Annotated in this window: 56 protein-coding genes, 1 tRNA gene and 2 riboswitches (2 of these 59 only partly in view); of the genes, 43 read left to right on the top strand and 14 right to left on the bottom strand. The window is 63.3% G+C overall.

Going from position 1 to position 54827, the window contains the following annotated elements:
- Both ACR0NB_RS01910 and ACR0NB_RS01905 read left to right on the top strand, forming a co-directional pair.
- Positions 1-193, top strand: the 3' portion of a protein-coding gene (locus ACR0NB_RS01910) for an abortive infection family protein (protein ID WP_480725987.1). 722 nt of this gene lie to the left of the window's left edge; 193 of the gene's 915 nt are visible here — the last part of the coding sequence; its start codon lies off the left edge, out of view; its stop codon occupies positions 191-193.
- Between the two features lie 318 nt (positions 194-511).
- Positions 512-793, top strand: coding sequence for a DUF1496 domain-containing protein (locus ACR0NB_RS01905; RefSeq protein WP_170458521.1), 282 nt, complete (start codon positions 512-514; stop codon positions 791-793).
- Positions 794-807: 14 nt separating this feature from the next.
- Here the strand turns inward: ACR0NB_RS01905 and ACR0NB_RS01900 are convergent, their stop codons facing one another.
- Positions 808-1578: an alpha/beta hydrolase gene (locus ACR0NB_RS01900; protein WP_480774799.1), complete on the bottom strand. Its 771-nt coding sequence runs from the start codon at positions 1576-1578 to the stop codon at positions 808-810.
- A 106-nt stretch (positions 1579-1684) separates the two neighbouring features.
- Here ACR0NB_RS01900 and ACR0NB_RS01895 point away from each other — a divergent pair, with 106 nt between their 5' ends.
- Positions 1685-2554 carry a hypothetical protein gene (locus ACR0NB_RS01895; RefSeq protein ID WP_170417960.1) on the top strand — a complete coding sequence of 290 codons (870 nt, stop codon included), beginning with the start codon at positions 1685-1687 and terminating at the stop codon, positions 2552-2554.
- Here the strand turns inward: ACR0NB_RS01895 and ACR0NB_RS01890 are convergent.
- The gene (locus tag ACR0NB_RS01890; RefSeq protein WP_367647863.1) at positions 2502-3101 is read right to left on the bottom strand and encodes a glycosyltransferase; all 600 of its coding nucleotides are present in this window, start codon (positions 3099-3101) and stop codon (positions 2502-2504) included. The genes ACR0NB_RS01895 and ACR0NB_RS01890 overlap by 53 nt on opposite strands.
- Positions 3102-3173: 72 nt before the next feature.
- Here ACR0NB_RS01890 and ygfZ point away from each other — a divergent pair, with 72 nt between their 5' ends.
- Together ygfZ and ACR0NB_RS01880 are read left to right on the top strand one after the other, a co-directional pair.
- Positions 3174-3911, top strand: a complete 738-nt coding sequence (ygfZ, locus tag ACR0NB_RS01885) for a CAF17-like 4Fe-4S cluster assembly/insertion protein YgfZ (protein ID WP_170402104.1) — start codon at positions 3174-3176, stop codon at positions 3909-3911.
- A gap of 106 nt (positions 3912-4017) precedes the next feature.
- Positions 4018-4983: an ABC transporter transmembrane domain-containing protein gene (locus tag ACR0NB_RS01880; protein WP_170338230.1), complete on the top strand. Its 966-nt coding sequence runs from the start codon at positions 4018-4020 to the stop codon at positions 4981-4983.
- Between the two features lie 40 nt (positions 4984-5023).
- On the opposite strand, the gene efp is transcribed toward ACR0NB_RS01880, so the two are convergent.
- On the bottom strand, positions 5024-5587 hold the full coding sequence (gene efp / locus ACR0NB_RS01875) for an elongation factor P (protein WP_093962584.1): 564 nt from the start codon (positions 5585-5587) through the stop codon (positions 5024-5026).
- Between the two features lie 219 nt (positions 5588-5806).
- Between efp and ACR0NB_RS01870 the strand changes: the two genes are divergently transcribed.
- Complete coding sequence (locus tag ACR0NB_RS01870) at positions 5807-6127, top strand: DUF6280 family protein (RefSeq protein WP_093962585.1); 321 nt, start codon at positions 5807-5809, stop codon at positions 6125-6127.
- Positions 6128-6285: 158 nt separating this feature from the next.
- Complete coding sequence (locus tag ACR0NB_RS01865; protein ID WP_170449388.1) at positions 6286-7743, top strand: cobyric acid synthase; 1458 nt, start codon at positions 6286-6288, stop codon at positions 7741-7743.
- A gap of 3 nt (positions 7744-7746) precedes the next feature.
- Here ACR0NB_RS01865 and ACR0NB_RS01860 read toward each other — a convergent pair whose 3' ends face one another.
- The 3 genes from ACR0NB_RS01860 to ACR0NB_RS01850 form a co-directional block, all read right to left on the bottom strand.
- Positions 7747-8565, bottom strand: coding sequence for a hypothetical protein (locus tag ACR0NB_RS01860; protein ID WP_480774798.1), 819 nt, complete (start codon positions 8563-8565; stop codon positions 7747-7749).
- A 74-nt stretch (positions 8566-8639) separates the two neighbouring features.
- The gene (locus tag ACR0NB_RS01855; protein ID WP_170446710.1) at positions 8640-10058 is read right to left on the bottom strand and encodes a TolC family outer membrane protein; all 1419 of its coding nucleotides are present in this window, start codon (positions 10056-10058) and stop codon (positions 8640-8642) included.
- 95 nt (positions 10059-10153) lie between these two features.
- Positions 10154-10807, bottom strand: a complete 654-nt coding sequence (locus tag ACR0NB_RS01850) for a protein-L-isoaspartate O-methyltransferase family protein (protein ID WP_170338223.1) — start codon at positions 10805-10807, stop codon at positions 10154-10156.
- Between the two features lie 227 nt (positions 10808-11034).
- Here ACR0NB_RS01850 and ACR0NB_RS01845 point away from each other — a divergent pair.
- A tRNA-Cys gene (locus ACR0NB_RS01845) sits at positions 11035-11108 on the top strand.
- Between the two features lie 219 nt (positions 11109-11327).
- On the opposite strand, the gene ACR0NB_RS01840 is transcribed toward ACR0NB_RS01845, so the two are convergent.
- Complete coding sequence (locus ACR0NB_RS01840; protein WP_480774797.1) at positions 11328-12284, bottom strand: NAD(P)-dependent oxidoreductase; 957 nt, start codon at positions 12282-12284, stop codon at positions 11328-11330.
- A 108-nt stretch (positions 12285-12392) separates the two neighbouring features.
- Between ACR0NB_RS01840 and ACR0NB_RS01835 the strand changes: the two genes are divergently transcribed.
- The 8 genes from ACR0NB_RS01835 to cobJ all read left to right on the top strand — a co-directional run bounded on the left by ACR0NB_RS01835 (position 12393) and on the right by cobJ (position 21596).
- The gene (locus ACR0NB_RS01835) at positions 12393-13268 is read left to right on the top strand and encodes a LysR substrate-binding domain-containing protein (RefSeq protein WP_480774796.1); all 876 of its coding nucleotides are present in this window, start codon (positions 12393-12395) and stop codon (positions 13266-13268) included.
- Between the two features lie 72 nt (positions 13269-13340).
- Positions 13341-13545: riboswitch (cobalamin riboswitch) on the top strand.
- Positions 13546-13627: 82 nt separating this feature from the next.
- On the top strand, positions 13628-14011 hold the full coding sequence (locus ACR0NB_RS01830; protein WP_480774795.1) for a DUF1636 family protein: 384 nt from the start codon (positions 13628-13630) through the stop codon (positions 14009-14011).
- Positions 14012-14013: 2 nt separating this feature from the next.
- The gene (cobW, locus tag ACR0NB_RS01825) at positions 14014-15069 is read left to right on the top strand and encodes a cobalamin biosynthesis protein CobW (RefSeq protein WP_170417938.1); all 1056 of its coding nucleotides are present in this window, start codon (positions 14014-14016) and stop codon (positions 15067-15069) included.
- Between the two features lie 6 nt (positions 15070-15075).
- The gene (gene cobN, locus ACR0NB_RS01820; RefSeq protein ID WP_480774794.1) at positions 15076-18369 is read left to right on the top strand and encodes a cobaltochelatase subunit CobN; all 3294 of its coding nucleotides are present in this window, start codon (positions 15076-15078) and stop codon (positions 18367-18369) included.
- The gene (cobG, locus tag ACR0NB_RS01815; RefSeq protein WP_170338213.1) at positions 18366-19493 is read left to right on the top strand and encodes a precorrin-3B synthase; all 1128 of its coding nucleotides are present in this window, start codon (positions 18366-18368) and stop codon (positions 19491-19493) included. Before cobN ends, cobG begins: the two co-directional genes overlap by 4 nt.
- Positions 19493-20122, top strand: a complete 630-nt coding sequence (locus ACR0NB_RS01810) for a precorrin-8X methylmutase (RefSeq protein ID WP_170446721.1) — start codon at positions 19493-19495, stop codon at positions 20120-20122. Before cobG ends, ACR0NB_RS01810 begins: the two co-directional genes overlap by 1 nt.
- On the top strand, positions 20119-20847 hold the full coding sequence (locus tag ACR0NB_RS01805; RefSeq protein WP_480774793.1) for a precorrin-2 C(20)-methyltransferase: 729 nt from the start codon (positions 20119-20121) through the stop codon (positions 20845-20847). Before ACR0NB_RS01810 ends, ACR0NB_RS01805 begins: the two co-directional genes overlap by 4 nt.
- Complete coding sequence (gene cobJ, locus ACR0NB_RS01800; RefSeq protein ID WP_170338207.1) at positions 20844-21596, top strand: precorrin-3B C(17)-methyltransferase; 753 nt, start codon at positions 20844-20846, stop codon at positions 21594-21596. The genes ACR0NB_RS01805 and cobJ overlap by 4 nt, the downstream gene beginning before the upstream one ends.
- On the opposite strand, the gene ACR0NB_RS01795 is transcribed toward cobJ, so the two are convergent.
- Positions 21569-22318 (bottom strand): cobalt-precorrin-6A reductase, encoded by a 750-nt coding sequence (locus ACR0NB_RS01795; protein WP_170338205.1) that lies wholly within the window; start codon positions 22316-22318, stop codon positions 21569-21571. The genes cobJ and ACR0NB_RS01795 overlap by 28 nt on opposite strands.
- Between ACR0NB_RS01795 and cbiE the strand changes: the two genes are divergently transcribed.
- The 9 genes from cbiE to ACR0NB_RS01750 all read left to right on the top strand — a co-directional run bounded on the left by cbiE (position 22317) and on the right by ACR0NB_RS01750 (position 29162).
- Complete coding sequence (gene cbiE, locus ACR0NB_RS01790; RefSeq protein ID WP_480774792.1) at positions 22317-23516, top strand: precorrin-6y C5,15-methyltransferase (decarboxylating) subunit CbiE; 1200 nt, start codon at positions 22317-22319, stop codon at positions 23514-23516. The two genes, ACR0NB_RS01795 and cbiE, sit on opposite strands and share 2 nt — an antisense overlap.
- Positions 23513-23881 (top strand): cobalamin biosynthesis protein, encoded by a 369-nt coding sequence (locus tag ACR0NB_RS01785; RefSeq protein WP_005981993.1) that lies wholly within the window; start codon positions 23513-23515, stop codon positions 23879-23881. The genes cbiE and ACR0NB_RS01785 overlap by 4 nt, the downstream gene beginning before the upstream one ends.
- Complete coding sequence (gene cobM, locus ACR0NB_RS01780) at positions 23878-24672, top strand: precorrin-4 C(11)-methyltransferase (protein WP_480774791.1); 795 nt, start codon at positions 23878-23880, stop codon at positions 24670-24672. Before ACR0NB_RS01785 ends, cobM begins: the two co-directional genes overlap by 4 nt.
- Positions 24665-25981 carry a cobyrinic acid a,c-diamide synthase CobB gene (locus tag ACR0NB_RS01775; RefSeq protein ID WP_480774790.1) on the top strand — a complete coding sequence of 439 codons (1317 nt, stop codon included), beginning with the start codon at positions 24665-24667 and terminating at the stop codon, positions 25979-25981. Before cobM ends, ACR0NB_RS01775 begins: the two co-directional genes overlap by 8 nt.
- On the top strand, positions 25978-26706 hold the full coding sequence (gene cobA, locus ACR0NB_RS01770) for a uroporphyrinogen-III C-methyltransferase (RefSeq protein WP_480774789.1): 729 nt from the start codon (positions 25978-25980) through the stop codon (positions 26704-26706). Before ACR0NB_RS01775 ends, cobA begins: the two co-directional genes overlap by 4 nt.
- Entirely contained in the window at positions 26699-27442 is a 744-nt protein-coding gene (gene cobF / locus ACR0NB_RS01765; RefSeq protein ID WP_170443311.1) for a precorrin-6A synthase (deacetylating), read from the top strand. The genes cobA and cobF overlap by 8 nt, the downstream gene beginning before the upstream one ends.
- A 43-nt stretch (positions 27443-27485) precedes the next feature.
- Positions 27486-27694, top strand: a riboswitch (cobalamin riboswitch).
- 36 nt (positions 27695-27730) lie between these two features.
- Positions 27731-27901 carry a CbtB domain-containing protein gene (locus ACR0NB_RS01760; protein ID WP_005981986.1) on the top strand — a complete coding sequence of 57 codons (171 nt, stop codon included), beginning with the start codon at positions 27731-27733 and terminating at the stop codon, positions 27899-27901.
- 3 nt (positions 27902-27904) lie between these two features.
- Positions 27905-28603 (top strand): CbtA family protein, encoded by a 699-nt coding sequence (locus tag ACR0NB_RS01755; RefSeq protein WP_170337718.1) that lies wholly within the window; start codon positions 27905-27907, stop codon positions 28601-28603.
- A gap of 64 nt (positions 28604-28667) precedes the next feature.
- Positions 28668-29162, top strand: a complete 495-nt coding sequence (locus ACR0NB_RS01750) for a hypothetical protein (protein WP_480774788.1) — start codon at positions 28668-28670, stop codon at positions 29160-29162.
- Here ACR0NB_RS01750 and ACR0NB_RS01745 read toward each other — a convergent pair.
- Positions 29150-29494, bottom strand: a complete 345-nt coding sequence (locus ACR0NB_RS01745; RefSeq protein ID WP_170390548.1) for a DUF1636 family protein — start codon at positions 29492-29494, stop codon at positions 29150-29152. The genes ACR0NB_RS01750 and ACR0NB_RS01745 overlap by 13 nt on opposite strands.
- A 144-nt stretch (positions 29495-29638) precedes the next feature.
- Between ACR0NB_RS01745 and ACR0NB_RS01740 the strand changes: the two genes are divergently transcribed.
- From ACR0NB_RS01740 to mdoH, 7 genes are all read left to right on the top strand, one after another.
- Positions 29639-30100 (top strand): DUF302 domain-containing protein, encoded by a 462-nt coding sequence (locus ACR0NB_RS01740; RefSeq protein ID WP_480774787.1) that lies wholly within the window; start codon positions 29639-29641, stop codon positions 30098-30100.
- A 79-nt stretch (positions 30101-30179) separates the two neighbouring features.
- Positions 30180-31799 (top strand): thiamine pyrophosphate-binding protein, encoded by a 1620-nt coding sequence (locus tag ACR0NB_RS01735; RefSeq protein ID WP_480774786.1) that lies wholly within the window; start codon positions 30180-30182, stop codon positions 31797-31799.
- A complete protein-coding gene (locus tag ACR0NB_RS01730; RefSeq protein ID WP_480774785.1) occupies positions 31786-32970 on the top strand; it encodes a CaiB/BaiF CoA transferase family protein in 1185 nt (394 codons plus the stop codon). The genes ACR0NB_RS01735 and ACR0NB_RS01730 overlap by 14 nt, the downstream gene beginning before the upstream one ends.
- Positions 32971-33150: 180 nt before the next feature.
- Entirely contained in the window at positions 33151-34521 is a 1371-nt protein-coding gene (locus ACR0NB_RS01725; protein ID WP_170338180.1) for a tetratricopeptide repeat protein, read from the top strand.
- Between the two features lie 29 nt (positions 34522-34550).
- The gene (locus ACR0NB_RS01720) at positions 34551-35768 is read left to right on the top strand and encodes an OpgC family protein (protein WP_170338178.1); all 1218 of its coding nucleotides are present in this window, start codon (positions 34551-34553) and stop codon (positions 35766-35768) included.
- Complete coding sequence (locus tag ACR0NB_RS01715; protein WP_170402052.1) at positions 35765-37264, top strand: OpgD/OpgG family glucan biosynthesis protein; 1500 nt, start codon at positions 35765-35767, stop codon at positions 37262-37264. The genes ACR0NB_RS01720 and ACR0NB_RS01715 overlap by 4 nt, the downstream gene beginning before the upstream one ends.
- Positions 37252-39132, top strand: coding sequence for a glucans biosynthesis glucosyltransferase MdoH (gene mdoH, locus ACR0NB_RS01710; RefSeq protein ID WP_480774784.1), 1881 nt, complete (start codon positions 37252-37254; stop codon positions 39130-39132). The genes ACR0NB_RS01715 and mdoH overlap by 13 nt, the downstream gene beginning before the upstream one ends.
- On the opposite strand, the gene ACR0NB_RS01705 is transcribed toward mdoH, so the two are convergent.
- Positions 39133-39948 carry a CE1 family esterase gene (locus ACR0NB_RS01705; RefSeq protein ID WP_260063312.1) on the bottom strand — a complete coding sequence of 272 codons (816 nt, stop codon included), beginning with the start codon at positions 39946-39948 and terminating at the stop codon, positions 39133-39135.
- Positions 39948-40418, bottom strand: a complete 471-nt coding sequence (locus tag ACR0NB_RS01700) for a rhodanese-like domain-containing protein (RefSeq protein ID WP_170402048.1) — start codon at positions 40416-40418, stop codon at positions 39948-39950. The genes ACR0NB_RS01705 and ACR0NB_RS01700 overlap by 1 nt, the downstream gene beginning before the upstream one ends.
- Positions 40419-40640: 222 nt before the next feature.
- Between ACR0NB_RS01700 and ACR0NB_RS01695 the strand changes: the two genes are divergently transcribed.
- The 7 genes from ACR0NB_RS01695 to selD are packed head-to-tail and all read left to right on the top strand — an operon-like array spanning position 40641 to position 48747.
- Entirely contained in the window at positions 40641-43514 is a 2874-nt protein-coding gene (locus tag ACR0NB_RS01695; RefSeq protein WP_480774783.1) for a monovalent cation/H+ antiporter subunit A, read from the top strand.
- The gene (locus ACR0NB_RS01690; protein WP_170337694.1) at positions 43514-43873 is read left to right on the top strand and encodes a Na+/H+ antiporter subunit C; all 360 of its coding nucleotides are present in this window, start codon (positions 43514-43516) and stop codon (positions 43871-43873) included. Before ACR0NB_RS01695 ends, ACR0NB_RS01690 begins: the two co-directional genes overlap by 1 nt.
- Positions 43870-45426 (top strand): monovalent cation/H+ antiporter subunit D, encoded by a 1557-nt coding sequence (locus tag ACR0NB_RS01685; RefSeq protein WP_480774782.1) that lies wholly within the window; start codon positions 43870-43872, stop codon positions 45424-45426. Before ACR0NB_RS01690 ends, ACR0NB_RS01685 begins: the two co-directional genes overlap by 4 nt.
- Entirely contained in the window at positions 45426-45923 is a 498-nt protein-coding gene (locus tag ACR0NB_RS01680; RefSeq protein WP_093962616.1) for a Na+/H+ antiporter subunit E, read from the top strand. The genes ACR0NB_RS01685 and ACR0NB_RS01680 overlap by 1 nt, the downstream gene beginning before the upstream one ends.
- On the top strand, positions 45920-46189 hold the full coding sequence (locus ACR0NB_RS01675; RefSeq protein ID WP_093962617.1) for a K+/H+ antiporter subunit F: 270 nt from the start codon (positions 45920-45922) through the stop codon (positions 46187-46189). Before ACR0NB_RS01680 ends, ACR0NB_RS01675 begins: the two co-directional genes overlap by 4 nt.
- A gap of 7 nt (positions 46190-46196) precedes the next feature.
- The gene (locus tag ACR0NB_RS01670; protein ID WP_093962618.1) at positions 46197-46583 is read left to right on the top strand and encodes a Na+/H+ antiporter subunit G; all 387 of its coding nucleotides are present in this window, start codon (positions 46197-46199) and stop codon (positions 46581-46583) included.
- Between the two features lie 4 nt (positions 46584-46587).
- Positions 46588-48747: a selenide, water dikinase SelD gene (selD, locus tag ACR0NB_RS01665; protein WP_480774781.1), complete on the top strand. Its 2160-nt coding sequence runs from the start codon at positions 46588-46590 to the stop codon at positions 48745-48747.
- On the opposite strand, the gene mnmH is transcribed toward selD, so the two are convergent.
- Both mnmH and ACR0NB_RS01655 read right to left on the bottom strand, forming a co-directional pair.
- Entirely contained in the window at positions 48738-49790 is a 1053-nt protein-coding gene (gene mnmH / locus ACR0NB_RS01660; RefSeq protein ID WP_260063316.1) for a tRNA 2-selenouridine(34) synthase MnmH, read from the bottom strand. The genes selD and mnmH overlap by 10 nt on opposite strands.
- A 51-nt stretch (positions 49791-49841) precedes the next feature.
- Entirely contained in the window at positions 49842-50510 is a 669-nt protein-coding gene (locus tag ACR0NB_RS01655) for an SOS response-associated peptidase (RefSeq protein ID WP_480774780.1), read from the bottom strand.
- A 55-nt stretch (positions 50511-50565) separates the two neighbouring features.
- On the opposite strand from ACR0NB_RS01655, the gene ACR0NB_RS01650 reads away from it, so the two are divergent.
- On the top strand, positions 50566-52218 hold the full coding sequence (locus tag ACR0NB_RS01650) for a tetratricopeptide repeat-containing sulfotransferase family protein (protein WP_480774779.1): 1653 nt from the start codon (positions 50566-50568) through the stop codon (positions 52216-52218).
- Between the two features lie 62 nt (positions 52219-52280).
- On the opposite strand, the gene ACR0NB_RS01645 is transcribed toward ACR0NB_RS01650, so the two are convergent.
- Positions 52281-53858, bottom strand: coding sequence for a bifunctional metallophosphatase/5'-nucleotidase (locus ACR0NB_RS01645; protein WP_480774778.1), 1578 nt, complete (start codon positions 53856-53858; stop codon positions 52281-52283).
- Between the two features lie 107 nt (positions 53859-53965).
- Between ACR0NB_RS01645 and ACR0NB_RS01640 the strand changes: the two genes are divergently transcribed.
- The 3 genes in view from ACR0NB_RS01640 to ACR0NB_RS01630 are tightly spaced (each overlapping or abutting the next) and all read left to right on the top strand, a layout consistent with a single transcriptional unit that may run on beyond the window.
- Positions 53966-54304, top strand: coding sequence for a DUF952 domain-containing protein (locus ACR0NB_RS01640; RefSeq protein WP_170370993.1), 339 nt, complete (start codon positions 53966-53968; stop codon positions 54302-54304).
- Positions 54301-54732, top strand: coding sequence for a DUF1330 domain-containing protein (locus ACR0NB_RS01635; protein WP_170337678.1), 432 nt, complete (start codon positions 54301-54303; stop codon positions 54730-54732). Before ACR0NB_RS01640 ends, ACR0NB_RS01635 begins: the two co-directional genes overlap by 4 nt.
- Positions 54729-54827 carry the beginning of a quinone-dependent dihydroorotate dehydrogenase gene (locus ACR0NB_RS01630; protein ID WP_480774777.1) on the top strand. It continues 960 nt past the right edge of the window, so the window shows 99 of its 1059 coding nt (coding positions 1-99); its start codon is at positions 54729-54731; its stop codon lies beyond the right edge, outside the window. Before ACR0NB_RS01635 ends, ACR0NB_RS01630 begins: the two co-directional genes overlap by 4 nt.

The following is a 54827-nucleotide window of genomic DNA, read 5'->3' as shown; positions in this document are numbered from 1 at the left end:
ACGAACGCTCAGCAACCTTGCATCAATTACGAAAGGGATAGCGGAACTACGCGGTTTGTATGGCTCAGGGCATGGGCGCGACGGAAAGCACGTCGGGCTAGAACCTAGGCACGCACGGCTAGCGGCCTCTTGTGCAATTGCATTTGTGGATTTCGCAACCGAAACATACCTGCAACGTCACAAGGACTGCTAAGCGCAAGCGAGCCGTAGGGGGTTTACCAACCCACTTCCCCTCGGACAAATCACCTCGCAACGGCGGGGTAAAACCCCATCCTACCCCAACCACAAACCCCGCGCCGCCCAAGGGGTGGCTCTACCGCATCTCTGTTACTTTGTATCGTTTACGGCAGTGAACAGACCGCCCCAAGTCACACACCTTGCATCCTAACCCCCTTGCCTAACCCGTTGATCCCGTTCAGACTTACCCTCAACCCGTCATTCAAGAACGACATTTGAGGTTCCGAGCGTCCAAGACCCAATTGAAAAACGGATATCCGAACGGGAGGACGACATGAAAACTTTGACCCTCGGGCTGGCGCTGACCCTGGTAGCCTCGGCAGCCCCCGCGCAGCAGATGCTCAGCACCGCATCCCCCATCCCCGACGGCGCCGAGACTCGGTTCTGCTATTACGAAGGCATGGCCTATTCCGAAGACGCCTTTGTGCTGATGGTTGGTGACAACACCGTTACCAGCACGGTGAGCACGGTGCAGGAACGCCTGTTGCGTTGTTACCGCGAAAGCGACGGCGTGCTGCGTTGGCGGCCGCAGAGCACGTTTCAGGTCAGCAAGTAACGCCTGAACGGCCCCTAGCCCAGCGTCTGGTCCAGCCAGTCCGCAATCTGTGCGGCTGGCTTTTCCCAACCGGGCTCCATGAACAGAAAATGCGCGTGACCTTCTGCGGACAGAAAGGTCGCGCGGTCGCCATAGAGTTTCGCCAAGGAACGGCAGGTGTTGGGGTTCACCGCCCTGTCCTCCGAGCCTGAAACGATCAGAACCGGGCAGTCGACCTTGTCGATATCAACCTTCATCGCGTGGTGATCGTCGAACATCCAGAAAAACATCTCGAACATCACCCGTCCGCTTTCCGGGCCGAGCTGATCGAACACCGCATGTTGCTGGGCTTTTGGCATTTTGTTCAATGCGAATGGGGCCATCAGGTCGAAATCGACGCGCATGGGCTGCTTCCAGAAGGCCCCGCCCTCCATCAAGGCGCGCGGCACGGCGCGTTCGTCATCGGTTTCCGGCAGGGTGCCCCAGGCCGCGTTCGGGTTGATCAACACGATGGCGCTGGCCAGCCCGCGAGACGCAACCTGCTGGGCAACGACGCCCGCAATGGCATGCCCGAGGATCACGGGTTTGCTGCCCAACCCCTGAACGAATTCGGCAATGTCGTTGGCATAATCCAGCACGCTGGTGTCGGTCAGACCCGCATCGGGCTCGGCTGCGGGATCGCCGCCATGGAATCTCAGCGCCGGGGTGTGCGCCGTCCATCCACGGGCGCGGAAGAACTCCGCATAGTCCGCCATGCACCACGGCCCTGCAAACGCCCCGTGGATCAGCACAATCTCTTTGGTCATCACGTTCTCCCTCCGGCTCCTGACCCGAGTATGGGCATCCTGACACGCGTTACAACTGCACGTGATCGCTGTTGCGTGGGAAGACTGACCACTTAAACTCGGGTGCATGAGCTTCATCACCGACTATCAGCTGCCCCTGCTGTTGCTGTTCTTTCTGGCCGGATCGATTGGCACCGCGTTCCTGTTTCGCAAACCAGCGGGCCACCGGGCATGGAAGCTGGCCGACCTCGTGTGGGTCGTGTTGGGTGGGCTGGGCGCGCTGGTGGCGGTCATGGCTGGGCTCTACAAATCCGACAGCTCAAGGTTGGACAGGCAGATCGACGTTGCCTATGCGGCGACACTGGCCTTCGATCGCGACGCCGCGCGGTTCCGGCTGCGGTTCTGCGATCCGGCCTACGATCAGGACACGGCGGTTTTGTGCGACAAGGTCGAGTTCCTGTCGGCTTCGACCGCCAGCAACGCCGACCTGCCGCTGTTCATCGCCGTCACCAACGAAGTTGCGCCGCTGCAGGGCCTGAACTTCATCTTCGGCGCACGATCCCGAGGCCAGATGGATGACATTCAGGACATGGCCGCCAAGGCCGATGCGTTCGACATCGAGCAATTCCTGGTATTCACCACGCTGGACGCGGAAACGCAGACCGCGATCGACAACATGCGGCGGAAAGTGCCGGCAATCGCCGGAGACTATATGATCCTCGCGCAAAGCTATGATGACCTGATCGCTCAGGTCGCCAAACTGAAGGGAGAGTGGGAGTACCTTCAGGAAAACGCCCACATTCTCGTGCTACAGATCATCGCGCTGTGTCTTGTCAGCTTTGCGGCACCATTCCGGTTGGGCAAATCTGTTGTCGAGTTGCGGTCCAACCTCATCGCCGAGCCGACGGCGCGGCAGCCACCCCCTGAAGCATCTGGGACCGGGGTTACTGAGGTGGCGCCTCAGGACGCGTCCGACCACGGCGCCCGGCACCTGTAATGGCACGCGCCCGCAACAGAGTCGCGCGCGGCAGAGAGCGCACGAGCGCCCCCTCCTTCCCCGGTTGATCCGGATATCCACCGGCGGCCTTGTACAATTGCGCCGGCAGCAGCAGGCCCTGATCAACAGACGCCAGTCCAAAGACCCGGCTGCGCAGATTGGCCCAGCCTGCCGTCAAACTCGGGCTCAGGCCTGAGGACCGGAACCCAAGGCGGAACACACCCGGACGCCGCGTTACAAGGTGCTCGGCCACCGCGTCGGTCCATCCGGGCTCAAGCTCGGTCCCCGGAAGGATGATCAGCAACCAGTCGCCCACTGCGGCGTCGCATCCCACGCGCAGCTGCGCGGTACGGGACCCGGCCCCGGCAACGATCCGGGCACCTGCTTCATCGGCAATACGCAACGTATGATCGGTCGACCCTCCATCGGCGATGACAAGTTCGCGGATCAGACCGGCGTGCAGACCTTCCATCAGGGTCATCAGCGTGCGCGCGAGTTCGGTTTGGGAATCGAATGTCGGAATCACGATACTGATCGGGGCGGACACGTTCGAAACCTCTGGTCTTGGCAACGGGTTCGCTTATATCACCGCTCTCAGGGCAATGACGAGGACCCAAAGATGAGCACCCGCCGCATTTTGCGCCTGAAAGGCACCGATACCAACAGCTTCTTGCAAGGTCTGGTCACCAATGACACCCGCAAGCTGGATGATGGTCTTGTCTACGCGGCCATCCTGACCCCGCAGGGCAAGTACCTGGCCGATTTCTTTCTGAAACGCGATGGCGACTCGGTGCTGCTGGACGTGGCTGAGGGGATGGCGGATGCACTGATCAAGCGGCTGAACATGTACAAGCTGCGGGCGGACGTGCGTATCGAGGAAACCAACTTGCACCTGCAACGCGGAACCGGGCCCGCACCCGAGGGCGCCCTGCCCGATCCTCGTCACCCCGATATGGGCTGGCGCGCATATTCTGACGCTCCGGAAGCCGATGATGGAACGGATTGGGACGCAATTCGGGTGCGTCATTGCATCCCGGAAACCGGGATCGAGCTGACACCGGACACGTATATCCTCGAGGCCGGATTCGAGCCGCTCAACGGTGTCGATTTCAAAAAGGGTTGCTATGTCGGGCAAGAGGTTACCGCTCGCATGAAGCACAAGACCCAGTTGCGCAAGGGGCTGCGGGTTGTCGCCATCGACGGCGCGGCTCCGGTCGGCTCCGAAATCCTCTCGGCGGGAAAGCCCGCTGGTACGCTGTTCACGCAATCGAACGGACAGGCCATCGCCTATCTGCGCCTTGATCGGGCGGGCGACGACATGCAGGCCGGAGACGCCCGGCTGCGTCTGCTGGATTGAGCCTGTTGCCCAACCGGCACGACCACTAACCGGGCTGCTTTGCAAACGTTTTATCCGGCCCGGCCACACGGTAAGACTTGAGGCACTTGGCTGATCGGGTGCCTGCATGCTCCAACTGTATTCAGCCATCTGGCGCGCCAGCGCCGGACGGCAAGTCATACTGATCCTGTTGTCCTTGTCGGTCGCGGCTCTTGCCGCGGCCCCGTTGGAGTTTCAACGGGACATCATCAACCATCTGACCTCGGACAATATCGAGGCGCCTCATCTCCTGCTGCTGGGTGCCGGCATGATGGGGGTGATCCTGCTGAGCCTCGCTCTGAAGTGGGTGTTGGGATATCGCGCGGGGACATTGGGCGAAGACATGATCCGTCGCATTCGCCAGCTTTTGCTGGCCCGCACCGTGGACGTGGACGAGTCGGGCGAGAATGTCCGCAAGGGGACCATGACGACGGCCATTTCTGCCGAAGCCGAAGAACTGGGCAAATTCGCAGGCGGCGCGTTCTCGGACCCGGTCGTACAAATCGGAACCTTGGTCAGCGTGATTGGCTACATCTCGTCGACGCAACCCTGGCTGGGACTGATTGCCCTTTCGATGATCGCACCGCAGATCCTTATCGTTCTCGTCTCGCAGAGAAAGGTGAACGTGTTCGTGGCGGACCGCGTCCGCATATTGCGTAGCGCGACCGACCATCTGACGATCGAAAACATCGAGGCCGTGACTCAAGAGGTGCACGACCAGTTCGACGCGATCTACGACACCCGGCGGCGGATGTTCCTGTGGAAATTGTCGGCCAAGTTTCTGCTGAGCGTGATCAACGGTGCAGGCACCGTCGGTGTTCTGATGCTGGGCGGATGGCTGGTTCTGCAGGGAGAAACCGACGTGGGAACCGTCGTCGCCGCGACCAGCGGTCTGGCCCGGATCCAGGGGCCGACCGGGTTTCTCATCGCTTTTTACCGGCAGGTCAGCGCCAATCGCATCAAGTTCGAGCTGTTGTTGGAACTGTTCGGCCCGGACCGCGCCCGCTACCGCCGGGGCGGGGCCGCCTCGCAAGAAAAAAACCGCGCCGAATAGCGGCGCGGTTTCTTGGTCTTTCTCCGAGTATGACGCAACGTTACGCGCGCTCGGAATATTCCATGGTCTCGGTGTTCACGACGATCATCTCGTCCTGCGCGATGAACGGCGGCACCATGACTTTGACCCCGTTGTCCAGAACCGCCGGCTTGAACGAGTTCGCCGCAGTCTGACCTTTAACGACCGGTTCAGTCTCGACGACCTTGCAGACGACTTTCTGAGGCAGCGTCGCGTTCAGCGCCTCGCTTTCATAGAATTCGACCACGATGGTCATCCCGTCCTGAAGGAACGGACGACGGTCACCCAGCAAATCTGCAGGCAATTCAATCTGTTCATAGGTCTCGGCATCCATGAATACCAGCATCCCGTCGCTTTCATACAGGAACTGCTGGTCTTTCTGCTCCAACCGAACACGCTCGACCTTGTCCGCTGAACGGAACCGCTCGTTCAGTTTCGAACCGTTGCGCAGGTTCCGCAATTCCACCTGTGCAAAGGCACCGCCTTTGCCCGGTTTGACGTGATCGACCTTGACCGCCGCCCACAGACCGCCGTTATGCTCAAGCACATTGCCCGGGCGAATTTCGTTCCCATTGATCTTGGGCATGACATATTTCCTTCACACATGGTTGATGCGTCAGTTGTCGTCCCTATATCTGGCGGGACCGATCCATGCAATACAACGAAACCTAGTGCTGCACCTGCAGAGAGCCATGCAAATGACGCAACGCAACTATGCAAATTAGGTGTATCCGAATCGCACTAAATAGGTCATAAGGACCGCCACGCCGAAAATTACAAGAGCAAGAACAACAAGGAAAACGAGATGAGAGATTTCGTTGACGGCACCGCCTTTAACAATGAGCAAGGCAACCGTGCCCGCAAACTTTTCGCGGCCGTTGTGCTGGCTGCACTCGATGATGCCATCGCCGATGACAAGAAATACGGCAATGGCCCGGAACAAATCGCCCGCTGGGCACGCTCGCGCGATGGGCGCGAAGTGCTGTCCTGCGCTGGCATCGACCCGAACGAACGGGTTGTCCACGGACTGATGGAGTTCGTTGGCCGTGGCGTGCGTACGTCCGTCGCCCTGTCGCGCGAAGAAAGCGAACGCCGCAACGCTGCCCAGCAGGCCGAAGCCGCCTAAGGCTTTGCCCGACCCAAAAACGCGCGCCGGTACTTTCGGCGCGCTTTTTTTTGCCCTGTACGCAGCGGAATGGTCGCATTCGTCGTGCAAATGGCCCGATCCACGCTTTCGTCGGCTGAATAAATGCGGTCATCTGCCAACATCCGCAGGAGGCTCAGATGGTTCGCGCGATCATGATTCAGGGGACCGGCAGCAATGTCGGCAAGTCGATGCTTGTGGCCGGGCTGGCCCGGGCCTTTGCGCGGCGAGGGTTGAAGGTTGCCCCCTTCAAACCGCAGAACATGTCCAACAACGCCGCAGTAGCCGCAAATGGAGGCGAGATTGGCCGCGCCCAGGCGCTGCAGGCCCGGGCGGCGGGGCGCCCGCCGCATACGGACATGAATCCAATCCTTCTGAAGCCGGAAACCGATACCGGTGCGCAAGTGATCGTTCAGGGCAAGCGGGCGGGAACGATGCGGGCCAAGGACTATCGCAGGGACAAATCCAAGCTTCTGAACGCCGCGCTCGAGAGCTTTGCCAGACTTTGCCAAGATGCCGACCTTGTGCTGGTCGAGGGCGCCGGCAGTCCGGCCGAGACCAACCTGCGGGCAGGCGACATCGCCAACATGGGCTTTGCCTGCGCCGCGAATGTGCCCGTCATATTGGTGGGAGACATTCACCGGGGCGGTGTCATAGCGCAGATCGTCGGCACCCATGCAGTGCTAGAGAACGCTGACCTTGCAATGATCCGCGGCTTTGCGGTCAATCGCTTCAAGGGAGACGTCAGCCTGTTTGATGACGGGCGCGACGACATTGCGGCACGCACCGGATGGCCTTGCCTGGGCGTCGTTCCCTGGTTTGACGATGCTTGGAAACTACCGGCCGAGGACATGATGGATATCCGCTCGCACGCCGGCGGCACCTGCAAGGTTGCGGTGCCGCAACTGGAGCGCATGGCGAATTTCGATGATTTGGACCCGCTATCCGCCGAGCCGGGTGTTTCGGTCGAGATCATTCCGGCTGGCCGCCCCCTTCCCGGTGACGCGGATCTGGTGATTCTGCCGGGCAGCAAATCAACGATCGGAGATTTGACCTTTTTCCGCAAACAGGGTTGGGACATCGACCTGTATGCCCATGTACGGCGGGGCGGGCATGTTCTTGGCCTCTGTGGCGGGTATCAGATGCTGGGCCGGGTGATCGCCGACCCCGACGGAGTGGACGGCAGACCCGGCAGCGTCGATGGGCTGGGTTTGCTGGACGTGGAAACGGTTATGTCCGGGGAAAAGCGGGTCGAACTGCGATCAGCGCAGGCCTTGCCCGGCGGCGAGCCTGTCACCGGCTACGAAATCCACATGGGACGCACCCAAGGTCCGGATACTGCCCGTGCGTGGTTACAGGTGGAGGGTCGCCCGGAAGGCGCCGCATCGAGAGACGGGCGCGTTCTGGGAAGCTACCTGCACGGCATTTTCGCTTCAGACGCCTTCCGCGCGTCGTATCTGCAGCGGTTTGGCGCCAGGTCGGAACTGGCATACGAAGACAGTGTTGAGCAAACGTTGGAGGCGTTGGCCGATCACCTTGAACAGCATATGGACCTTGATGCCCTGCTGTCACTGGCAGCCGAGCCTCGGTTCGGCTGAGCGTCAATCCAAATTCTGAGCGGCCAAAGCGCGGTTGATCTCGCGCCGAACCAGCTTGCGAATGTTGCGGGTGATACGTTCACCCAGCGCGCCCTGCAGTTCCTGACGGACGATGTCTGCGATCAACTCGCGCAATTCGTCTTCATCCATCGTGCCGGTCGCCATCGCCGGCGTTTCCTGATCCAGCTTTACCTCGGCCTCAGAGGCATCCCGGTTGTCCCGGATAAACGTGGCAGGCGTTGATTCCTCGTCGCTGTCAGCGTCCATCTCCGCCTCAGACTCAGGCGCATCCTTTGATGCCGAAAACCCGGTGTCCGTGGCCCAACTGACCTTGTCGGTGCGCGTGCCGGAATAAGCGTCGTCGCTTTCGCCGTCGGGCTCCCACTGATCTTCGGTCCGCGCAATCGCAGCCTCAAGAGCCGCGATCTTGGCGCTCAGGCTGCCGGCCAGATCCCTGCGGCCTTCGCGATCATTCGAAGACTCGCCGCCAATGTCGTTGATTGCCGGGGTTCCGGGACGAACGATATCGCAAGACCGCAACCGCATAGGTTGTGACAGGTCGTTGGCCGGGCGCATAGCCTCGACATTCGCAGCATGCTGTGAGGCCGCCTCAGCCGAGATCTTTTGGGCCAGCTTCAAAGGTGCTTTTGGATCCTCGGCCGGTGTGCCAACCCGCAGGGCATCCGTCAAAACCAGGCGTCCCGGCTTGCGGGCCGCAGTCGCTTTGATCAGGTTCGGGACCTTGCGCCCTTCTTCGCTGACCAAACGCTTGATCGACGACAATACGTCTTCGACACCTGCTTTGACACTGCTATCCGTCATTGTTCTCTACCGCTCTGACCTTTTGGACCAGTGTATCCAATCCGGTCGAACCTAACAACAGATAGTGTGGCTGATCACTCGCGCCGCAAAGCTTTGAGAACTCGATCCAGGTCGCGGCTTTGCTTGCTGATCTGTGCTGGCGCCTTTTTGACCAGGTTGTAGTAGAGCGTCGGGTCGTAAATCTGTACCGCCAATCCAAGACGCTCGGCAGTCAACAGACCTTGTGCCTGCAACAACTGATAGGCAGCCAAAGACCGCTCCGTCCGCGAGGCAACTTCGGCCAATTGTGCGTCCAGCAAATCCTGCTGAGCGGTCAGAACGTCCAGCGTGGTCCGAGCCCCCAGCGTGGCCTCTTCGCGAATCCCGTCAAAGGCGACCTGCGATGCGCGTACCCGTTCGACGGATGCCCGCAGGCTGGCCGTGGCCGTTTCAAAGCGCACATAGGCGTCCGTCACACCCTGAGTGATGTCTTTCTGCACATTCAGAAGGTTGGCGCGCGATGCGTCCCGCTGAGCCATTGCGCGGCGCACGTTGGCCGCCAATCGGCCACCGGCATAGATGGGCTGATTGAAATTCAACGAGATGGACGCATCGTTGGTATAGTCGTCGTTGTCATAGCTTTCCGTGATCCCCGCGTCCGCGTTCAGGCTTACATTCGGACCCAGGCCCGCGCGCTGCTGTTGCACGGTCAGATCCAAGGCACGCACCTGATGCTGCGCCGAAAGGATTGCCGGGTGGTTTCTTTGTGCCAGGCTTATGGCCTCGGCCAGAGAACCGGGCAGCTTCGGCAGACGCGGCTGGCCCGCAGTACGGCCCGGCTGTTTGCCGACGGCGTTCACATATTCCGCTTGGGCAGTGCTCAGGTCGCCTCGCGCATCGGCCAGATCAGCCTGCGAGCTTGCCAACTGCGCTTCGGACAGCGCGACGTCGGTCCGGGTGACCTCACCGACTTCAAAACGGTCTTGCGTGGCCCGCAGTTCCTCGCCTGAGAGATTGACGTTGTTCTGGCGAATCTGAACCGTTTCTTCCTGTAGCAGAACACTCAGATAAGCCGTCGTTGCGCGGAACAGAACCTGTTGCTCAATATCGATCAATGCTTGGCGAGTTGCCAGAACTGTTTCCTGAGCCGACTGTTTCCCGAGAATCGATGCACCGCCGTCATAGACCAGCTGGCTCAGCGTGAGTCCCGAGAAGAAGCGCGACGGTTCGACCGTCGACACCACTGTTCCGGCGCGAGACTTGGCATAATCCTGGCTGACACGGACGGTCCAGTTGATGATCGGGCGCAGGGCCGACAACGCGATTGCAACGTCTTCGTCGGCTGCGCGCAGCAAGGCGCGGTTCTGTTCCAACAGCCCGCTTGTGTTGTATGCACCGATGAACGCGTCGGTCAGATTGTCCGCCAAAACCGAGCGCCCCGGCATCACGCTCAGCGCGATTCCCGCCGTCAGAGCGACTGCCTTGACCAGCTTCCCTCCAGCCGTTCCAAGCATACCCAAATCCTCTCAAATCAAAATAACGCAAGCCCGCAGGCAGTTTGCGCCTTTGTTTTCAACTAATCAAGGGACCGCGGAAAACCGCTGATCGACTATAGCGAAAATGCACACTCGGCCGAAAACGCCGGCAGTACCGGGGCGTTTGCGTTGAAGCCATGACGCCATGTCACCCGCCCATCGGACTTTCGACCAATGCGAACGGTGCCCAGGTTGCCTTCGACGAACAGGCAAGCGATGCGGCCATGATCTTTCAGTTGATCGAGCAGGGCATCGGGCAGACGTTCCACACCGCCCTGGATGATGATGACATCATAGGGGCCATGCTCGGCCGCCCCCTGCTCCAAAGGTCCGACATGAATGATCGCGTTGTCGATATCCGCCTCCATCAGGCGGGACTGCGCGTCGGCTGCGTTGGCCTCGTCATCCTCGACGCCCACCACAAGCTGCGCCATGTTCGCGGCCACGGCGGTCGAGTATCCGAACGCCGGGGCGATATCCAGAACCACCTCGTCATTCGAAATATTCAATGCATCCAGCATCTTCGCCAGAGTCCTCGGCTCCAGCAGGCAGCGCCCGTTTCCCAGGTCGATCAGGTCGCCAGCATAGGCCACTTCGCGACTGGCATCCGGCACGAAGTTCTCACGCTGGACCTTCAGCATTGAATCGATGATCGGGAATTTGGTGACATCAGAGGGCCTGATCTGAGTGTCTACCATCGTGTGGCGTCGGGCTGCGAAATCCGTCATGTGACCGCTCGTATATTTCCCATGGTTGCTCGGCTTTTGCCACATCCGATCCCGCCCGGCAACGGCCAGCCCGGCAAAAATTGCAGGCCGCGACAAAAGTTGCCACTGCGCTGACCGACCATCCAACGCCGTGGTCGGCGGAATTTTCAGCAACCCTCTGGACGTTGTTCGGGAAAGCTGCTAGAACCGCGCCTGCACCACGTCAAGTAATTGAAATTGCTTGAAAAGGCGAGTTGGCGGAGTGGTGACGCAGCGGATTGCAAATCCGTGTACACCGGTTCGATTCCGGTACTCGCCTCCAACTTTCCAGCCTCGCATTGCATCGCTGTTCTCTGGTCCTGTGATAGTCGCCTGGACCAGTTTGTTGATACGAAACGCCAAAATACGCGCGGAGATGGTTAGCGCAGCCGAGCTAACCAGTAATTTCCGGGCAAGGATTTAGTCCGCGCTGAGTCACCAGCGACGCGGTCGGTACATGCGAGCCCCCCCGGAAAGGGCGTGCCTTGCGCTGACCGTCGGCTCAAACCGTGCTTCGGCCTTGAGGAATCACCTCATACCCCGGCTCTTCCGGTTCATCGTCCTGCATCTCGGCCGGAAAACCGGGCGCGGTAATGCTCAACCCGGTTGCATCCTCGAGCCGTCGAATGACGTTGGGCGACAGCTCGCGCGCGCCATAGCGGGCGATGGCGTCGTCGAAGATCTTGATCATCAACGGGTTCATCTCCAACGGCACGCCAGCGCGGTCGGCGACCTCCTGGAACAGGCCGATATCCTTTTTCACCAGGTCCATGGTGAAGGAAATATCGCGCGAACCGTTCAGGATCACCTGGCTTTCGGTCTCATGCACGAAGGACGTGCCGGACGAAATCTTGATCGCCTCGTAGGTGGTGTTCAGGTCCATCCCGGCGGCCTTGGCGGTCACCAGCGCCTCGGCGCAGGTGATCAGGTTGGCGGTGGCCAGATAGTTGGTCAACACCTTCAGAACCGAGGCCGTGCCCAGATCGCCGGTATGCAGAATGCGCCGGCCCATCGTCGTCAGGAACGGCAGGATCTGCTCGAACGTGGCCCGGTCGCAGCCCGCGAAGATCGAGATATTGCCCGTGGCCGCCCGGTGGCACCCGCCCGAAACCGGGCAGTCCACCGCCGCCCCGCCGCGTTCGATCACCATGGCCCCCAGGCGTTTGACCTCGGCCTCGTCGGTGGTGGACATCTCCATCCAGATCTTGCCGCGGGTGACCTCGGGCAGCATCTGCTGCATCACCGCGTCCGAGGCGGCGGGCGACGGCAGGCAGGTGATGACCGCATCGCAATCGCGGATCATCTGAGCAGGGCTTTCGCCGGCCTTGGCCCCCTTGGCGGCGAACTCCGCCACAAGATCGGGGTTCAGATCGTATACCGTCAGGTCGATACCGTTGCGCAGCAGCGACCCCGACAGCTTGCCCCCCACATTGCCCAAGCCGATGAACCCGACCTTCATGTTCTGCCCTCCTGCAGGCGCGTTTTCGTTGGCCTGAGTATTTCCGTTGCCCACCGACAAAAGAAACGAATAAAAAGTCGATCTAGATGCAAAATATTTTGGTGATGAATGGACCGCCTGCCCAATCCGACCTGGCTGCGCAGCTTCGAGGCCGCCGCGCGCCACCTGAATTTCACAACCGCCGCGCAGGAGCTGGGCCTGACCCAGACGGCGGTGTCGCTGCATATCCGCTCGCTCGAGGCGGATCTCGGCCAGCCGCTTTTTGCCCGCAACGCCCGGCACCTGTCGCTGACCGAGCTGGGCCAGTCCTATGCGCTGACCGTGCGCCGGGCGCTGTCGGATATTGCGCTGTCCACCAACAGCCTGTTCGGCCCCGCCTCGCGGCAGGCACTGACCATCCGGGCGGCGATATCGACGATGACCTACTGGATCGCGGCCGAGCTGCCCGCGTTCAGCGCGCAGCACCCCGACATCCCGGTGCGGCTGGTGTCGCATATTTGGAACGACTCGGCCGCGCCCGCGGATGTGGACGTGGAAATCCGGCTGGGCCATGGCGACTGGCCCGGTGTCGCGGCCGAACGGCTGTGCTCGGAACGGCTGGTGCCCGTCTGCCGGGCGCAGGACCCGGCGCCAGACCTGCGCAACGGCCCGTTGATCCACATTTTGGGGTACGAGGACAACTGGGCGCGGTACTTCGAGGCCACGGACACCGACCTGCCCGACCGCCCCGCGCGCTATTCGGCGGATACGACCGTCACGGCGCTGCAACTGGTGATGGCCGGCGCGGGCTACGCCACCGTTCTGGAGCGGTTCGCGCGCAACGCCGTCGCCCAAGGTGCGCCGATCCGGATTGCAGGGCCGGCGATTCCCTTTGCCCAGTCGCACTATCTGATCCGCAGCGTCAGCGCGGCGCCTCCGTCCATCCCCGCCCAATTGTTCCTGGCCTGGCTGCGCGACCGGCTGGCCGGCGATGCCGCGGATTGACCCCGGCAAGTCGCTTTTTTGGTCCGAGGCAGGTCACGTGGCCCCGCGTGCTTGACAACCCCCCTGCCCGTGCCGCATGTCGCTTGCGTTGGTGTCTGTGCAAGCAGATGAAAAGGGAATGCGTCAGCGGTTTTCCGTCAAACGCAGCCGCCCCCGCGACCGTGACCGGAGAGGGTGCCCAAATGCCACTGGCCGCAGGCCGGGAAGGCGGGACATCCGACAGAGCGCCGCTCTGACATCCGCAAGCCGGGAGACCTGCCAACGCCCGAAGACAAACCGGACGGGGTGTTCCGGTGTCGGGCCCATGTCCGCAACGTGGCCCGCGCATACCCCGTCCCCCGACAACCGAGTAAGGGGGGATGAGAGACGTGACCGAGACCACACCAGTTGAACTGCTGGTCTGCACCACCTGCCGACGCGGGCTGCCCATCGAGGATGATGCCCAACGCCCCGGCACGCTGCTGCACAAGGCGCTGGCCGCTGCCGACCTGCCAGAGGGCATCACCCTGAAGCCGGTCGAATGCCTGTCGAACTGCGATCAGGGCTGCTCGATCGTTCTGCGCGGCGGGCCGTCGCGCTGGACCTTCGTCTATGAAAACCTGAACGAATCCGACCATGTCGAGATCATAGTCGACGGCGCCACCAAATATCTGGCCGCCGATGATGGCCTTGTGAAATGGCGCGACCGCCCTGAACATTTCCGCAAGAACTGCGCCGCCCGCATTCCCCCGATTGGAGCCTGAGCATGAGCACCCTCGAAAAACTTCCCGTCACCGTCATCACCGGCTTTCTCGGCTCGGGCAAGACCACGCTGATCCGCCACCTGATGTCCGAGCCGCAGGGCAAGCGGCTGGCCGTGGTGGTCAACGAATTCGGCGATGTGGGCGTAGATGGCGAGATACTGAAAAGCTGCGCGATCCCCGACTGCCCGGCGGAAAACATCATGGAACTGGCCAATGGCTGCATCTGCTGCACCGTGGCCGATGACTTCATCCCCACGATCGAGGCGCTGATGGCGCTGGACCCGCGTCCCGATCACATCCTGATCGAAACCAGCGGTCTGGCCCTGCCGAAACCGCTGCTCAAGGCGTTCGACTGGCCCGATATCCGTTCCAAGATCACCGTGGACGGCGTGATCGCCCTGGCCGATGCCGAGGCCGTGGCCGCAGGCCGCTTTGCCCCGAATGTCGCGGCGGTGGACGCCCAGCGCATGGCCGATGACTCGATCGACCACGAAACGCCCCTGTCCGAGGTGTTCGAGGATCAGATCTCGTGCGCCGACATCATCCTGCTGACCAAGCCCGACCTGGCCGGTCCCGAAGGCGTGGCCAAGGCGCGCGAGATCATCGCCGCCGAGGCGCCCCGCCCCCTGCCCGTGGTCGAAGTGGCCGAGGGTGCGGTGGACGTGCGCGTGGTGTTGGGGCTGGGCGCCGCGGCCGAGGATGACATGGACGCCCGCCCCTCGCATCACGATGGCCATGACGACCACGAACATGACGATTTCGAAAGCATCGTGGTCGAACTGCCCGAACAGACCGACCCGGCGCAGCTGGTCGCCAATATCGAACGTCTGGCGAACGAGCTGAACATCCTGCGGGTCAAGGGCTATGCCGCCGTTCAGGGCAAGCCGATGCGCCTGCTGGTCCAGGCGGTCGGCGCGCGGGTCCGGCATCAGTATGACCGCCCGTGGAAACCGGACGAGGAGCGCCGCTCGCGCCTTGTGGTTATCGCCGAGCATGACGACATCGACGCAGCCGCGATCCGTGGCATCCTGACGGGCGTCACCGAGGCCGCCGAGTAAGCATCAATGCACGTCGTCTTCCGCGAAAGCCACGGGCTCGAAGAAACCGAGACCCCGACCGATCTGGGCCAGAGCCCGGCGGATCTGGTGGTGCTGTCCTTTTCGGACAGCGATCTGGGGGCTTTCGCGGCCGGCTGGCATCGCGGCGGCGGGCCCGAGGGGCGGATGCCCTCGTTGCGGCTGGCCAACCTGACGGCGCTGAAACATCCGCTGTCGGTCGACACCTATGTCGAACAAACGCTGGAGGGCGCCAAGGGCATCCTGATCCGGCTGATCGGCGGCGTGCCCTACTGGTCCTACGGGTTGCAGCAGGTGCTGGCGCTGGCGCAGGCCAAGGGCATCGCACTGGCGGTGCTGCCCGCCGACGGGCGCGAGGATACGCGGCTGGACGACTATTCCACCCTGCCGGTCTCGACCCTGCGGCGGCTGGCGCATCTGTGCGACACCGGCGGCGAGGTTGCGGCACAGGCGGCGCTGGCGCAGATGGCGCTGGCGGCGGGGCTGTATGCCGGACCGGTGATGGGCGCCAAGACCCTGCCCGATTGCGGCGCATGGTGCCCAGATCGCGGTGTGATCGCACCCGAGGACGCCTTCGCGGGCGAAGGCCGGCGCATCATCGTAACCTTCTACCGCGCCTACCTGACCTCGGCCGATACCGCGCCGGTCGCGGCCCTGATCCAGGAAATCCGTGCGCGGGGTCATCAAGCGGCGGGGCTGTTTGCGCCCTCGCTCAAGGCGGCTGCGGCGGCTGAGTGGCTGGCCGTGAATATCCCAGCGATGGCACCGTCGGCGATCATCAATGCCACCTCGTTTTCAGGCAAGGGCGCGTCGGGCACATCGCCCTTGGACGTGGCGGGCGTGCCGGTGTTCCAGGTCGCGCTTGCGACCTCGCGCCGCAAGGCCTGGGCCGAGGCCGAACGCGGCCTGTCGCCTGCCGATCTTGCCATGCATGTGGTGCTGCCCGAAGTGGACGGGCGCATCTCGGCCGGTGTCGCCTCGTTCAAGGAACCGGGCAAGCGCGACCCGCATCTGGAATATTCCCGCTTCACTCACCGCCCCGAGCCCGACCGGATCACCGCCATCGTCGACCGGGCTATGGCCTGGGTGGACCTGGCCGAGAAACCAAAGGCGCAACAGGTACCCGCGCTGGTCCTGTCCACCTATCCGGGCAAGGACTGGCAGATGGCCCATGCGGTGGGGCTGGACGCGCTGGCCTCGGCCGAAGCGATCCTGTCTGACCTGCAGGGCGCGGGCTATGACACCGCCCCCGCCGAGCCGATATCCGATACCCTTCTGGACGCCCGGATTTCCTGGCCGGTCTCGGCCTACCGCGCGGCGCTGGCGCAAACGCCCGAAGCGTTGCGCGCCGATCTGGAAACCGTCTGGGGCGCGCCCGAGGAGGACCCGACCTGCGCCGATGGGGCCTTCCACTTCACCGCGCTTCGGCGCGGCAAGGCGCTGGTGGCGTTACAGCCCGAACGCGGCACGCCCGAGCTGCGCGACGACGAATATCACGACCTGTCACGCACGCCCCGGCATGGCTATGTGGCCTTCTACCTGTGGCTGCGGCACGGGCTGGGCGCGGATGCGCTGATCCATATCGGCGCCCACGGCACGCTGGAATGGCTACCGGGCAAATCGGTGGCTCTGTCGGCCGAGTGCTGGCCCGAGGCGCTGATCGGCGATCTGCCGGTGATCTATCCGTTCATCGTGAACGACCCGGGCGAGGCCGCGCAGGCCAAGCGCCGGATCGGGGCCGTGACGCTGGGCCACATCCCGCCGCCGATGAAACAGAGCAGCACGCCCGACCGAATGGTGCGGCTGGAATCGCTGCTGGACGAGTTTTCGAACGCCGACGGGCTGGACCCCAAGCGGCGCGACCGGCTGCAGGCCAATATCCGGGATGAGGCACAGGCCATCGGGCTCGAGGCCGATCTGGGTCTGGATCAGGCCACCAGCACCGCCGAGGCGATCACCCGTATCGACCGCTTCGTCTGCGACATCAAGGAAAGCCAGTTCGGCGACGGGCTGCATGTCTTCGGCCGCGCATCGCAGGTTGCGGGCAATTTCGACACTGCCGCGTCAGCACATACCGAACGGCAGGCCCTGCTGGATGCATTGGCCGGCAAGCGGGTCGAGGCCGGCCCGTCCGGCTCGCCCTATCGCGGGCGCACCGACGTGCTGCCCACGGGGCGCAACCTGTTCACGACCGATCCGCGGTCGGTCCCCACCCGCGCGGCTTATGCGCAGGGGGTGAAACTGGCCGAGGAACTGGTGCGCCGCCACCTGCAGGAGGAAGGCGATTACCCCAAGGGCCTGATCGTCGATCTGTGGGGCTCGGCCACGATGCGTACGGCGGGCGAGGAATTCGCCATGGCGTTGCACTTGCTGGGCGTCAAACCGGTCTGGGACCCGGGGTCCGAGCGCGTATCGGGCGTCGAGGTCTTGCCGATCACCGATCTGGAGCGCCCGCGGCTGGACGTGACCCTGCGCGTCTCGGGCCTGTTCCGCGACGTGTTCCCGACTCTTTCCGCCCTGTTCGGTCAGGCGGTCCGGGCGCTGTCAGAACGCGACGAGGCGCCCGACTGGAACCCCTATGCCGGCCACGCTCCCGCCGCCCGCGTCTATGGCCCGGCGCCGGGCAGCTATGGGCTGAACATGACCCACCTGTCCGAGACCTATACCGACGCGGCGCGCGCGCAGGCCGGTCAGGCCTGGCTGGACGCCAGCGCCTTCGCCTTCGAGGGCGAGCACATCGCCCATGACCCCGACGGGATCACCCAGCGCGTGGCGCAGGCCGATAGCTTCGTGCACCTGCAGGACCTGACCGAGACCGACCTGCTGCTGGCCAATGACTATGCCACGCATGAGGCCGGATTTGCCGCCGCCAAAAAGCTGACCGGCGGGCAGGCGCAGCTGTATCATCTGGACAATACCCGCCCAGAAACACCCCGCGCCCGCACCCTGCCCGAGGAAATCAGCCGCGTGGTCCACGCCCGCGCCGCCAACCCCGACTGGATCGCCGGGATGCAGCGCCACGGCTTCCGCGGTGCGGCCGAGATCGCCGCGACGCTGGATCACATGGCGTCTTTCGCGCATCTGTCAGGCAGCGTCGCCCCGCATTTGTTCGACCTCTATCACGATGCCACCCTCGGAAACCCTGAGGTGGACGCCTTTTTGCAGCAGGCCAATCCCCAGGCCCGCCAAGCCATGCAGGATCGGTTCCGCGCGCTCTACGAGGCCGGGCTGTGGAACACCCGCCGCAACTCGATCCGCGCGAATCTGGAGGGTTTGGGATGAGCGCCCCGGTCGTTCAGGGCTGGTGCCCCGGCGCGCATCGCCCGATGATGTCCGGCGACGGGCTGGTAGTGCGGGTGCGCCCGCGTCTGGCTCGGCTGAGCGCCGCGCAGACGCTGGGGCTGTGCGATCTGGCGCTGCGCTTCGGCAACGGCACTATCGACCTGACCAACCGCGCCAACCTGCAACTGCGGGGTGTGGCTGAAGACGATCACCAGCCACTGCTGGCCGAGTTGTCGGCGCTGAACCTGCTGGACGCCGAACCGGGCATCGAAACCCGGCGCAACATACTTGTGTCGCCGCTTTACCAACCTGGCGACCTGACTGCGCAGCTGACACAGTCGTTGATCGACCGGCTGAGAGATCTGCCCGCCCTGCCCGCCAAGTTCGGCTTTGCAGTGGATACCGGCGAGGCGCGGCTGTTGGCTGGGGACTCTGCCGATATCCGGCTGGAGCGGGGAGCTTCGGGCCTGATCCTGCGCGCCGACGGGGCCGAGACCGGCCGTTTGGTGACCGAAGATGAGGCGATCGATCGCGTGATCGATCTGGCCATGTGGTTCGCCGAGCGCTTCACTTCTGACACCCGCCGCATGGCCCGCCTGATCGCGGTGCAGGCTCTGCCCGAGGAATGGCAGGGCCACGCCCCCGGCCCCACGGCACCGGCGCCGCAACCCGGTAAAAGCACAATCGGCCCGATCTATGGCGCGGCCTTCGGGCAACTGCCCGCCGCCGAGTTGCGTGCATTGGTCGAGGCCTCGGGCGCCGCCGCCCTGCGCGTCACACCCTGGCGGTTGTTCCTGCTGGAAGGCGGGGCGGCGATCCCCGCCCCGGCGTTCGTGACGGACGGCGCCGACCCTCTGTTGACCACCGACGCCTGCCCCGGCGCGCCATTCTGCCCGCAGGCACAGGCCGAGACCCGCGCCATCGCCCGCGCGCTGGCTCCGCGCGTGTCCGGCAGCCTGCATGTCTCGGGCTGCGCCAAGGGCTGCGCACGCATGGCCGCGGCGGACTTGACGCTGGTGGGCCGCGACGGGCGATTTGATCTTGTAAAACACGGCCGCGCGGGGGATGAGCCCCTCCAGCGCGGGCTGGACCCCGAAACACTGAAGACCATGGACCTGACCTGATGCCCTATGAATACGAAACCGACGGCGCGGCGATCTACAAGCAATCCTTCGCCACGATCCGGTCCGAGGCCGATCTGGCCCGCTTTGATCCGGACGAAGAGCAGGTCGCCGTCCGCATGATCCATGCCGCCGGGATGGTCGGGCTGGAAGAATTCATCCATTTCTCGGACGGCTTCGTGCGCACCGCCCGCGCCGCGCTGGAAAACGGCGCGCCGATCCTGTGCGACGCGCGGATGGTGTCCGAAGGCGTCACACGCTTTCGCCTGCCCGCTGACAACCAGGTCATCTGCACCCTGCATGACGAGCGCGTGCGCGCGCTGGCCGAGAAGATGGGCAACACCCGATCCGCCGCCGCGCTGGAACTGTGGCGCCCGCATCTGGAGGGTGCGCTGGTGGCCATCGGCAACGCGCCCACGGCGCTGTTTCACCTGCTGAACATGCTGGAAGACCCCGACTGCCCCCGCCCCGCCGCGATCATCGGCTGCCCGGTGGGCTTTGTCGGTGCGGTCGAATCCAAGGACGCCCTGTGGGAAGCGCAGCCGGTGCCCTGCTGCATCGTCAAGGGCCGTCTGGGCGGCAGCGCCATCACCGTCGCCGCGATCAACGCCATCGCAAGCCGGGCGGAATGAGCATGGGCACGATCTATGGCGTGGGCCTCGGCCCAGGCGACCCCGATTTGATGAGCGTCCGGGCCGACCGCCTGTTGCGCGGCGCGAAACACGTGGCCTATTTCCGCAAGCCCGGCCGCACCGGGCAGGCGCGCAAGATCGTGAACGGGATGATCCGCGACGATGCGGTCGAGTTTCCCATGGAATACCCGGTCACGACCGAGATCCCGGTCACCGATCCGCGCTACAACGCACTGCTGGCCGAGTTTTACGAACGCTGCACCGCACGCTTGAAAGAACTGGCCGATCAGGGCGAGGACGTGGTGGTGCTGTGCGAGGGAGACCCGTTCTTCTACGGCTCGTTCATGCATCTCTACAGCCGCCTGCGCGACGTGGTGCACGTCGAGGTGGTGCCGGCGATCACCGGCATGTCGGGCGCGTGGACCGCCTCGGGCGATCCGATCACTTGGGGCGACGACATCCTCACGGTGCTGATGGGAACCCTGCCCGAAGATGTTCTGGCAGACCGCATGGCGCGCACCGACGCGCTGGTGGTGATGAAGATCGGCCGCAACATCGACAAGGTGAAGCGCGCGCTGAAAACGGCGGGCCTGTTCGACCGGGCCTGGATCGTGGAATACGCGCAGATGCCCAACCAGACCGTCCGCAAGCTGAGCGACGCCTGCACCGAGGTCACGCCCTATTTCTCGATCATCATCGTGCACGGACAGGGGCGGCGGCCATGAGCGGCTGGGTCAAGATCGCCGGGCTTGGCCCCGGAAACGAGGCGCTGGTGACCCCCGAGGTGACCGCCGCCCTGGCCGAGGCGACCGATGTGGTGGGTTACATCCCCTACGTTGCGCGGGTGGCCGAACGGCCGGGCCTGGCCCTGCACGCCAGCGACAACCGGGTCGAGATCGACCGCTCGCAGCACGCGCTGCGCATGGCGGCCGAGGGCAAGCGGGTGGTCGTGGTCTCGTCGGGCGATCCGGGCGTTTTTGCCATGGCCGCCGCCGTATTCGAGGCGCTGGAAAACGGCCCGGACACATGGCGCGAGATCCCTGTCGAGGTTCTACCCGGCATCACCGCCATGCTGGCCGCCGCGGCCCGGGCGGGCGCGCCGCTGGGCCATGATTTCTGCGCCATCAACCTCAGCGACAACCTCAAGCCATGGGCCGTAATCGAGAAACGCCTGCGGCTGGCCGCGCAGGCCGATTTCGCGATGGCCTTTTACAATCCACGCTCGAAGTCGCGGCCCGAAGGCTTTGTGAAGACACTGGAAATCCTGCGGCAGGAATGCGAACCCGAGCGTCTGATCCTGTTCGCCCGCGCCGTGTCACGCCCAGACGAGGCGATCTGCATCGCGACCCTGGCCGAGGCAACGCCCGACATGGCCGACATGCAGACGGTGGTGATCGTCGGCTCATCCCTGACCCGCGTCATCGAGCGGCCCATCGGCCCCATCGTCTATACGCCAAGGTCCACGCCGGAATGAGCCAGCCAGTCCAGAACCTGCGGCACGCTTGTCAACTCGACCCGGCGGGGCAGCCTGGGCCGGTCGATCATCAGCACCGGGATGTCCAACGCTCGCGCGGCGTCCAGCTTGGCGCGCGCGCCGGTGCCGCCGGCGTTCTTGGACACCACCAGTTCGGTCCGGTGCCGGCGCATCAGCGCCGTATCGTCTTCAACCGTAAAAGGCCCGCGCGACACGACCACGTCGCAATCGGCGAAGGGCAGCGGGCCGGGCTCATCGACCAGCCGCAGAAGATAGTGGTGCTGGGGCTGCGCCGCAAAATCCTCAAGATGCATGCGCCCCACCGCAAGGAACACCCGACGCGGCGGACCGGCCAGCGCGTCGACGGCGCTGGCGATGTCGGGCACGTGTTGCCACCGGTCGCCGGGCACGGCTGTCCATTCTGCGCGGGTCAGCGCGGCCAACGGCGTCTGCGTCTGTTGGCAGGCAGCGATGGCATTGCGGCTCATCTGCGCGGCAAAGGGATGGGTGGCGTCGATCACATGGGTCACGCCGGTGTCTCGGATGTAACCCGCCAAACCCTCGGCCCCGCCAAAGCCACCCACGCGCGTCGGCAGCGGTTGCGGCCGCGGGTTGTCGACCCGGCCCGCATAGGAATAGGTTGCCGCCACACCCAAATCCGCCACGGCGCGGGCCAATGCGTTGGCCTCGGTCGTGCCGCCAAGGATCAGGAGGTTGGGCATGTCTGAAACTCCGTGGCTGACCATTCTGGGCCTGGGCGAGGATGGACTGGATGGCCTCTCGGCCGCAAGCCGTCAAGAGCTGGAGCGCGCCGAGGTCATCATGGGCCCGCCGCGGCACCTGTCGCTGGTTCCCGAAACCGGAGCCGAACGCATCGAATGGCCGGTGCCGTTCGCCGACGGGCTACCCATCCTGCAAGGGCTGAAGGGCCAGCGCACGGTGGTTCTGGCCTCGGGTGATCCGTTCTGGTTTGGCGCCGGGTCGGTGATCGCGCGCAATTTCGCCCCCGAAGACTGGGTGGCACGGCCGGGGCAGTCGACCTTCTCGCTGGCGGCGGCGCGGTTGGGCTGGCCGTTGGAAGGCACTGCCACCTTCGGCCTGCACGCCGCCCCTCTGACCCGCCTGCGTCCGCATCTGTCACGCGGCATGCGCGCCATCGTCCTGCTGCGCGACGGGACCGCTGTGGCCGAGCTGGCCCGCTATCTGACCGAGACCGGGTTCGGCGAAACGACCCTGCACGTGATGGAGGCCCTCGGCGGCCCTCGGGAACGCGCGCGCAGCATGTCCCTGACCGAAGCCCTGCTGGACTCGTTCGAGCATCCGGTCTGCGTGGCGCTTGAGGTTGCGGGCGACGGGCCTGCGCTGCCGTTGGCCTCGGGCAAACCCGACGAGATTTTCGAAACCGATGGGCAAATCACCAAACGGCCGGTGCGCGCGCTGACCCTGTCGGCGCTGGCACCCGCGCGGGGCGAGCATCTGTGGGACATCGGCGGCGGCAGCGGATCGATCGGCATCGAGTGGCTGATGTGCGACCCGTCCCTGACCGCCACCACGATCGAGCCGCGCGCCGACCGCGCCGCGCGCATCCGCGCCAATGCGGACGCGCTGGGACAGGATCGGTTGCAGGTCATCCATGGCCGGGCGCCCGATGCGCTGGACGGCCTGCCCCTGCCTGACGTGGTGTTCATCGGCGGCGGGCTGAGCGACGCGCTGCTGGACTGGGTTGCCGCCAACCTGCCCTCGGGCACCCGGCTGGTGGCCAACGCCGTGACGCTGGAAAGCGAAGCAGTGCTGAGCCAATGGCACGCCAAGCTGGGCGGCGACCTGCTGCGGATCGAACTGGCGCATGCGGGCGACCTCGGCCCCCGGCGCGGTTGGAAATCGGCCTATCCGGTCGTGCAGTGGAGCGTGACCCTATGATCGTGGCCGGGCTTGGGTTTTCGTCCACCGCGACCTGCGCCAGCCTGCGGGCCGCGTTCGACCGCGCCACCGCCGGACAGGCGGTGGACGCGCTGGCCACGGCCGCCGACAAGGCCGGCCACCCGGCGCTGGCCGAATTTGCCGCCGCCTGCGCCCTGCCCCTGCATTTCGCGGAATCGGCCGATCTGGCCGGGCAACGCACCCTCACCTGCTCGCCCCGCAGCCGCGCCAGTCATGGCACCGGCAGCGTGGCCGAAGCTTCCGCCCTTGCCGCCGCCGGACCTGGCGCGCGGCTGCTTTCACCCCGACAGATCTCGGACGACCGGCTTGCCACCTGCGCGGTCGCCATCGGAGGACAGACATGACCGTTCATTTCATCGGCGCCGGACCGGGCGCCGCCGACCTTCTGACCCTGCGCGGGCGCGACATCATCGCCGCTTGCCCGGTGTGCCTGTATGCCGGGTCGCTGGTACCCGAGGAGATCCTGGCGCACTGCCCCGAAGGCGCGCGCATCGTGAATACCGCGCCGATGGATCTGGATCAGATCATGGCTGAAATCAAAACCGCCCATGACGCCGGTCAGGACGTGGCCCGCCTGCATTCGGGCGACCTGTCGGTCTGGTCGGCGATGGGCGAACAGATCCGGCGGCTGAAACAGATGGGCATTCCCGTCAGCGTGACCCCCGGCGTTCCGTCCTTTGCCGCCGCCGCCGCCGCTTTGGGCACCGAGCTGACCCTGCCCGGGCTGGCGCAATCGGTGGTACTGACGCGCACCCCGGGGCGCGCCTCGTCCATGCCCGTGGGCGAGACGCTGGAAAACTTCGCCCGCACCGGCGCGACACTGGCCATCCACCTGTCGATCGGCAATCTGGACAAGGTGGTGGCCGACCTGACCCCCGCCTATGGCGCCGATTGCCCCGTGGCCGTGGTGTACCGCGCCAGCTGGCCGGATGAGCGGATCATCCGCGCGACGCTGGGTACGTTGAAGGACTCGCTGGACGAAAGCATCTCGCGCACCGCGTTGATCCTGGTCGGGCCGGCACTGGCCGGTGAAGGCTTCGACGAAAGCTGTCTGTATTCAAAGACCTATGACCGTCGCTATCGCCCGCAAAGCGCCGACAGCCCGTGGTCGAGCTGGAGTCACGGCGATGACTAACCCGCCCGGACTGCTGATCTCGGCCCCGTCCTCGGGGACGGGCAAGACCACGGTAATGCTGGGCCTGCTGCGCGCGCTGGCCGAGGACGGGCTGACCGTGCAACCCTTCAAGAGCGGTCCCGACTACATCGACCCGGCCTTTCACCGGGCGGCGGCGGGGCGGGCCTCGTTCAACCTGGACAGCTGGGCGATGGGCGCGCCGTTGTTGGACGCGATTGCGGCGCAGGCCAAAGGCGCCGACATCGTGGTGGCCGAAGGGTCGATGGGCCTGTTCGACGGGGTCGCCAAACCGGGAGAACTGGGCCATGGATCCAGCGCCGAGACCGCGCTGCGCATGGGTTGGCCGGTGGTTCTGGTGCTGGATGTGGGTGGTCAGGCGCAATCGGCCGCCGCAACGGCGCTGGGGTTCCGGATGTACAACCCCGACCTGCCGTTTGCCGGCGTGATCCTGAACCGCTGCGCCAGCCCGCGCCACGAACGCCTGACCCGTCTGGGGATGGAACGCGCGGGCCTGCCGGTTCTGGGCGTATTGCCCCGGCGCGGCGACCTGACCCTGCCCGAGCGGCATCTGGGTCTGATCCAGGCGGTCGAGCACCCCGATCTGGAAAGCGCAATTGCCAGCTACGCGGCCTTTCTGCGCGCGCATGTCGATCTGGAGGCGATCAAGCGGGCGGCCTCCTCGGGCCCCGCGGGGCCGTCGTCGGCCGCGCTGCCGCGCCCTCCGGCGCAACGGATCGCACTGGCCCAGGACGCGGCGTTTTCCTTTACCTATCCGCACCTTCTGGAAGGCTGGCGGGCGGCCGGGGCCGAGATCCTGCCGTTTTCTCCGCTGGCGGACGAGGCGCCGGCCCCGGATGCCGATCTGGTCTGGTTGCCCGGCGGGTACCCCGAACTGCACGCCGGAACCCTGGCTGCGGCAGAGCGGTTCCTGACCGGATTGCGCAAACATGCCGAAACGCGGCCCGTACATGGCGAATGCGGTGGCTACATGGCCCTGGGGGAAGGGCTGATCGACAAGGACGGCACCCGCCACCGGATGGCCGGCCTGCTGGGTCTGGTCACCTCGTACGAGAAGCGCAAGTTCAACCTGGGCTATCGCCGGGCCGAGTTGCTGGCCGACATGCCCGGGTTCTCGGCCGGGACCGCGCTGCGGGGGCACGAGTTCCACTATTCCTCGATCGTCGAGCAGCCCGACGCGCCCCTGGCGCGGGTTTTTGACGCCGAAGGCGCCGAAGGCCCACAAACCGGATCGCGCCGCGGGCATGTCACCGGTACGTTCTTCCATCTGATCGCAGAGGCCAGCGCATGAGCGGTTTCGTTTCCTTCATCGGGTCCGGCCCCGGCGACCCGGAGCTGTTGACCCTCAAGGCCGTGGACCGGCTGCAAAAGGCCGACGCGGTTCTGTTCGACGACCTCAGCAGCGGGCCGATCCTGAGCCATGCGCGCAAGGAGGCCGACCTTGTGGGCGTGGGCAAGCGCGCCGGGCGGCCCTCGCCCAAGCAGGACCATGTCAGCCGCCTGCTGGTGGAGTACGCCCAGACCGGCCAGCGGATCGTGCGGCTGAAATCGGGCGATGGCGGCCTGTTCGGGCGGCTCGAGGAGGAACTGGTGGCCCTGCGCGCTGCCGGGATCGCATACGAGATCATTCCGGGCATCCCCTCGGCCATTGCCGCGGCTGCCGCGGCAGGCATCCCGCTGACCCGGCGCCTGACTGCGCGGCGGGTGCAATTCGTCACCGGCCACGATGTCAGCGGCAAGCTGCCCGAGGATCTGAACCTGCCCGCGCTGGCCGACCCGGGTGCGACGACGGTGGTGTTCATGGGCAAGCGCACCTTTCCCCTGCTGGCGCAGGCGCTGCACGCGCATGGGCTGCCGCTGGATACCCCCGCGCTGATGGCCGAGTCGGTCTCGACGCCTGAGCAGTCGCTGCACCGGTCCACCGTCGGTGCCTTGGCCGAGCGCCTGGGTTCCGAGATCGGCACCGCGCCAGCGCTGATCCTTTATGGTCCGTTGGCGGAGTTCGACGATGATTGATCTGGTCTTGATCGGGATCGGCACCGGCAACCCGGACCACGTGACCTTTCAGGGCGCGCAGGCGATCCGCGCGGCCGATCTGATCCTGATCCCGCGCAAGGGCGCCAACAAGGCCGATCTGGCCGGCGTGCGCGAGGAAATCATCCGCAAGGTCACCGGCACACCGCCCCAAATCGCCTATTTCGACATCCCCGAGCGCCGGTCGCAAGATGGCTACCTGCGCGGCGTGGATGAATGGCACGACGCGATCGCCCTGCGCTGGCAGGAGGCGATGGCCCGGCACCCCAAGGCGCGCACCGTCGCCCTGCTGATCTGGGGCGACCCGTCGCTCTATGACAGTTCGCTGCGAATCGCGGCGCGGCTGGACCCGCAGCCGAACGCCACGGTGATCCCCGGCATCACGGCGCTGCAGGCGCTGACGGCGGCCCATGCCATGCCAATCAACGAGATCGGCGCGCCTTATCTGGTGACCACCGGCCGGCGCATCCGCGACGAGGGCTGGCCCAGCGACGCCGATACGGTTGCGGTGATGCTGGATGGCGAATGTTCGTTCCAGACGCTGGACATGGCCGATTTTGACATCTGGTGGGGGGCTTACGTTGGTATGCCCGAGCAGATCCTGATCAAAGGTCCGCTGGCCGATGTGGCCGATGAGATCCTGCGCACCCGCACCGAGGCCCGCGCCCGGCACGAGTGGATCATGGATATCTATGTTCTGAAAAAGCGCGGGAATTGACGCGAAAGGTCGCAAATGGCGATTGCGCCACAGCGGCATTCACGTCTAAATGGACGGGTCTGGTCCTGCCGGAGACATCCGGATGCTAAGAGGGAATTTGGTGCGGCCTGCGCGCAGGTCAAATCCGAAGCCGCCCCCGCGACTGTAAGCGGTGAGCCCTGTTCAACCAGCCACTCCCGATCCGTTCGGGGGGAAGGCGAACAGAGGCGCTGACCCGCAAGCCAGGAGACCTGCCAGGCGAACAATGAAACACCGGCCGTCGGGTGCGGCGGCACAGGAGGACAGAAAATGACGACACAAACGCAAACCGCATCAACGGCACGCGCTGGCATTCTTTCGGCAGTGTTCGCGGCAGCCCTGGGCCTGGGGATCATCACCCTGGCTGGTCACGTTCAGGCATCGGCGCTGCATGACGCCGCCCATGACGTGCGCCACGCAACCGGCTTCCCCTGCCACTAAACAATGTTCAGTCGCATTCTGACCAGCGCGTTGTTCGCTGGTGCTGCAGCCGGGTTGATCGTCGCCCTGCTGCAGTTGGTATTCGTGCAGCCTGTGTTGCTGCATGCTGAACTGTATGAATCCGGAGAGCTGGTGCATTTCGGAGCCGAAGCCGTCTCGGCCCATCCCGAGCTGCCGGGCATGTTCTCGGACCTGACCCGCGACGGGCTGAGCGTGGTGTTCACGATGCTGACCTATACCGGCTATGCGCTGGTTCTGGTCGCCCTGATGTCGCTGGCCGAAGCCCAGGGCCACCCGGTTGACGGGCGCACGGGCGTGCTGTGGGGCCTTGCCGGTTTCATCGCCTTTCACCTGGCGCCGGGCTTCACCCTGGCCCCCGAGGTTCCGGGTGTTGCCGCAGCCGACGTGTTCGCGCGGCAGATCTGGTGGTGGGCAACCGTCGCGGCTGCTGGTGTGGCCATGTGGCTGATCGCCTTTGGTGGCAACATCGTCAGCTATCTGGTTGCGGCCGTGCTGTTGATGGCCCCGCACCTGATCGGCGCGCCGGAACCCGACGTGTTCACCGGGCCGGTTCCGACCGAGATCGGGGCACTGTTCGCCGCGCGCGCCTTTGGCGTCGGCCTTGTGGCTTGGGTGCTGCTGGGTTCGTTTGCCGGGTATTTCTGGCAAAGCGAGGGCAAGCGCGTCGAAGCCGCGGCCTGATCCCCGAAATCCCACGACCCGCCGGCGCCCAACCGGCGGGTCATTTGCTTTTCAAGGAAACATGATGACACGCTCGCTTGCTCTTTTCGCGATCGGTCTGGTCTTTGGTGGGGGTGCCGGGTTCGTGCTGGCCGCGGCCAACGGCTTCACCTTCGATGGCCACGACCATTCCGACCCCGCCCAACATGGCGGCCATCACGCCGAGGCCATGGCCCATGACCACAGCGCCGCCATCAACCTGCCCGCCGGACCGGACGCGCCGGGGCTGGAGATCGCCGTCTCCCCCGACCCGATGGCGGGTTGGAACCTGCATGTGATGCCAAAAAACTTCCGCTTCTCGCCGGAGAACGCCTCGCTGGACAACAAGCCCGGCGAAGGCCATGCGCATGTCTATGTAAACGGCGTCAAGCTGGCCCGGCTTTATGGCAACTGGATGCACATTTCGGACCTGCCCAAGGGCGACACTACCATCGAGGTCTCGCTGAACGCCAACAGCCACAGCCCGCTGGCCGTGGATGGGGTGCCGGTCAGCGCCTCGGTCACGGTTCAGGTGGACTGAAACGCGGGGATCCGCGCCCGCAGACACAAGCGAAGCCGCCCGCACGGCCGGGCGTCTTCGATCCAGCCATTCGGGCTGTTCAGAATGGTCCGGCAGGTCGCCGCAATGTCATCGGCATCGGCAACCGGATCGATCCCCGAAAACACGTAGGACGCCAGGCTTTCCCCCTGCATCGCCACCACGGTCGGCTCATTGCAACCGCTGAAACAGGCGTGCTCGGCGATCTCGACCTGCCCGACCACGCCCGCAGCGCGCAGGGCGTCCGATACGGCCTGACGCTCGGCCGGCAAGTCGCGCTCGCCCGCGCAGCTGCTGCAGATCAAAACACGCATGCCACTCGCCTGCCTTTTCCGTTTCACACTGTCGCTTGTGCGGGTTTCGCACCCCCGGCGCAAGCCCGCCGCCCACGATATTGTGACTGTACGCACCCGGGAATTCGGGAAGACTTGGGCCAACCACGACCTGGAGAGCCCGTGATGAAACGTCTTATGTTTTTCCTCGGCCTGCTGGCGCTGCCCGCGCTTGCTGCCGATATCGAACCGCGGCCGGGTTGGGCCGTCCACCCGACGACCAAGACCCATGACGCGCTGGTGGCCGACACGATCGCAGCGGTCAAGGCAAACGGTCTGATCGTGGTAACGCAGGCCGGGCCCACCAAGGCCGCCGCCGCGCGCGGCATCACCATTCCGGGCAATCGGGTGATCGGCGTCTTCAACAACGACTATGCGGTGCGGGTTCTGGAACAATCGGTGCCCGCGATGATCGAGGCGCCGATCCGCCTGTACGTCACGGAAAACGAGGACGGGACCGCGACGCTGTCCTACAAAACGCCCACTTTGGTCTTTGCCCCCTACAACGGTGGCTCCGACGCCTTGCCCGCGATTGCCGCAGAGTTGGACGCCAAATTCGCCGCCATCGCCGATTTGGCTGTCAAATAGTCACACTGACGTGATGCGGCTTGCGCCGGCCCGGAACCTCCGCAATCTGCTGCGAAACGGAACTTACGGAGCTTGTTCGATGCAGGACCTGTCCCCCCGCGCTGCGGACCTTTTGGCGCAACGGCTGTACGAGGCCGGGTGCCGCCACGCCTTCGGCATGCCCGGAGGCGAGGTGTTGACCCTGGTCGATGCGCTGGAACAGGCCGGGATCACCTTTCACCTGACCAAGCACGAAAACTCCGCTGGTTTCATGGCCGAGGCGGTACATCACCGCGATGGCGCGCCGGCGATTCTGGTGGCGACTCTGGGTCCTGGGGCCATGAACGGCATCAATGTCGTGGCCAACGCGCTGCAGGACCGGGTGCCGATGATCGTGCTGACCGGCTGCGTCGATGCCGACGAGGCGCTGACCTACACCCATCAGGTCATGGATCATGCGCAGGTCTATCGCTCGATCACCAAGGGTACGTTCACCCTGACGGCCAAGGGCGCCGACATCATTGCCGACAAGGCCGTGTCGCTGGCCACGCAGCCGCGCCCCGGGCCGGTGCATATCGACGTGCCGATCTCGGTCGCCGATACACGGGTGTCGGTCGCCAAGCGCCGACGGCTGACCCGGGCCGCCCGCGTCGCGCCCGAGGGCACATGCCTCGAGAAGGCCCGCCGCTGGGTGGCCGAGGCCGAGCGTCCGCTGGCGATCATCGGGCTGGACGTGCTGTATGACGACTCGCGCAGCGTTGTGCGGGCGTTTCTGGAACATTTCGGCATCCCGTTCGTCACCACCTACAAGGCCAAGGGCGTGGTGCCCGAGGATCACCCGCTGTGCCTGGGAGGCGCGGGCCTGTCGCCCCTGGCCGACGCGCAGCTTGTGCCTCTGGTCGAACAGGCCGACCTGATCCTGTGCCTGGGCTATGACCCGATCGAAATGCGCCCCGGCTGGCGCGAGATCTGGGACCCGGACGAGAAACGCGTGATCGACATCTCGGCCGTGGTGAATGACCACTACATGCACCAGGCGGGGCTGAACCTAGTGGCCGATACCGGCGCCACGCTCGAGGCGATCGCCAAGGGCAACCCCGCCCGACCGACCTGGCCCCAAGGCCAGCCGGCGCAGGTCAAGGCCGCCTTGGCCGCGGCCTTTCCCACTGACGACGACTGGGGCCCCGCCGCCGTGATCGCCGAGACCCGCGACACCCTGCCCCCCGAAACACTGGCCACCGCCGACAGCGGCGCGCACCGCATCCTTCTCAGCCAGATGTGGCAATGCTCCGAGGCGCGCGGCCTGATCCAGTCGTCGGCGCTGTGTACGATGGGTTGCGCCGTTCCGATGGCGATCGGCCTGAAACTGGCCGAACCCGACCGCCCGGTCATCAGCTTTTCCGGCGATGCCGGATTCCTGATGGTCGCCGGTGAGTTGTCGACCGCCGCAGAAATGGGCGGAAACCCGATCTTTCTGGTCTTTGTCGATGCCAGCCTGGCACTGATCGAGCTGAAACAGCGCCAGCGCCAGATGGGCAACCGGGGCGTCGATTTCGACCGGCATGACTATGCCGCGATGGGCCGGGCGTTCGGCGGCAACGGCCACACCGTGCGCAACCGCGCCGAACTGCGCGCGGCGCTGCAGGCCGCGATGACCGCCGACACGTTCACGGTGATCGCCGCCGAGATCGACCGCGGAGGCTATGATGGCCGCATCTGAAGGGCCGCTGAAGGGCGTCAAGGTTCTGGATCTGTCACGCATTCTGGCCGGGCCGACCTGCACGCAACTGCTGGGCGATCTGGGAGCCAGCGTGATCAAGGTGGAAAACCCGGCCACCGGGGGCGATGACACCCGCCAATGGGGGCCGCCCTATGTCACCGACGCGGATGGCAACCCGACCGATCTGAGCGCCTATTTCATGGCCGCGAACCGCAACAAGAAATCCGTCGCCATCGATATCGCCACGCCAGACGGGCAGGAACAGATCCGGCGGCTGGCCTCTCATGCCGACATCCTCATCGAGAATTTCAAACCCGGCGGGCTGGCCAAATACGGGCTGGACCATGAAACCCTCTCGCGCGAATTTCCGGGGCTGATCTACTGTTCGATCTCAGGCTACGGCCAGACCGGCCCGAACGCGGCCAAGCCGGGCTATGACCTGATGGCGCAGGGCTATGGCGGGATCATGTCGCTGACGGGCGAGCCGGACGGAGCCCCTATGAAAGTCGGCGTGGGCATCGCCGACGTGATGTGCGGCATGTACGCGACCGTCGGCATACTGGCGGCGCTGCGCCACCGGGATCAGACCGGCGAAGGCCAGCAGATCGACATCGCGCTGGTCGACAGCCAGATCGCATGGCTGATCAACGAGGGCGTGAACTATCTGACCTCGGGCCAGGTTCCACAGCGGCGCGGCAATGGGCACCCCAACATCGTGCCCTACGATGTTTATGAAACCGCCGATGGGCACGTCATTCTGGCCGTGGGAAATGACAGCCAGTTCCGGCGCTTCTGTGGCTTTCTGAACCTCGATCACCTGCCCGACGACACGCGGTTCGTCACCAACCCAGCCCGGCTGGAACACCGCGACGCCCTGAACGCCGTTCTGCGGCCCGCGCTGCAGCGGCTGAAGACCAAGGCCGTCATCGATGGCCTTGAGGCGTTGAAAGTGCCGGTCGGCCCGGTTCAGACGCTGGATCAGGTCTTTGCCTCGGACCAAGTGGCAGCGCGGCGGATGCAAGTGGATATGCCAGCCCGGCCCGGCCCGGTGCGTCTCATCGGGAATCCATTGAAGTTGTCCCGCAGCCCGGTGACCTACCGCTCTGCTCCGCCCGAGTTCGGCGCTGACACGCAGACGGTTCTGAACGCGGAAAACCCCTTCGAGGATTGAAACACTCTGCCTTTTTCGGCGGCAAGTCGCTGAAACATGTCATTGAATCGGCGATTTTTTTCGCTTTTTGCGAACACAAGCTTTCACCAATTCGAGAGCAGGCCCGATACTGTTACGTCCCGTCTGCACACTCTGCTAAGTCCAAGAGTGTGAGTTTTTGCAACCAGATTGGACCCAAGCATGCAGCAAGATGTTTTCGGACAGATGAACACCCTGACCCACCCGGACAGCGCCGAAGCGTGGAATGGTGTTCTGCTTGGTTTCATGGCTCACGCAGCGGTCACACCTCAGCATCTGGGCAAGGTGCTTGAGCTTGAACCGGGCTTTGCGCTTGGGCATGCCATCAAGGGGCTGTTCATGGTTCTGTTGGGGCGCAGGGAAATGATGGAGGTCGCCCATCAGGCCGCCGCCGCCGCAAAGAGTGCGGCCGCTGAGCAGCCGATTTCGGCCCGCGAGACACTGTATGTTGAGGCCTTGGATCATTGGTTGGCAGGCCAACCCACCCGCGCCGTACAAACTTTCGAGGCAATTCTGCGCACTCACCCCGAGGACACGCTGGCCATGAAGCTCAGCCACGCGACCCGTTTCGTGTTGGGTGATTCCGCAGGGATGCGACGCTCGATCGAACGGGTTCTGCCCGCTTATGCGCCTGATCACCCCGGTCGTGGATACCTGCTTGGGTGCCATTCCTTTGCGTTGGAAGAAACCGGTGCCTATGAAAAGGCCGAGATCGCAGGGCGTCAGGCTCTGTGGATGGTTTCCGACGACGCGTGGGGCCTGCACGCAGTCGCCCATGTGCACGAAATGACGGGCAATGCGCAATCCGGCCTGGACTGGCTGGCCGGGCGCGAGGCTGCCTGGTCCCACTGCAACAACTTCCGCTACCACGTGTGGTGGCACAAGGCGTTGATGCATCTGGATCTGGGTCAGATCGACCAGGTGCTTGATCTGTACGACCACGAGATTCGCCAGGACAAAACAGATGACTATCGCGATATTTCGAATGCGACTTCGCTATTGTCGAGGCTCGAGCTTGAAGGCGTGGACATTGGCACCCGATGGGAAGAACTGGCCGACCTGAGCGCCGCCCGCACCGAAGACGGCTGTCTGATCTTCGCTGATCTGCACTACCTTCTGGCACTGACTGGTGACAACAGGCCCGACTCGACCGCCAAGTTGCTGGCCCGCATTCACAAGGACTCGCAACAGCCCGCAACCGACACGGCACGTCGCATGGCCGACCCGGGCTTGGCCGCTGCCATTGGCCTCGAGGCATTTGGAAAAGGCGATTATCTTCAAGCCTTCGAGCATCTTGCAAATGCGCGAAATTCGATGCAATTGGCCGGCGGCAGTCACGCCCAGAGGGATGTTTTTGAACGCATTACGATCGATTCCGGCCTGCGTGCCGGACGCCTCGACGATGTCGAGCGCATTTTGGACGACCGCAAGGCCAAACGGTCCGGCACCGAAGACAATTACGCCCTCGCGCGCCGCGCTCTGATCAGTTCGGCCCGCGACCAATCCGGTGTGCAAAGCGTACCGGCTGAATAACAAGACGACCACAAAGGACAGAGAAACGAATGGCGACCGCATCGCCCGCTTCTGATTTTGCACCGGTGGCGGCATCCTCCGCCCCTGCTGCCACAACCCGCGACCCGCGGCTGGATTTCTATCGCGGTATTGCGATGTTCATCATCCTGATCGCGCACATCCCGAATGACCCCTGGGCCCGATGGATCCCGGCCCGTTTCGGATTCTCGGACGCGACTGAAATCTTTGTTTTCTGCTCGGGCATGGCTTCGGCCATCGCCTTTGGCGGCGCGTTCGAACGCAAGGGCTGGTGGATGGGGACCGCCCGGGTCAGTTTCCGCATCTGGCAGGTCTACTGGGCACATATCTGCCTGTTTTTCTTTGTCGCAATGTCCATGGCGGCGCTGGATCTGTCCGGAGCCTTCGACAAAAGCTATGTCTCGGGATTGAACCTGCAGCATTTCTTCAACGACCCGATGCCACAGATGGTGGGGCTGTTCACCCTGACCTATGTGCCGAACTATTTCGACATCCTGCCGATGTACCTGGTCGTTCTGGCAATGATGCCGATGTTCATGGGGCTGTCGCGCCTCAGCATCTGGGCGGTCGGGTTGGTCTCGGTCGCGATCTGGCTGGTGGCGCAGACCGGTTTGTTGGCGCTTCCGGCCGAACCGTGGTCGGACCGCCAGTGGTTCTTCAACCCGTTTGGATGGCAGTTGCTGTTTTTCACGGGCTTTGCATTCATGCGGGGCTGGATCCCTGCGCCGCCGGTTTCCAAGACGCTGATCTGGGCCGCGGCATTGTTCCTTGTCCTCTCGGCCCCGTTCGGATCGTGGAAAGTGTTCTTGTGGGTCCAGGCGGCCGCACCGGATCTTGCCGAGAACATCCGAAAGGTCTGGCCCCTGACAAGCGAACTGCGCGAAAAAACCGATTTCGGCCTGTTCCGGTACATGCACTTCCTGTCGCTGGCCTACCTGGGATGGGTGGCTGCTGGGCAACATGGGCATCGCCTGATCGCCACCGGCAACACGATGGGCGCGCAGCTGTGGCGATGGATCCTGAAGCAGATCACCAAAGTGGGCCAGCAGTCCTTGGCGGTTTTCGTATTTTCAATGGCAGCAGCACGACTTATCGGCGTTTTCCTCGACGAATTTGGGCGGGATTTTGCCACCGTTCTGGCCGCAAATCTAATTGGATTTGCATTGATCATCGGCGTGGCTTATCTGGCCGCTTGGTTCAAATCACACCCATGGAAATCGAAGTCATGAAGTTCACGCGTCGTGCATTCCTTGCGTCGACTACGGCGCTGGCCTTCGCCCCGGCCACCTTTGCCACCGGTGGCGAGGTGCCATTCGACCGGGCCGACATCATCGCACTTGCCCGCGATCTGGCCAGCCGCCCCTACGAGGCGCGCGAAACCGTTCCGCAGGCGTGGCAGGACCTCACTTACGAGCAGTACCGCTCCATCCGTTTCCGGCTGGACCGTGCACTCTGGTACGGGACCGATACGCCGTTCAACGTCGATTTCTTCACCCCCGGCCTCTACTTCCCGCGAACCGTTCAGGTCTCGGCAGTTGAGAACGGGATGATCGCGCCAGTTGCCTTCGACCTCGAGATGTTCGACCGGGCCGAGGATGTCCCCGATCTGCCCGTGGACGAAACGCTGGGTTTTTCGGGTTTCCGGCTGCGCACCGAGATGCATCGCCCTGGCAAGACGGACGAGTTCTGCGTCTTTCAGGGAGCCAGCTATTTCCGTGCCATCGGCCTGCACGAGGTCTATGGTCTGTCGGCCCGTGGTCTTGCACTAAAAACCGGGGATCCCGAGGGCGAAGAATTTCCGGATTTCATCCGATTTTGGCTGGAGCGCCCAAAGCCCGGCCAGCGCAACATGATCGTTCACGCCCTGATGGACAGCCCCAGCGTGACCGGCGCCTACCGGTTCGACATCACGGCCGGCGCCGACTGCATCATGGAGGTGCAGGCGACCTTGTTTGCTCGGGAAGAACTTCCCCATGTCGGGATCGCTCCGGGGACGTCGATGTTCCTGTTCGATCAGACCAATCACAACCGGTTCGACGATTTCCGTCCGGCCGTGCACGACAGCGACGGGCTGATGATCCGAAACGGGGCGGGAGAAGTGATTTGGCGCCCGCTCGCCAATCCCAAGCGATTGCAGGTGTCCTCATTCGTCGACATGAATCCGCGCGGGTTCGGACTGATGCAGCGCAAACGCGCGTTTTCCGACTATGCCGACCTCGAGGCGCAATACCACAAGCGCCCCGGGCTTTGGGTCGAGCCGATGGGCGATTGGGGTAAAGGTACGGTCACTCTGGTCGAAATTCCGGCCGATCAGGAGATCTACGACAACATTGTCGCCTATTGGCGTCCTGCGGAACCGGTCGCTGCCGGTGCTCAGCTCGACTTGTCGTACCGCCTGATCTGGGGCGAGGAACCTCAGCGGACCGCCATGCCGCGGGTGATCAACACCGCAATGGGCGAGAACACTTTCGGCGAAGGACGGCTTGCGGTGATCGACTTCGAAGCCAGCGAGTTGTTCGACGATCCGGACGTCCTCAGCGTGTTCGTGCAGTCGCCTCATGCGGAAACCTCGGACGGGGTTCTGCAACGCAACCCGGATACGGGCGGTTTGCGTCTGGCCTTTTCGTTTCAACCCGGCGACCGCGACCACGTAGAATTGCGCGCGCAACTGAGGCTGGGTGACGAGCCCGCCTCGGAAGTCTGGATGTACAGATGGACAGCATAATCCCGGACCTGAAAATCATGCCGCCCGAGGCACCGCTGGCAATGCCGGAGCAGGACTTTGGCGCCGGGTTTCGGGACGCCCAAGCACCTGCGGATGCCCGCCGGTCGTCGGCTGGCCTTTGGCGCGCATTGGCGTTTTCCCCTGCCATGGCCGCCTCGGTTGCTTTGCTGTGGGTCATGGCGGACTGGTTCGACGCCGAAGGGATAAACGTGGTCGAAGCCATCCTGTTGGCATTGATTTCGTTCAATTTTTTCTGGATTTCCTTCACGGTCTGCACCGTCCTTCTGGGCATGGTCTCTCTGGCCCGGCAAGAGCGTCCGGTACGGCAGGGTCGCGCGCAACCACTGCGGGTCGCTTTGCTGATGCCCGTCTACAACGAAGTGCCGTGGAACGTGTTGGGCAATGCCCGCACGATGCTCGAAGAACTGCGCGCCCGAGGGGGCAAGCATCACTATGCGATGTTCATCCTGTCCGACACCCGCGATCCGGAAATCGCGGCCCAGGAACAGGCCAGCATCGAGGCGCTGCGTACCACGCTGGCCCCGGGTCTTGAGCTGTATTACCGACGCAGGGAACAGAATACGGACCGCAAGGTCGGCAATATAGCTGATTGGGTCAGCCGCTGGGGTGGCGCTTGGGATGCAATGCTGGTTCTGGACGCCGACAGCTTGATGACCGGGCGCGCGATCGCGCGGCTGACCGACGCGCTGGCCCGCGATCCCGGCGCCGGCCTGATCCAAAGCTATCCGCAACTGATCGGTGCCCAGTCCGTCTTTGCACGGATGCAGCAGTTCGCCAATGGTGTGTACGGCATCGCGTTCGCCGAGGGCCTGTCCCGTTGGTGTGGCCAGGAAGGCAACTATTGGGGCCACAACGCCATCATCCGCACCAAGGCCTTTGCGACCTGTGCGGGTCTGCCCAAGCTGCGCTCGCTCTCGGGCCAGGAACAACTGATCATGAGCCACGACTTCGTCGAGGCCGGGTTGCTGCGCCGCGCCGGTTGGGGCGTTCGCTTTCTGCCGCGCATCCGAGGCTCGTACGAGGAAACACCGCCGACATTGATCGACCACGCCCTACGCGACCGCCGCTGGTGCCAGGGCAACCTGCAGCATCTGCGTCTGCTCGGCTCGACCGGGTTTCGGGCCGTGTCGCGGTTTCATCTGTTCCACGGCGCCGTCGGATACCTGATGTCACCCTTGTGGTTCGCACTGCTGGTCATGTGGGCGTTGATCGGTCAGGGCAAGGATGCTTCGGTGCTGCACTATTTCAGCCCCGACAATCCGATGTTCCCCCAGTGGCCGGAAATGACCGAAACGCGGCATGTTCTGATCATCCTTGTCATGTACGCGATGCTGCTGGCCCCCAAGATTCTGGGTGCACTGGCATTGCCCCTCAGCGGTGTTCGCTATGAAGATTTCGGCGGCCGGACCCGGTTTCTTGCGTCATTCCTGTTCGAGGTCGTGCTGTCGATCCTGTACGCACCGATCCTGATGGTGCAGCAGATGATCGCCGTGTTCCGTACCCTTATCGGTGTGCAAAAAGGCTGGACTCCGCACGCACGGGATGGCGGCGCCTATGGGCTGCGGACGCTGATCGTGTGTCACGCGCTCGAAACCATCAGCGGCTTCGCGCTGAGCGCGGGTATCCTGGCCGGGTTGGTCTCGGTCTGGTTGGCTCCGATCGCCATCAGCCTGACCTTTGCGGTACCGCTCTCCGCACTCAGCGGCGTATCTGCGGCAGCAGCGCGTCGCATGGTCGGCATGCCCGAGGATTTCCACGAGCCCGCCATCACGCGGGCGGCACGTTCGCATCGCAACGAGTTGAAACGCCTGATCGAGGGCAAAGGAACCATGACCCCGGCGGAATGATCACCCGCCGGGCAACCCTTCGTACCAATCCAGCATCATGTCGGCCCAGCCCCGCGGAACTGTATGACCGCCGGGAAACAGAGCGAACTCCAATGCACTGCCGTCAGCACAGGCGGTCCACTTGCGGCGCATGAATTGGCCTGTCGTTGAAAACCCGTCCGGACGGTTGTCGGCGCATTCGTTGGCCTGCCGCCAGATTTCAAGCCCGGCGAAGATGTCGCCCTGAAGGAACCGACCGCCGCCCAGTGCGCGCCCCTCCAGCGGCACCACGTTGTCGGTCCAGCCATGTGTGTGGAACAGGCGCACGGGCCCCGCACAACTTTCGGGATGCGGACGCCAGAATCCGCCTGAGACAGGCACGTAGGCCGAGAATGCCTCGGGATCGGCGCAGGCCAGATAGTTCACCATGAAGCCGCCGGCCGAGAATCCCCCCAGCACCACGCGGTGGTCATCTACCCCGAACTGTTGGACCGCATCCGCAACAACTTCCTTCAGGAACGCGGCTTCGTCACGCCCGTCCCAACCCGGATAGAAGTTCCAGCTCTTTCGCCCGTTGCGCTCGGCCCCCTCGGGTGCCATGACCGCGTATCCCCGCGCCAGCAAGGGTTCGACCATGCCGCGGTTTTTCATGGTCCCCTGCGCGCTGCCGCCGTACCCGTGCAGGAACACGACCAATGGCGGGTTGCTTTCTTCCGGCAGCTCGATGCGATAGCTTCCGGTTGCAGTCTCGCAAACACCCTGATCCTGCCCACACGCGGCCACTGCCGGAGTTGCGGCGGTTGCGACCAACACAGCCAACAGATCCCTGAGCCTCATCACGCCCCCTCCGAATACGCCTGCACCGGCAGCCCGGCCCGCACCCAGCCCGGACCTGCGGCTGACCCCAGCATCCCTTCGGGCACGTCAAGAATGTTGCCGTAGCCCGCCTCGGTCAACCTGTTGCCCAGCCGCGCTGACCGCACACCACGGGCGCAGATCAAGGCAATCGGCCGCCCCTTGTCACCGCCAGACAGGCGATCCAACACATCCAGAAAGTCTTCACGGCGCATGTCCAGCGGTTGGGCGCCCTGCCCGATGCCTGAGGCCCGCCATTCGCGCGGGGTCCGAATGTCGAGCAACAGGATTTCCCCTGCAACAGCCTTTTCGTGCGCCTGAGCGACGGTCAACGTACCGCCAGAAAAGTCTTCGGGGATCAGACGGTATTCACGGATCGCAAAACCCGCGAGAACAGCGGCCGCGCCCCCAAGGAACACGCCTCTGCGGCTGAGCCTGGTTGTGATCGCCAATGTGCACCCTCCGGTTTCTCCAAGCCGGTTTTATCACGGGTCCGCCTCCGACGCTGCGCCGAAAAGCCGGGTACGGATCAAGTTCGCGTCATTTTCGCGCAGGCTTTGGCCAAAAATTCGCGGGGAGTAGTGCAAGGTGAAAAACTTGCAATAGCTGGACAGTCAATAAATTATCCTTACAAAATCAACAGCACCCTGACCGCTCAGCCCGGAGTATCGCAGTTGTCCCTATTCCTTATCGCGGCCCTTCCCTTCCTCGGAGCTGTCTTTCCCGCCCTGCTGATCCGCGCCGGGCGCAACGCAGCCGCATCGGCAGCGGGATTGACCACGTTTCTGGCCTTGATGGGGCTGCTGATTCATATCCCGGACGTCATGAACGGCACGGTGGTCACCGCGCGGTTCGACTGGATTCCGGGGCTGGGGTTGAACGCCAATTTCATGCTGGACGGGCTGGGATTTCTGTTCGCGCTGCTGATCCTTGGCATTGGTCTGCTGATCATCCTGTACGCGCGGTTCTACCTGTCGCGTGAAGACCCAATGGGGCAATTCTATACCTATCTCCTGCTGTTCCAGGGCGCGATGGTCGGTATCGTTCTGTCCGACAACATACTGCTTTTGCTGGTTTTCTGGGAATTGACCTCGCTCAGTTCGTTCTTGCTCATCGGCTATTGGAAACACCTGCCCGAAGGCCGCCAGGGCGCGCGGATGGCGCTGGCGGTCACCGGGTCCGGCGGGCTGGCGATGATTGCGGGGATGCTGATCCTCGGCAATATCGTGGGGTCCTATGACCTGAGCGTGATCCTCCAGAACCGCGAACTGATCCAGTCTTCGCCCTACTACCTGCCGGCGTTGATACTGATCCTGCTGGGATGTTTCACCAAGTCGGCCCAGTTCCCGTTCCATTTCTGGCTGCCGCATGCAATGGCCGCTCCAACGCCGGTTTCGGCCTATCTGCACTCGGCCACGATGGTGAAGGCTGGCCTGTTTCTGATGGCGCGCATGTGGCCGGTTCTGGCCGGAACCGAGGCGTGGTTCTACATCGTCGCCACCACCGGCCTGGTGACCATGCTGATCGGCGCGGTGATCGCGCTGTTCAAGGATGACCTCAAGGCGTTGCTGGCCTTTTCGACGGTGTCGCATCTGGGGCTGGTCACGATGCTGCTGGGCTTTGGCACCAAGATCGCGGTCGTGGCCGCCATCTTTCACATCATCAACCACGCCACCTTCAAGGCCGCCCTGTTCATGACCGCCGGAATCGTGGACCACGAAACCGGTACCCGGGACATCAAGCGCCTGGGCGGCCTGCGCCATTTGATGCCGATCACCTTTTCGATTGGAACAATCGCCGCATTGTCCATGGCAGGGATTCCACCTTTGAACGGATTCCTGTCGAAGGAAATGATGCTGGAAGAAACCGTGCACACGGTCTGGCGAAACTCGCACTATCTGGTGCCAGCCCTTGCCCTGGTAGCCGCGATCTTCTCTGCCGCATATTCCTTCCGGTTCGTGTCCCACGTCTTCCTGGGCCCTGAACGCGAGGATTACCCTGCGCACCCGCATGACCCGCCGGTGGGGCTGTGGCTGGCTCCGGCATTCCTGGTCGTGCTGGTCGTGCTGATCGGCCTGAACTCGGCCGCCATCGTCGGCCCCTTGGTTGCGGTTGTGTCTTCCGCGGTGATCGGCGGCGAGAAGCTGCCCTATTACTCACTGAAGCTGTGGCACGGGTTCACGCCTGCCTTGTACATGTCGATCGTCGCAACTTTTGGCGGCCTCTTCCTGTTGGCTTTGCACCGGCGCGGCGAGCACGTCTGGAATATCCTGCCCCGCCCCGAGGCCAAGACCATCTTCGACGCCGTGATCGGCGGATTGACCGCCGCCAGCCGGTGGATCACGGACGAGCTGCACAACGGTGTCATCAGCCGCTATGCGATCATCCTGATCGCCTTTACGGTCGGCCTTGGATACTATGCCTATTCGACCGGCACGATTGGCGTGGAAACGCGGGTTCCGCTGCCGGCTCCGATCATTCCGATCATCGGCTGGCTGTGCCTGATCGTGGCGACGATGGGCATCATGTGGTTCCACCGGAACCGTTTGCTGTCGCTTGTTTTGATCGGTGTCGTCGGCTTGATCGTGTCGATGGCCTTCAACTATCTGTCCGCGCCTGATCTAGCCCTGACGCAGATCTCGGTCGAAGTCGTCACGATGATCCTGCTACTGCTGTCGCTGAACTTCCTGCCGACCGAGACCCCATGGGACAGCAGCGCGGCACGGCGCTGGCGTGATGCTGCCATTTCAGTGGTGGCCGGCATCGGCGCAGGGGGCTTGATCTATGCGCTCATGCTGCGCGATTTCGCCTTCCCGACGATTTCGGAGTTCCACCTGGCCAATTCCTACAAGGGTGGCGGCGGAACCAACGTGGTCAACGTGATCCTGGTGGACTTCCGGGGGTTTGATACCTTCGGCGAGATCATCGTGCTGGGGATCGCGGCCCTGATCATCTTTGCCCTGACCGAGGCCGTGCTGGGCACCAGTGTCCGCGCCTATCTGCTGAACCGCAAACCGCACTGGCCCCAGTCAGGTGACTCGCACCCGCTGATGATGGTTGTTGCGACACGTGTGATGATGCCGATCGCCCTGATGGTAGGTGCCTACATCTTCTTCCGGGGGCACAACCAACCCGGAGGCGGCTTCATCGCCGGTCTGGTGGTCGCGATCGCCTTCCTGATGCAGTACATGGCCAGCGGCTATACTTGGGCGATCGAGCGGCAGCGGTTCTACTACCATGGCACCATCGGCTGGGGTGTTCTGATCGCTGCGGCCACGGGTTTGGGCGCCTGGTTCAACGAGCGGCCCTTCCTGACAAGCGATTTCGGCTATCTGCATTGGCCACCGCTGGAAGAATTCGAATGGGCCACGGCCATGCTGTTCGACACAGGCGTGTTCCTAGCGGTTCTGGGCGCTGTGATGCTGGCCTTGGACAGCCTGTCGCGCTTTGCGTGGCGGCCGGGCATGGCGCAGGAATTCCCGATGGACATCAACCCGTTGCGGGATGATCTGGCCGAAGAACAAGAAAAAGCGAAGGAGCAGGGCTGATGGAAGCACTCGTCGCATCGGCCGTTGGCGTTCTGACCGCCGCAGGGATCTTTCTGATCCTGCGTCGCCGGACCTTTCCGGTCATCTTGGGCCTGTCTCTGCTGACCTATGCGGTCAACGTGTTCCTGTTCGCCACGGGACGGCTGGCCGTGAACGCGCCGGCGGTGCTGAACAAATACGAAGAGGTTCCCTATACCGATCCATTGCCGCAGGCTCTGGTGCTGACGGCTATTGTGATCTCGTTCGGGATGACAGCTGTGATCGTGATGATCGCTTTGGGGGCCTACCTGTCCTCGAAGGATGACCACATAGACATGGCCGCGCAGGACAGCGTGGATGACGCGGGAGAAGACGCATGAACCACTGGATCGTTGCGCCGATCGTCCTGCCCGCGATCCTGGCCCCATTCATCATCATGGTTCTACGGTACCATCTGGACCTGCAGCGTATCTTTTCAGTCGCCGGTGTGGTGGGTCTGCTCGGAATCGCGCTGACCATCACTGCGCAGGCGGCGGGCGGCGAGATTTACGTCTACGAGTTGGGCGATTGGCCGGCCCCGTTTGGCATTGTTCTGGTCCTTGACCGGCTGTCCGCGATGATGGTGCTGCTGACGGCGTTGCTGGCCTTGCCTATCGTGCTGTACGCCATCGCGTCCGGATGGGACGAACGCGGCAACCACTTTCACCCGTTGTTCCAATTCCAGCTGATGGGTGTCTGCGGCGCCTTCCTGACCGGGGACGCTTTCAACCTGTTCGTATTCTTCGAGGTGCTGTTGATCGCATCCTACGGCCTGATGACCCACGGCGGCGGCGCCGTAAGGCTGAAAGCCGGGGTGCAATACGTCACCTACAACCTCTTGGGGTCAACCCTGTTCCTGTTTGCATTGGGCACGATCTATTCGGTTACCGGTACCCTGAACATGGCTGACCTGGCCGTGCGCGTCGCTGAAATTCCGGCCGAAGACACCGCCCTGTTGCGCGTGGGTGCGGTTCTGCTGTTGCTGGTCTTCTGCATCAAAGCCGCTGTCCTACCGCTGCATTTCTGGCTGCCCGCCAGCTATGCCAACGCGCCGCTGCCAGTGGCCGCGCTGTTTGCGATCATGACCAAGGTGGGGGCCTATTCGATCCTGCGGGTTTATACTTTGGCATTCGGCCCGGATGTTGCCGTCACCGAAGGACTGGTTGGTGACTGGCTACAACCTGCCGCGCTGTTGACCCTTGCCATCGGTTCGATCGGCATTCTGGGCACGCGGCACATCGCGCGCATGGTTGCGTTTTGCGCCATCGCCTCGATGGGAACGCTGCTGGTGGCTATTTCCTTGTTCACCGAGACGGCCACAGCCGCCGCTCTATACTACGTCTACCATTCAACCTTGGCGACCGCGCTGCTGTTCCTGGTGGCCGATCTGGTGATGGAACGTCGTGGAGGGGCCATTGCGCCCCGCCCCCCGATGCCGCAAAGCGGGCTGATCTCGGCGCTGTTCTTTGTTGGAGCCATAGCGATGGCGGGCATGCCGCCGTTGTCAGGGTTCATCGGCAAGCTTCTGGTGCTGGATGCGTCGTGGTATGCGCCGGATGCCACTGCGGTCTGGGCGGTCGTTCTGATCGGATCCTTTGTCACCATCGTGGGTCTGGCTCGCGCTGGGTCCCTGATCTTCTGGAAAAGCTATGACGCCAGCACCCAGATCGAACCGGAACCCGAAACCGAGGCCACCAACGATGATGAACCCCCGCACCGGCCCGCGCCTGAACCGCAGCCGGGGCTGGCGTTCACCTCGGTGTTCGGAGTGGTTCTGGGCCTCGTCCTGCTGACCCTGTTCGCCGGACCCTCGCTGGACTACACTCGCAAGACCGCCGCGCAACTGTTCGCGCCGGAACAGTACATCTCGGCCGTATTGGGAAGGGAAGACTGATGAAACTGCTGCGCCGGATATTCCCCCACCCGCATCTGAGCTTCCTGCTGACTCTGGTCTGGGTGCTGTTGGCCAACGCGCCCTCTCTGAACTCGTTGGTCTTTGGATTGCTTCTGGGGATCATCATTCCCTTCATCACCCAACCCTACTGGCCCGACCGGCCCGTCCTGCGGAACTGGCCCATGGTCGTTGAGTACATGATCGTGGTTCTGTGGGACATCGTGGTGGCCAACGTGACCGTGGCACGCATCATCCTGTTCAAACGCGACGCGGACAGACAGCCGAACTGGATCTCAATCCCGCTGGAACTGCGCACACCCGAAGCGATCACGGTACTGGCTGGAACCATCACCATGACTCCGGGCACCGTCAGTTGCGACCTCTCGGCCCAAGGGCATTGTCTGCTGGTCCATTGCCTGGACGCTCCGGATCCGGGCGCGGTACGAGACCAGATCAAGCAGCGTTACGAGCGCCGCCTGAAGGAGATTTTCGAATGATCGAATATGCAATCTATTTTGCCTTTGCCTGCTTTGGGGCCGCGATCATGATGTGCCTGTGGCGGATCATCACCGCCGACGGTGTGGGGACGCGAGTGCTCGCCCTTGATACGATGGTGATCAACACCATCGCCTTGATGATCCTGTACGGCCTGCATCTGGGCACCGAGATCTTTTTCGAAGCCGCCATGATCATTGCCATGCTCGGCTTTGTTTCGACCGTGGCCTATGCGCGCTTCATGCTGCGCGGCAACATCATCGAGTGAGGCCGCCATGGAATTCATCTTCGAGCTTCTGATTGCATTTTTCCTGATCGTTTCAGGGATTTTCGGCTTTGTCGGGTCTTTTGGCATGATTAAGCTGAAGGATCCGATGTCGCGGCTGCACGCCCCGACCAAAGCCACCACGCTGGGCGTGGGCGGCGTGTTGCTGGCCTCGATCTTTCATTCGATCCTGATCGAACAGCGCCTTTCCATGCATGAACTGCTGATCACGCTGTTCCTGTTTCTGACGGCTCCGATCACGGCTCTGTTCATTGCCAAGTGGCACATTCACCGCCATGAAGCCCCCGAGGATCTGCCGGACGCGGGCGAAGACAAGCTCTGGGCCACCCACGCGGTCGAGCAGGTCGAAGACGTCCCGGATCACAGCGCGAACTGACTTCATGAAAACACCTTCGTTGCCACTTACCCGCGATCTGGTTCTGGTGGGCGGAGGGCATACGCATGCGCTTTTCCTTCGGAAATGGGGGATGAACCCCCTACCCGGCGCGCGGTTGACCGTGATCAATCCTGGCCCGACCGCGCCCTATTCCGGGATGTTGCCCGGATATGTCGCGGGGCACTATGTCCGCCGCGACCTGGACATCGACCTGATCCGGCTGGCACGGTTTGCGGGGGCCCGGATCATTCTGGGTGCCGCGATCGGCCTCGACCTGAACCGGCGGCTAGTGAATGTGGCCGATCATCCTGATGTCGCTTTCGATGTTGCCTCGATCAATGTCGGAATAACATCGGACATGCCGTCTTTGACCGGGTTCACGGAACATGCCATCCCGGCAAAACCTCTTGGTCCCTTTGCCGCAAAATGGGCCCGGTACCTGGAGGCAACCGACCCTGCTTCGGTGGCGGTCATCGGCGGCGGTGTCGCGGGCGTCGAACTGGCGATGGCCATGGCCCATGCTCTGCGCGCCAAGGGTCGGCAAGCAACGCTCACTCTGATCGACAAGGGGCATATCCTGACCGCGATAAACCCCAAAGCCGCCCAGACCATTCGGCGGGCGATAGAACAACTTGGCATCGATTGTATCGAACAGGCCGAAATTGCGCAGATCACACCAAAAGGCGTGCAACTGACCGATGGGCGTCACATCTCGGCTGATTTCACAACCGGCGCGGCGGGCGCCCGTCCCTATGACTGGATCGGCCAGACCGGACTGGACCTGCACGACGGCTTTATCCGAGTGAACGGGTATTTGCAGTCCAGCGATCCATCGGTCTTCGCAGTCGGCGACTGCGCTCATCTGGATGACACGCCGCGCCCCAAGGCCGGTGTTTTTGCCGTGCGAGAGGCTCCTGTTCTGTTCAACAACCTGCGCGCAGCCCTCGGGGCTGGATCCATTCGCCGGTACAAGCCGCAGAAGGATTACCTGAAGCTGGTCTCGCTGGGGGAACGCTCGGCACTGGCCGAGCGCTTTGGGACGTCATTCAGCGGACCTGTGATGTGGCGGTGGAAAAACCATATCGACCAGAAGTTCATGCGTCGCTTTCGTGAGCTGCCCCAGATGTCAGCCCCCACAATTCCCCGTCACCATGCGGATGGACTGCACGACGCTCTGGGCGGCAAGCCCATGTGCGGCGGTTGCGGCGCCAAGGTAGGTCGAGGCGCCTTGCAGACCGCGCTGTCTGCAGTACCGCGATCCGATCGACCGGGTATCACGCCCCTGCCCGGCGATGATGCCGCAATGTTGACCTTTGGTGGCGTCCGGCAGGTGCTGACGTCAGATCATTTGCGCAGCTTCGTTTCGGACCCTGTTCTGATGACCCGCATCGCGGCCATTCACGCACTGGGGGACATCTGGGCGATGGGTGCGACCCCACAGGCCGCGACGGCCACTCTGATCCTGCCGCGCATGTCCTCCCAGCTGCAACACCGCACCATGGCTGAAATCGTGGCAACCGCGACCGAAGTCATGCGCAGCGCCGGCGCTGAGATCGTCGGCGGCCATAGCTCGATGGGCGATGAGCTTACCATCGGTTTCACCATCACGGGTTTGTGCCAGTCTGATCCGATCACCCTGTCGGGTGGGCGGCCCGGTAATGTGTTGATCCTGACCAAACCGATTGGCAGCGGAGTCCTGATGGCCGCGGAAATGGCAGGGCAAGCCAATGGCGAGTGGGTAGTGGCCGCCTATGACCACATGACGCGGCCGCAGGGTGACGCCGCACGCATTCTGACCCAAGCCCATGCCATGACCGACGTCACCGGATTCGGACTGGCCGGGCATCTCGTTGGACTGTGCGAGGCATCCAACTGCGGCGCAGTCCTGAATCTCGACGCAGTCCCGGTCATGGAGGGGGCGCTCGAGCTCAGCCAGCAAGGTGTCCGGTCCAGCTTGTTCAACGACAATCGTTCCATCGCGCCCGCAGTTCCAATTGACGGCAAAGCCGATCTGCTGTTCGATCCTCAGACCGCAGGTGGGTTGCTGGCTGCCGTTTCGGCCGACGACGCTCTAAATATCTGCGACCATTTACGTGCCGCTGGTTACCCGGCTGCAGTCATCGGTGTATTGAGCGACACACCCGGCCTGCGCCTTCAGAGCTGAGCCACAATCCCTTCAATTTCCGACGCGACCTGATCCAGCCCGTCTGTAGTCAAGGACGTGGCATGCACGCGCGCAATCACATCAAACTGGTGGTTTTTCCGCGACTTTTCGTAAGCCGGGTCATAGTGCTGCTCCATCAAGGCGCGCGTCAGAGCTTTCTTGTTGCCCTCGGCAATCTGAGCCATCCACGCATCCACGACATCATGCCCCCGGTGAAACCGCAGCGGCGACAGGCGGTCCTGCAAACGCTCGGCATCGGACAGAATGTCGTCATAGGCAGCGACCAGATAGTCCGTTCGCGCCTCGATATCTGCCGTGACAAGGATTCGCGGCGCTTGGCACAGGCTCTGCCAGACCGCTGGGGGCACGATCAACGAACCGATTTTTGACGACTCGGCCTCGACCAACACGGGCCGTGCCGGATCAAGGGCGCACATGGCCGACGCCAAGGCAGATTCGAAGGCTTTCTGGCTGGGTTGTCCGCCGGGTTGTTCGCCCAGCAGCGAACCGCGGTGATTGGCCAACGCTTCGAGATCCAGAACCTGCACCCCGCGCGTTTGCAACTGGGCCAGAAGTTCCGTTTTTGCAGTGCCGGTGTAGCCATCCAACGCCACCAGCTTGAACGGCAGCGGATCATCGTAGAGGTACTGCTTCACCAGACGCCGATAGCTGCGGTATCCGCCCTCGATGACCTCGGCTCGCCAGCCGATCTGCTGCAGCATCCAGGTGAAGGATCCTGACCGCTGACCGCCACGCCAGCAATAGACCAAAGGGCGCCAACCGCCCTCGTGGTGGCTGAGTTGCGTCTCGATATGGGTGGCGGCGTTGCGAAACACCAACGCGGCCCCCAGCTTGCGCGCCAGAAACGGGCTCTGCTGAACGTAGATCGTGCCGACACGTGCGCGTTCCTCATTGTCCAGAACCGGGAGGTTGATGGCGCCGGGCAGATGGTCTTCGGCAAACTCTGCCGGGCTGCGCACATCGATGATCGTATCGAACGGATGCGCGTACAGCTGCGACAGGTTTGAGAATTTCAGGGCCATGACAGGGGTTTAGCGCGCAGGATGGCAAAAGAAAAGAAGGCCCCGCTGATGTCATTCATCGGCTTCGGGCGCGATAAGGTCCGGCCCACTGGCCCGGTTGGAATTTACGGCCGTGCCGACCCTGTGAAACTGCAACAAATCCTCGGCGCCGGGTTTCATCAGGCGGGCTGCCCCCTTGCCGACCTCGCCCAGCCACAAGGCCCAATCCGCCTGTTCGATGATCAACGGCATCCGGTGATGAACCGCACGCACATTGTCGTTGGCTGCGGTCGTGACGATCGCGCAGGTCGCCTGCCGCGCCTCACCCTCGCCCCAGTTCTGCCAGATGCCGGCAAAGGCGATGGGCGCACCATTGCTGCGGTGGAAGTACCAAGGCAGCCGCGCACCGTCTTGGGTCTTGGTCCATTCGTAGAAGCCCGTGGCCACGATCAGACAGCGCCGATCGCGGCAGGCTGTGCGAAAGGCCGGTTTCTGGGCCAGGGTTTCGGCGCGGGCGTTGATCAGCAGCGGACCGTCGTTTTGGGCTTTGTACCAATGTGGCAAGAAACCCCATCGCAGCGGGTCCAACTGCCGCCCTCCCTCTCTGGCGCGCACGACATGCACCTGATTTGTCGGGCAGATGTTGTAGTTGGGCACCGCCGGCAACGCGTTTGAAGGCCGCGCAGCAAACAGCTGCGCCATGGCATCGTTGGGAAGAGTTATTGCAAACCGTCCGCACATGGGTAATGAACCAACAACAAAAGTTTCAATCAGGCACAGGGTCTCGCGCAGTCAGATGACAAATCAAGCACCAAATTCCCTCAAGGCCAAGGCGGTGGCGGATCTGGACTCCGGCAAACTTCCTCAGGCTCTGAAGAAAGCTACCCTCGGCATCAAGAAATTCCCAAAAGACGCGGACTACCACGCGATTGCCGGGTTCGTTCTGACCGAGATGAAGCAGTACAAGAAATCGCTGCCGCATTTCCAGGAAGCCGCCCGCCTGAAACCGGACGACCCGCAATTCGTCGAAAACATCGCGAATGCTCTTATGCAAACCGGCCAGATCGCGCGGGCGTTGGCCTATGCCGAAAAGATGGCCGAAAAGATGCCCGGCAACCGCGAGATCGTCCGGGTGATCGATGAAATCACGCTCAAGGGCAAGAACTGGCGTAGCATCATCGAGAACGCCACCAAGCGCCTGATGACAGATCCAGACAACCCCAAGCTGCTGTCCACCCGCAGCAGGGCCTATGGGCGCGTCGGCTTCGTGGATGCGGCCTCGGCCGATATTGCGCGTGCATACGAGCTGGATCCCGACAGCATCGAAATCGCCTTCCGCCGAGCGGTGGACCTGCACCAGGCTGGCGACAAGAAGGGCTGTACTGACATTTTGTGGCGTGTTTTGGACAAGGATCCGTATCACGCATCGGCGTTGTTCCAATTGTCGTCGATGGTAGACGCCGAACAGGCCGAAGCACTGTTCCCCCGGGTCGAGGCTGCGATCGCAAAGCGGAAACACCCCAATTCGACTCTGGAATTCACGCTGGCACAGCTTCAATCAAAGATCGGTGGGCTGGAGGCGGCCCTTGCGCAGTTTGCAGTCGCAAACAGGGTGCAACACGACGAAAACCCATACGATTTCGAAGAAGAAGAGCGCAAACTACGCCGCATCTGCGGCCTGTTCCCCGACAGCGCTTCGGTACCAAGTTCCGGCATCGAGGAAATGCCCCTGCCGATTTTCGTGATCGGACAGCCTCGGTCGGGCACCACCTTGATGGAAATGATGCTGAGTTCCGCCCCCGACATCGCGGGATGTGGAGAGCTGAACCTCGGGTCCGACCTTTCGGCGCCATACTCGAACGAAAAGAAGGCATTCTCGGACGCAGAAGCCGCGGAGTTCGCCAAGCATTTCCGCGAGTTGATGCCCCCGATCCCCGAGGGCTCGATCGCTTTCGTCGACAAGATGCCGCACAACTACCAGCGGGTTGGTTTTCTTTTGGCAGCGTTCCCCAACGCCAAGATCATCAACATGCTGCGTGACCCTCGGGACGTCGGCCTGTCGAAATGGATCCGGCGTTTTCCAGCGGGCGGAATGCGATACGCATCGAACCTGAACTCGATCGCGCACTCGGCCAACATGTATCGCCGCTATATGCAGCATTGGGATGCCATCTTCGGTGATCGCATCCTGACGGTACCCTACGAAAAGCTGGTGGCCGACCCTGAGACCTACAGCAAGCAAGTTGCAGACTTCTGCGGGATCGAATGGCGCGAAAGCATGATGCACCCGGAAGAAAACACGAAACAGGTGCGTACCGCCAGTATCGACCAGGTGCGCAACAAAATCTCGACCAAATCGGTTGGCGGCTGGCGTCAGGTTGCGGATTATATCCGGCCCATGTTGGACGGTTTCGACCCCGAGTTGTGGCCCGAATACGAATTCGATTAAGCCGAAACCCAACAAAAAAGGCCGCATCCAAGGATGCGGCCTTTTCTTTTTTGTGTCAGCAATCACTTCTGCTGAATACGTCCGTCCAGATAGGGCGTGTATGGCGCATTGGCCGCAAGGTATTCCGCGGTCACATCCGCAAGGTCGGGACCGAAGTCGTAGGCATTCTTGTCCTCGCCAGAGAACATCTTGTACCCGTCGCCACCGTTGCGGACATAGTTGTTGGTCACCACCAGATAGGTCTTGGCCGGATCGATTGGCACATAGCCATCACCTTCGACCACCATGACCTCGGTCACGCGGCCTTCGTTGGGGGCCACAGACGGATCCCAGGTGAATTTCAGCCCCGCCACCTGCGGGAAGCGACCCTTGACCTCTTCCACTTGGCTGACGCCGTTTTCCAGCGCATCGATGATGCCCTGACCGCTGATCTCAAAGGTCGAGAGCGTGTTCTGGAAGGGAAGAACGGTCAGCACCTCGCCCATGGTCACGTCACCCGCGTCGATCGAGGCCCGCAGGCCGCCCGAGTTGGCGATGGCGATCTGAACGCCCTGATCGGCGACCCGCGCCAGCATGGCATCGGCCACCAGGTTACCCATCTCGCATTCCTGCACGCGGCAGATCGACCGGTCGCCTTCGATCGGAGCCGCGGCGTTGGCCACGACCTTGTTGCGGATCTCGTCCAGCGGTTTGGCCAGTTCTGCGATGCGGTCCAGGGCAGCCTGATCCTCGGTCACGGTGTTGTCCATGATCAGCGGCTCACCGACCGCCTCGACCACGTTGCCGTCGTCATCAAAGGTCACGTTCAACTCGCCCAGGAACTTGCCGTAGGCATAGGCTTGAACGATCTGCACCCCGTTCACCACGGTGGGGTACGGCCCGGCGGCCTTGTCTGAAGTGTTCGACAGGTAGGTGTTCGAGTGTCCGCCCACGATCACGTCAACACCCGTGGTTTCCTGCGCGACCCGCTGGTCGACGCCATAGCCCGAGTGGCTGAGCACGATGATCTTGTTGATGCCTTCCGCCGTCAGCTTGTCCACCTCGGCCTGAACCGCCGGAACAGGATCAGAGAACACGACATTCGGCCCGGGTGAAGCCAACTCGTCGGTGTCTTCGGGGGTCAGGCCGATCAGGCCAATCTTCTCTCCACCCACTTCGATCACGGTCGATTTCTTGATCCGGTCGGTCAGAAGTTCCTCGTTCTCGATGTTCGCATTCGACATCAGAATCGGAAATTCGACCGCATCGACGAAACCGGCCAGAACCTCGGGACCATCATCGAATTCGTGGTTGCCCACGGTCATCGCGTCATAGCCCAGCTTGTTCATGAACTCGGCCGCGACCTTGCCCTTGTAGTAGGTATAGAACAACGACCCCTGGAACTGGTCGCCGCCGTCCACGAGGATCGAGTTCTCGGCCCGCGCGCGGGCGTCGTTGACCGCGGTCACCAGACGCGCCGAACCGCCAAAGCATTTGCCCTCGGCATTGTCCTCGGCGCCACAGCCGCTGTCATATTTGTTGATCGGCTCGAACCGGGAATGGAAGTCGTTGGTGTGCAGAATGGTCAGCTTGTAGTCGGCCGCCGCCATGCCTGCAGTCAGGCCAAGGGCCGCCACGGATGTCAGGAAACGGGTAATCATTTGAAACTCCCTGTTATTGATTGTCAGGATCGTGCGCCGAGGGCGGCAAAGAGTCAAAGGGGGAAATGCGGCTTGATTCTACCCCGCGCGCGGGGCATCACGGCGCCATGCTGATCTACAAGATATTCCGGGCCGAGGAATGGGCGGCCCTGCAGGCACAGGGCGAGACCCGGGGCGCACCCATCGACGTGACCGATGGGTTTGTGCATTTTTCCACCGCAGAACAGGCGGCGGAGACGGCGGCCAAACACTTTGCCGGGGCCGAAAACCTGACCCTCGTGGCCTGCGATGCCCAGAAAATGGGCGATGATCTGAAATGGGAGGTCTCGCGCGGCGGGGCCTTGTTCCCGCATCTCTATCGCAACATGCGCATGGCGGATGTGGTCTGGGCCAAGCCGCTGCCGCTGGAAAACGGCGCGCACCTCTTCCCCAAGGAGATGCAATGACCGGCCATGTCGACCCCGACCGCGCCCAGTTCGAGGCGTTCAAGGCGCTGGACCGCGACCACCCGATCGAAATGTTGAACCTTGTGCGGTTCCGCGCCAAGGCCGACTATCCCGCAGGCCACGACCTAGTCGGCGCGGGGCTCAGCGGCGCAGAAGCCTATCGCCGGTATGGGGCCGAAACCGCCCCAATCATCGCGCGGCTGGGGGCCTCGATCATCTGGCGCGGCACGTTCAAAACAACGCTGATCGGCCCGCAGGGCGAAGCGTGGGACGAGATGTTCATCGCCCGTTACCCCTCGGCCCATGCGTTTCTGGAGATGGTGACCCACCCGGCCTATCGCGCGGCGGTCATTCACCGGCAGGCGGCTGTGGCCGACTCGCGCCTGATCCGCACCGCCCCTACCCCAACCGGAGCGTCCTTCGGATGAAACTGACCGAGAAACTGGCCCTGGCCGCGCTACATCGCCTGGACCCAGAAACCGCGCACGGCCTGTCGATCAAGGCGCTGAAAACGGGTCTGACC

The organism is Ruegeria sp. CG3, assembly GCF_056537205.1.
Note: the sequence above shows the minus strand (reverse complement) of the source record. Positions and strands in the feature narration are given on the sequence as shown.

What these genes read in the sequence shown, in the direction of transcription:
- ACR0NB_RS01870 (WP_093962585.1), top strand. Translation starts at nt 5,807, where the DNA reads ATGAGAGATTTCGTTGACGGCACCGCCTTTAACAATGAGCAAGGCAAC.
- ACR0NB_RS01735 (WP_480774786.1), top strand. Translation starts at nt 30,180, where the DNA reads ATGCAGGACCTGTCCCCCCGCGCTGCGGACCTTTTGGCGCAACGGCTG.
- ACR0NB_RS01810 (WP_170446721.1), top strand. Translation starts at nt 19,493, where the DNA reads ATGCCCTATGAATACGAAACCGACGGCGCGGCGATCTACAAGCAATCC.
- cobJ (WP_170338207.1), top strand. Translation starts at nt 20,844, where the DNA reads ATGAGCGGCTGGGTCAAGATCGCCGGGCTTGGCCCCGGAAACGAGGCG.
- ACR0NB_RS01865 (WP_170449388.1), top strand. Translation starts at nt 6,286, where the DNA reads ATGGTTCGCGCGATCATGATTCAGGGGACCGGCAGCAATGTCGGCAAG.
- ACR0NB_RS01640 (WP_170370993.1), top strand. Translation starts at nt 53,966, where the DNA reads ATGCTGATCTACAAGATATTCCGGGCCGAGGAATGGGCGGCCCTGCAG.
- ACR0NB_RS01750 (WP_480774788.1), top strand. Translation starts at nt 28,668, where the DNA reads ATGACACGCTCGCTTGCTCTTTTCGCGATCGGTCTGGTCTTTGGTGGG.
- ACR0NB_RS01720 (WP_170338178.1), top strand. Translation starts at nt 34,551, where the DNA reads ATGGCGACCGCATCGCCCGCTTCTGATTTTGCACCGGTGGCGGCATCC.
- ACR0NB_RS01855 (WP_170446710.1), bottom strand. Translation starts at nt 10,058, where the DNA reads ATGCTTGGAACGGCTGGAGGGAAGCTGGTCAAGGCAGTCGCTCTGACG.
- ACR0NB_RS01685 (WP_480774782.1), top strand. Translation starts at nt 43,870, where the DNA reads ATGAACCACTGGATCGTTGCGCCGATCGTCCTGCCCGCGATCCTGGCC.
- ACR0NB_RS01715 (WP_170402052.1), top strand. Translation starts at nt 35,765, where the DNA reads ATGAAGTTCACGCGTCGTGCATTCCTTGCGTCGACTACGGCGCTGGCC.
- cobA (WP_480774789.1), top strand. Translation starts at nt 25,978, where the DNA reads ATGAGCGGTTTCGTTTCCTTCATCGGGTCCGGCCCCGGCGACCCGGAG.
- ACR0NB_RS01725 (WP_170338180.1), top strand. Translation starts at nt 33,151, where the DNA reads ATGCAGCAAGATGTTTTCGGACAGATGAACACCCTGACCCACCCGGAC.
- ACR0NB_RS01860 (WP_480774798.1), bottom strand. Translation starts at nt 8,565, where the DNA reads ATGACGGATAGCAGTGTCAAAGCAGGTGTCGAAGACGTATTGTCGTCG.
- ACR0NB_RS01670 (WP_093962618.1), top strand. Translation starts at nt 46,197, where the DNA reads ATGGAATTCATCTTCGAGCTTCTGATTGCATTTTTCCTGATCGTTTCA.
- ACR0NB_RS01775 (WP_480774790.1), top strand. Translation starts at nt 24,665, where the DNA reads ATGACTAACCCGCCCGGACTGCTGATCTCGGCCCCGTCCTCGGGGACG.
- mnmH (WP_260063316.1), bottom strand. Translation starts at nt 49,790, where the DNA reads ATGGCCCTGAAATTCTCAAACCTGTCGCAGCTGTACGCGCATCCGTTC.
- ACR0NB_RS01655 (WP_480774780.1), bottom strand. Translation starts at nt 50,510, where the DNA reads ATGTGCGGACGGTTTGCAATAACTCTTCCCAACGATGCCATGGCGCAG.
- selD (WP_480774781.1), top strand. Translation starts at nt 46,588, where the DNA reads ATGAAAACACCTTCGTTGCCACTTACCCGCGATCTGGTTCTGGTGGGC.
- ACR0NB_RS01755 (WP_170337718.1), top strand. Translation starts at nt 27,905, where the DNA reads ATGTTCAGTCGCATTCTGACCAGCGCGTTGTTCGCTGGTGCTGCAGCC.
- ACR0NB_RS01690 (WP_170337694.1), top strand. Translation starts at nt 43,514, where the DNA reads ATGGAAGCACTCGTCGCATCGGCCGTTGGCGTTCTGACCGCCGCAGGG.
- ACR0NB_RS01635 (WP_170337678.1), top strand. Translation starts at nt 54,301, where the DNA reads ATGACCGGCCATGTCGACCCCGACCGCGCCCAGTTCGAGGCGTTCAAG.
- ACR0NB_RS01705 (WP_260063312.1), bottom strand. Translation starts at nt 39,948, where the DNA reads ATGAGGCTCAGGGATCTGTTGGCTGTGTTGGTCGCAACCGCCGCAACT.
- ACR0NB_RS01805 (WP_480774793.1), top strand. Translation starts at nt 20,119, where the DNA reads ATGAGCATGGGCACGATCTATGGCGTGGGCCTCGGCCCAGGCGACCCC.
- mdoH (WP_480774784.1), top strand. Translation starts at nt 37,252, where the DNA reads ATGGACAGCATAATCCCGGACCTGAAAATCATGCCGCCCGAGGCACCG.
- ACR0NB_RS01760 (WP_005981986.1), top strand. Translation starts at nt 27,731, where the DNA reads ATGACGACACAAACGCAAACCGCATCAACGGCACGCGCTGGCATTCTT.
- ACR0NB_RS01675 (WP_093962617.1), top strand. Translation starts at nt 45,920, where the DNA reads ATGATCGAATATGCAATCTATTTTGCCTTTGCCTGCTTTGGGGCCGCG.
- ACR0NB_RS01740 (WP_480774787.1), top strand. Translation starts at nt 29,639, where the DNA reads ATGAAACGTCTTATGTTTTTCCTCGGCCTGCTGGCGCTGCCCGCGCTT.
- ACR0NB_RS01680 (WP_093962616.1), top strand. Translation starts at nt 45,426, where the DNA reads ATGAAACTGCTGCGCCGGATATTCCCCCACCCGCATCTGAGCTTCCTG.
- ACR0NB_RS01900 (WP_480774799.1), bottom strand. Translation starts at nt 1,578, where the DNA reads ATGACCAAAGAGATTGTGCTGATCCACGGGGCGTTTGCAGGGCCGTGG.
- cobM (WP_480774791.1), top strand. Translation starts at nt 23,878, where the DNA reads ATGACCGTTCATTTCATCGGCGCCGGACCGGGCGCCGCCGACCTTCTG.
- ACR0NB_RS01830 (WP_480774795.1), top strand. Translation starts at nt 13,628, where the DNA reads ATGAGAGACGTGACCGAGACCACACCAGTTGAACTGCTGGTCTGCACC.
- ACR0NB_RS01645 (WP_480774778.1), bottom strand. Translation starts at nt 53,858, where the DNA reads ATGATTACCCGTTTCCTGACATCCGTGGCGGCCCTTGGCCTGACTGCA.
- ACR0NB_RS01730 (WP_480774785.1), top strand. Translation starts at nt 31,786, where the DNA reads ATGGCCGCATCTGAAGGGCCGCTGAAGGGCGTCAAGGTTCTGGATCTG.
- ACR0NB_RS01785 (WP_005981993.1), top strand. Translation starts at nt 23,513, where the DNA reads ATGATCGTGGCCGGGCTTGGGTTTTCGTCCACCGCGACCTGCGCCAGC.
- cobW (WP_170417938.1), top strand. Translation starts at nt 14,014, where the DNA reads ATGAGCACCCTCGAAAAACTTCCCGTCACCGTCATCACCGGCTTTCTC.
- ACR0NB_RS01880 (WP_170338230.1), top strand. Translation starts at nt 4,018, where the DNA reads ATGCTCCAACTGTATTCAGCCATCTGGCGCGCCAGCGCCGGACGGCAA.
- cbiE (WP_480774792.1), top strand. Translation starts at nt 22,317, where the DNA reads ATGTCTGAAACTCCGTGGCTGACCATTCTGGGCCTGGGCGAGGATGGA.
- ygfZ (WP_170402104.1), top strand. Translation starts at nt 3,174, where the DNA reads ATGAGCACCCGCCGCATTTTGCGCCTGAAAGGCACCGATACCAACAGC.
- ACR0NB_RS01850 (WP_170338223.1), bottom strand. Translation starts at nt 10,807, where the DNA reads ATGACGGATTTCGCAGCCCGACGCCACACGATGGTAGACACTCAGATC.
- ACR0NB_RS01835 (WP_480774796.1), top strand. Translation starts at nt 12,393, where the DNA reads ATGGACCGCCTGCCCAATCCGACCTGGCTGCGCAGCTTCGAGGCCGCC.
- ACR0NB_RS01650 (WP_480774779.1), top strand. Translation starts at nt 50,566, where the DNA reads ATGACAAATCAAGCACCAAATTCCCTCAAGGCCAAGGCGGTGGCGGAT.
- ACR0NB_RS01905 (WP_170458521.1), top strand. Translation starts at nt 512, where the DNA reads ATGAAAACTTTGACCCTCGGGCTGGCGCTGACCCTGGTAGCCTCGGCA.
- cobF (WP_170443311.1), top strand. Translation starts at nt 26,699, where the DNA reads ATGATTGATCTGGTCTTGATCGGGATCGGCACCGGCAACCCGGACCAC.
- ACR0NB_RS01745 (WP_170390548.1), bottom strand. Translation starts at nt 29,494, where the DNA reads ATGCGTGTTTTGATCTGCAGCAGCTGCGCGGGCGAGCGCGACTTGCCG.
- ACR0NB_RS01795 (WP_170338205.1), bottom strand. Translation starts at nt 22,318, where the DNA reads ATGCCCAACCTCCTGATCCTTGGCGGCACGACCGAGGCCAACGCATTG.
- efp (WP_093962584.1), bottom strand. Translation starts at nt 5,587, where the DNA reads ATGCCCAAGATCAATGGGAACGAAATTCGCCCGGGCAATGTGCTTGAG.
- cobN (WP_480774794.1), top strand. Translation starts at nt 15,076, where the DNA reads ATGCACGTCGTCTTCCGCGAAAGCCACGGGCTCGAAGAAACCGAGACC.
- ACR0NB_RS01840 (WP_480774797.1), bottom strand. Translation starts at nt 12,284, where the DNA reads ATGAAGGTCGGGTTCATCGGCTTGGGCAATGTGGGGGGCAAGCTGTCG.
- cobG (WP_170338213.1), top strand. Translation starts at nt 18,366, where the DNA reads ATGAGCGCCCCGGTCGTTCAGGGCTGGTGCCCCGGCGCGCATCGCCCG.
- ACR0NB_RS01895 (WP_170417960.1), top strand. Translation starts at nt 1,685, where the DNA reads ATGAGCTTCATCACCGACTATCAGCTGCCCCTGCTGTTGCTGTTCTTT.